The sequence below is a fragment of the Pseudomonas sp. GD04091 genome (assembly GCF_029836165.1).
Lineage (GTDB): Bacteria > Pseudomonadota > Gammaproteobacteria > Pseudomonadales > Pseudomonadaceae > Aquipseudomonas.
This window is the reverse complement of sequence record NZ_JAOEBG010000008.1, coordinates 111,050-167,959: the sequence shown is the minus strand read 5'-3', so window position 1 is coordinate 167,959 and position 56,910 is coordinate 111,050. Positions and strand designations below refer to the sequence as shown.

The 56,910-nt window shown below is 65.2% G+C and carries 52 protein-coding genes (2 of these 52 only partly in view); 12 read left to right on the top strand and 40 right to left on the bottom strand.

The features are described 5' to 3' along the window. The 6 genes from N7422_RS12880 to ggt form a co-directional block, all read left to right on the top strand. A protein-coding gene (locus N7422_RS12880) for a coniferyl aldehyde dehydrogenase (RefSeq protein ID WP_279806897.1) crosses the window boundary here: on the top strand, positions 1-426 show its 3' portion. The gene continues 1,005 nt to the left of window position 1, outside the view; 426 of the gene's 1,431 nt are visible here — the last part of the coding sequence; the start codon falls outside the window, past its left edge; it ends in the stop codon at positions 424-426. Between the two features lie 13 nt (positions 427-439). Further along, a complete protein-coding gene (locus N7422_RS12875) occupies positions 440-925 on the top strand; it encodes a twin-arginine translocation pathway signal protein (RefSeq protein ID WP_279806896.1) in 486 nt (161 codons plus the stop codon). 42 nt (positions 926-967) lie between these two features. Then, positions 968-2,566: a GMC family oxidoreductase gene (locus tag N7422_RS12870; protein ID WP_279806895.1), complete on the top strand. Its 1,599-nt coding sequence runs from the start codon at positions 968-970 to the stop codon at positions 2,564-2,566. Between the two features lie 111 nt (positions 2,567-2,677). Further along, positions 2,678-3,157: a pantetheine-phosphate adenylyltransferase gene (gene coaD, locus N7422_RS12865; protein ID WP_279806894.1), complete on the top strand. Its 480-nt coding sequence runs from the start codon at positions 2,678-2,680 to the stop codon at positions 3,155-3,157. 109 nt (positions 3,158-3,266) lie between these two features. Continuing rightward, positions 3,267-3,518, top strand: coding sequence for a YfhL family 4Fe-4S dicluster ferredoxin (locus N7422_RS12860; RefSeq protein ID WP_009396754.1), 252 nt, complete (start codon positions 3,267-3,269; stop codon positions 3,516-3,518). Further along, positions 3,518-5,200 (top strand): gamma-glutamyltransferase, encoded by a 1,683-nt coding sequence (ggt, locus tag N7422_RS12855; protein ID WP_279806893.1) that lies wholly within the window; start codon positions 3,518-3,520, stop codon positions 5,198-5,200. The genes N7422_RS12860 and ggt overlap by 1 nt, the downstream gene beginning before the upstream one ends. A 78-nt stretch (positions 5,201-5,278) precedes the next feature. Here the strand turns inward: ggt and mutM are convergent, their stop codons facing one another. Beyond that, positions 5,279-6,091 carry a bifunctional DNA-formamidopyrimidine glycosylase/DNA-(apurinic or apyrimidinic site) lyase gene (gene mutM, locus N7422_RS12850; protein WP_279806892.1) on the bottom strand — a complete coding sequence of 271 codons (813 nt, stop codon included), beginning with the start codon at positions 6,089-6,091 and terminating at the stop codon, positions 5,279-5,281. 3 nt (positions 6,092-6,094) lie between these two features. Continuing rightward, positions 6,095-6,913 (bottom strand): HDOD domain-containing protein, encoded by an 819-nt coding sequence (locus N7422_RS12845; RefSeq protein WP_279806940.1) that lies wholly within the window; start codon positions 6,911-6,913, stop codon positions 6,095-6,097. A gap of 242 nt (positions 6,914-7,155) precedes the next feature. On the opposite strand from N7422_RS12845, the gene N7422_RS12840 reads away from it, so the two are divergent. Further along, the gene (locus N7422_RS12840) at positions 7,156-8,352 is read left to right on the top strand and encodes a class I SAM-dependent rRNA methyltransferase (RefSeq protein ID WP_279806891.1); all 1,197 of its coding nucleotides are present in this window, start codon (positions 7,156-7,158) and stop codon (positions 8,350-8,352) included. A gap of 333 nt (positions 8,353-8,685) precedes the next feature. Continuing rightward, complete coding sequence (gene ilvD / locus N7422_RS12835) at positions 8,686-10,527, top strand: dihydroxy-acid dehydratase (RefSeq protein ID WP_279806890.1); 1,842 nt, start codon at positions 8,686-8,688, stop codon at positions 10,525-10,527. A gap of 157 nt (positions 10,528-10,684) precedes the next feature. Here ilvD and N7422_RS12830 read toward each other — a convergent pair whose 3' ends face one another. After that, positions 10,685-11,743, bottom strand: coding sequence for a haloacid dehalogenase-like hydrolase (locus N7422_RS12830; protein ID WP_279806889.1), 1,059 nt, complete (start codon positions 11,741-11,743; stop codon positions 10,685-10,687). A 244-nt stretch (positions 11,744-11,987) separates the two neighbouring features. On the opposite strand from N7422_RS12830, the gene N7422_RS12825 reads away from it, so the two are divergent. Then, on the top strand, positions 11,988-13,379 hold the full coding sequence (locus N7422_RS12825) for an L-cystine transporter (RefSeq protein ID WP_279806888.1): 1,392 nt from the start codon (positions 11,988-11,990) through the stop codon (positions 13,377-13,379). 139 nt (positions 13,380-13,518) lie between these two features. Here N7422_RS12825 and N7422_RS12820 read toward each other — a convergent pair whose 3' ends face one another. The 8 genes from N7422_RS12820 to N7422_RS12785 form a co-directional block, all read right to left on the bottom strand. Beyond that, entirely contained in the window at positions 13,519-15,906 is a 2,388-nt protein-coding gene (locus N7422_RS12820) for a TonB-dependent siderophore receptor (protein ID WP_279806887.1), read from the bottom strand. 119 nt (positions 15,907-16,025) lie between these two features. Then, positions 16,026-17,009: a FecR family protein gene (locus N7422_RS12815; RefSeq protein WP_279806886.1), complete on the bottom strand. Its 984-nt coding sequence runs from the start codon at positions 17,007-17,009 to the stop codon at positions 16,026-16,028. After that, the gene (locus tag N7422_RS12810; RefSeq protein ID WP_279806885.1) at positions 17,006-17,539 is read right to left on the bottom strand and encodes an RNA polymerase sigma factor; all 534 of its coding nucleotides are present in this window, start codon (positions 17,537-17,539) and stop codon (positions 17,006-17,008) included. The genes N7422_RS12815 and N7422_RS12810 overlap by 4 nt, the downstream gene beginning before the upstream one ends. 104 nt (positions 17,540-17,643) lie before the next feature. Further along, the gene (locus N7422_RS12805; RefSeq protein WP_279806884.1) at positions 17,644-18,666 is read right to left on the bottom strand and encodes a DUF5924 family protein; all 1,023 of its coding nucleotides are present in this window, start codon (positions 18,664-18,666) and stop codon (positions 17,644-17,646) included. A gap of 84 nt (positions 18,667-18,750) precedes the next feature. Further along, positions 18,751-20,157, bottom strand: coding sequence for a pitrilysin family protein (locus tag N7422_RS12800; protein WP_279806883.1), 1,407 nt, complete (start codon positions 20,155-20,157; stop codon positions 18,751-18,753). Between the two features lie 31 nt (positions 20,158-20,188). After that, positions 20,189-21,847 carry a Na/Pi cotransporter family protein gene (locus tag N7422_RS12795; protein WP_279806882.1) on the bottom strand — a complete coding sequence of 553 codons (1,659 nt, stop codon included), beginning with the start codon at positions 21,845-21,847 and terminating at the stop codon, positions 20,189-20,191. A gap of 339 nt (positions 21,848-22,186) precedes the next feature. Next, on the bottom strand, positions 22,187-22,957 hold the full coding sequence (locus tag N7422_RS12790) for a TerC family protein (RefSeq protein ID WP_279806881.1): 771 nt from the start codon (positions 22,955-22,957) through the stop codon (positions 22,187-22,189). Between the two features lie 73 nt (positions 22,958-23,030). Then, positions 23,031-24,338, bottom strand: a complete 1,308-nt coding sequence (locus tag N7422_RS12785; RefSeq protein ID WP_279806880.1) for a CitMHS family transporter — start codon at positions 24,336-24,338, stop codon at positions 23,031-23,033. Between the two features lie 268 nt (positions 24,339-24,606). Between N7422_RS12785 and N7422_RS12780 the strand changes: the two genes are divergently transcribed. After that, positions 24,607-25,008, top strand: a complete 402-nt coding sequence (locus N7422_RS12780; RefSeq protein WP_279806879.1) for a GFA family protein — start codon at positions 24,607-24,609, stop codon at positions 25,006-25,008. 111 nt (positions 25,009-25,119) lie between these two features. Here the strand turns inward: N7422_RS12780 and N7422_RS12775 are convergent, their stop codons facing one another. From N7422_RS12775 to N7422_RS12750, 6 genes are all read right to left on the bottom strand, one after another. Further along, the gene (locus tag N7422_RS12775) at positions 25,120-27,078 is read right to left on the bottom strand and encodes a DUF4105 domain-containing protein (protein WP_279806878.1); all 1,959 of its coding nucleotides are present in this window, start codon (positions 27,076-27,078) and stop codon (positions 25,120-25,122) included. Next, the gene (locus N7422_RS12770) at positions 27,075-27,395 is read right to left on the bottom strand and encodes a DUF2388 domain-containing protein (protein WP_277502357.1); all 321 of its coding nucleotides are present in this window, start codon (positions 27,393-27,395) and stop codon (positions 27,075-27,077) included. Before N7422_RS12770 ends, N7422_RS12775 begins: the two co-directional genes overlap by 4 nt. 36 nt (positions 27,396-27,431) lie before the next feature. After that, a complete protein-coding gene (locus tag N7422_RS12765; protein ID WP_279806877.1) occupies positions 27,432-27,725 on the bottom strand; it encodes a DUF2388 domain-containing protein in 294 nt (97 codons plus the stop codon). 89 nt (positions 27,726-27,814) lie between these two features. Further along, positions 27,815-28,132 carry a DUF2388 domain-containing protein gene (locus N7422_RS12760; protein ID WP_279806876.1) on the bottom strand — a complete coding sequence of 106 codons (318 nt, stop codon included), beginning with the start codon at positions 28,130-28,132 and terminating at the stop codon, positions 27,815-27,817. A 298-nt stretch (positions 28,133-28,430) separates the two neighbouring features. After that, entirely contained in the window at positions 28,431-28,643 is a 213-nt protein-coding gene (locus N7422_RS12755) for a DUF1127 domain-containing protein (RefSeq protein WP_279806875.1), read from the bottom strand. 333 nt (positions 28,644-28,976) lie between these two features. Continuing rightward, positions 28,977-30,365, bottom strand: coding sequence for a NorM family multidrug efflux MATE transporter (locus N7422_RS12750; RefSeq protein ID WP_279806874.1), 1,389 nt, complete (start codon positions 30,363-30,365; stop codon positions 28,977-28,979). Between the two features lie 154 nt (positions 30,366-30,519). Here N7422_RS12750 and N7422_RS12745 point away from each other — a divergent pair, with 154 nt between their 5' ends. Together N7422_RS12745 and N7422_RS12740 are read left to right on the top strand one after the other, a co-directional pair. Continuing rightward, positions 30,520-31,449 carry a LysR substrate-binding domain-containing protein gene (locus N7422_RS12745; protein ID WP_279806873.1) on the top strand — a complete coding sequence of 310 codons (930 nt, stop codon included), beginning with the start codon at positions 30,520-30,522 and terminating at the stop codon, positions 31,447-31,449. Between the two features lie 222 nt (positions 31,450-31,671). Then, complete coding sequence (locus N7422_RS12740; RefSeq protein WP_279806872.1) at positions 31,672-33,651, top strand: methyl-accepting chemotaxis protein; 1,980 nt, start codon at positions 31,672-31,674, stop codon at positions 33,649-33,651. A 76-nt stretch (positions 33,652-33,727) separates the two neighbouring features. Here N7422_RS12740 and N7422_RS12735 read toward each other — a convergent pair whose 3' ends face one another. The 23 genes from N7422_RS12735 to N7422_RS12625 form a co-directional block, all read right to left on the bottom strand. Next, positions 33,728-34,600 carry a transporter substrate-binding domain-containing protein gene (locus N7422_RS12735; protein ID WP_279806871.1) on the bottom strand — a complete coding sequence of 291 codons (873 nt, stop codon included), beginning with the start codon at positions 34,598-34,600 and terminating at the stop codon, positions 33,728-33,730. Further along, positions 34,597-35,370, bottom strand: coding sequence for an amino acid ABC transporter ATP-binding protein (locus N7422_RS12730; RefSeq protein ID WP_279806870.1), 774 nt, complete (start codon positions 35,368-35,370; stop codon positions 34,597-34,599). Before N7422_RS12730 ends, N7422_RS12735 begins: the two co-directional genes overlap by 4 nt. Then, a complete protein-coding gene (locus N7422_RS12725) occupies positions 35,367-36,026 on the bottom strand; it encodes an amino acid ABC transporter permease (RefSeq protein ID WP_279806869.1) in 660 nt (219 codons plus the stop codon). Before N7422_RS12725 ends, N7422_RS12730 begins: the two co-directional genes overlap by 4 nt. Next, the gene (locus tag N7422_RS12720; RefSeq protein WP_279806868.1) at positions 36,007-36,672 is read right to left on the bottom strand and encodes an amino acid ABC transporter permease; all 666 of its coding nucleotides are present in this window, start codon (positions 36,670-36,672) and stop codon (positions 36,007-36,009) included. The genes N7422_RS12725 and N7422_RS12720 overlap by 20 nt, the downstream gene beginning before the upstream one ends. Before the next feature lie 476 nt (positions 36,673-37,148). Next, positions 37,149-37,934: a MetQ/NlpA family ABC transporter substrate-binding protein gene (locus tag N7422_RS12715; RefSeq protein WP_279806867.1), complete on the bottom strand. Its 786-nt coding sequence runs from the start codon at positions 37,932-37,934 to the stop codon at positions 37,149-37,151. 180 nt (positions 37,935-38,114) lie between these two features. Further along, the gene (locus tag N7422_RS12710; RefSeq protein WP_279806866.1) at positions 38,115-39,062 is read right to left on the bottom strand and encodes a sigma 54-interacting transcriptional regulator; all 948 of its coding nucleotides are present in this window, start codon (positions 39,060-39,062) and stop codon (positions 38,115-38,117) included. A 62-nt stretch (positions 39,063-39,124) separates the two neighbouring features. Beyond that, on the bottom strand, positions 39,125-39,706 hold the full coding sequence (locus N7422_RS12705; RefSeq protein WP_347815266.1) for an alpha/beta hydrolase: 582 nt from the start codon (positions 39,704-39,706) through the stop codon (positions 39,125-39,127). A 351-nt stretch (positions 39,707-40,057) separates the two neighbouring features. Further along, positions 40,058-40,459, bottom strand: a complete 402-nt coding sequence (locus N7422_RS12700) for a biopolymer transporter ExbD (RefSeq protein WP_028688526.1) — start codon at positions 40,457-40,459, stop codon at positions 40,058-40,060. 1 nt (position 40,460) lies between these two features. Beyond that, a complete protein-coding gene (locus tag N7422_RS12695) occupies positions 40,461-41,183 on the bottom strand; it encodes a MotA/TolQ/ExbB proton channel family protein (RefSeq protein ID WP_279806864.1) in 723 nt (240 codons plus the stop codon). 30 nt (positions 41,184-41,213) lie between these two features. Next, positions 41,214-42,008 (bottom strand): energy transducer TonB, encoded by a 795-nt coding sequence (locus N7422_RS12690; RefSeq protein WP_279806863.1) that lies wholly within the window; start codon positions 42,006-42,008, stop codon positions 41,214-41,216. Between the two features lie 376 nt (positions 42,009-42,384). Next, entirely contained in the window at positions 42,385-43,374 is a 990-nt protein-coding gene (locus tag N7422_RS12685) for a sulfate ABC transporter ATP-binding protein (protein ID WP_279806862.1), read from the bottom strand. A 3-nt stretch (positions 43,375-43,377) separates the two neighbouring features. Next, positions 43,378-44,250 carry a sulfate ABC transporter permease subunit CysW gene (gene cysW / locus N7422_RS12680; protein WP_279806861.1) on the bottom strand — a complete coding sequence of 291 codons (873 nt, stop codon included), beginning with the start codon at positions 44,248-44,250 and terminating at the stop codon, positions 43,378-43,380. A gap of 13 nt (positions 44,251-44,263) precedes the next feature. Next, positions 44,264-45,082 carry a sulfate ABC transporter permease subunit CysT gene (cysT, locus tag N7422_RS12675; protein ID WP_279806860.1) on the bottom strand — a complete coding sequence of 273 codons (819 nt, stop codon included), beginning with the start codon at positions 45,080-45,082 and terminating at the stop codon, positions 44,264-44,266. A 187-nt stretch (positions 45,083-45,269) separates the two neighbouring features. Beyond that, on the bottom strand, positions 45,270-46,277 hold the full coding sequence (locus N7422_RS12670) for a sulfate ABC transporter substrate-binding protein (protein ID WP_279806859.1): 1,008 nt from the start codon (positions 46,275-46,277) through the stop codon (positions 45,270-45,272). Positions 46,278-46,324: 47 nt separating this feature from the next. Then, positions 46,325-46,507 (bottom strand): sulfur starvation response protein OscA, encoded by a 183-nt coding sequence (gene oscA, locus N7422_RS12665; protein ID WP_016489716.1) that lies wholly within the window; start codon positions 46,505-46,507, stop codon positions 46,325-46,327. A 262-nt stretch (positions 46,508-46,769) separates the two neighbouring features. Then, complete coding sequence (locus N7422_RS12660) at positions 46,770-49,835, bottom strand: efflux RND transporter permease subunit (RefSeq protein WP_279806858.1); 3,066 nt, start codon at positions 49,833-49,835, stop codon at positions 46,770-46,772. Then, the gene (locus N7422_RS12655) at positions 49,832-50,899 is read right to left on the bottom strand and encodes an efflux RND transporter periplasmic adaptor subunit (RefSeq protein ID WP_279806857.1); all 1,068 of its coding nucleotides are present in this window, start codon (positions 50,897-50,899) and stop codon (positions 49,832-49,834) included. Before N7422_RS12655 ends, N7422_RS12660 begins: the two co-directional genes overlap by 4 nt. Further along, a complete protein-coding gene (locus tag N7422_RS12650; RefSeq protein ID WP_279806856.1) occupies positions 50,896-51,984 on the bottom strand; it encodes an efflux RND transporter periplasmic adaptor subunit in 1,089 nt (362 codons plus the stop codon). The genes N7422_RS12655 and N7422_RS12650 overlap by 4 nt, the downstream gene beginning before the upstream one ends. A 247-nt stretch (positions 51,985-52,231) precedes the next feature. Continuing rightward, complete coding sequence (locus N7422_RS12645; RefSeq protein ID WP_279806855.1) at positions 52,232-53,125, bottom strand: ABC transporter permease subunit; 894 nt, start codon at positions 53,123-53,125, stop codon at positions 52,232-52,234. Further along, entirely contained in the window at positions 53,122-54,042 is a 921-nt protein-coding gene (locus tag N7422_RS12640; RefSeq protein WP_279806854.1) for an ABC transporter permease subunit, read from the bottom strand. The genes N7422_RS12645 and N7422_RS12640 overlap by 4 nt, the downstream gene beginning before the upstream one ends. Further along, positions 54,039-55,181 (bottom strand): polyamine ABC transporter ATP-binding protein, encoded by a 1,143-nt coding sequence (potA, locus tag N7422_RS12635; protein WP_279806853.1) that lies wholly within the window; start codon positions 55,179-55,181, stop codon positions 54,039-54,041. Before potA ends, N7422_RS12640 begins: the two co-directional genes overlap by 4 nt. A gap of 57 nt (positions 55,182-55,238) precedes the next feature. Further along, complete coding sequence (locus N7422_RS12630) at positions 55,239-56,333, bottom strand: polyamine ABC transporter substrate-binding protein (RefSeq protein WP_279806852.1); 1,095 nt, start codon at positions 56,331-56,333, stop codon at positions 55,239-55,241. A gap of 159 nt (positions 56,334-56,492) precedes the next feature. After that, positions 56,493-56,910 carry the end of a polyamine ABC transporter substrate-binding protein gene (locus N7422_RS12625; RefSeq protein ID WP_279806851.1) on the bottom strand. It continues 680 nt past the right edge of the window, so the window shows 418 of its 1,098 coding nt (coding positions 681-1,098); its start codon lies off the right edge, out of view — the gene reads right to left on this strand; it ends in the stop codon at positions 56,493-56,495.

Here is a 56,910-nt window from a genome sequence, read left to right as displayed (position 1 = left end):
CCGCACCTGCTGTGGGATGTGAACGACAGCATGCAGGTGATGCAGGACGAGATCTTCGGCCCGTTGCTGCCCCTGGTGCCCTACGACCGCCTGGACGACGCCCTGGCCTACGTCAACCAGCGCCCTCGCCCCCTGGCGCTCTACTACTTCGGCTACGACCGCGAGGAACAGGCACGGGTGCTGCGCGACACCCATTCCGGCGGTGCCTGCCTCAACGACACCCTGCTGCATGTGGCCCAGGACGACCTGCCGTTCGGTGGCATCGGCCCGTCCGGCATGGGCCACTACCATGGTCACGAGGGCTTCCTGACCTTCAGCAAGGCCAAGGCCGTGCTGGCCAAGCAGCGTTTCAATGCCGCCAAGGTGATCTACCCGCCCTATGGCAAAGCCTTGCAGCGCCTGGTCTGCAAACTGTTCATCCGCTGAGAGCAGGTACTGCATGCAGCGCCGCGATCTGCTCAGGTTCAGCCTGGGCGCCAGCCTGTTCCTCGGTACCACCAGCCTGCTCGGCTGCTCGAAGCAGGTGGCCTCGCCTGGCTATCAGGTCCTGCGCGATGACGACCTGCCACTGTTGCAGGCCCTGGTTCCCGTGATCCTGGCGGGCACCCAGGCTTCCACGGAGGGGGTGCTGCAAAGCCTCGACCACAAGCTGGCGGCCCTGTCGCCGGCGATGCTCAAGCTGACCCGGCAATTGTTCGACGTGCTCACCCTGCCCTTGACCCGAGGGCCGTTGACCGGCGTCTGGGGCGGCTGGGCCAGCGCCAGCAGCGCCGAAGTGGAGGGTTTCCTCGAACGCTGGCGCGACAGCTCGCTGAACCTGCTGCGCCAGGGGCATGCCTCGCTGCTGCAGCTGCTGCTGATGGCCTGGTACGAACGCCCCGAGTCCTGGACGGCCTGCGGCTATCCAGGGCCACCGAAGATCTGACACAGCGCATGCCCCTGTGGGAGCGCATAAAAAGGGAAGCCAATGCCAGTCCCCGATCCGTTTCGCCAAGGCCTCGAGCGCGGCTGGACCACCCACGACGGTTCACGCCTGGACCAGGACCTGACCCTCGAAGCCGACGTCGCCATCATCGGCAGCGGCGCGGGCGGCGCCACCAGCGCCGAACGGCTCAGCGCTGCCGGGCTCAAGGTGCTGCTGATCGAGGAAGGCCCGCTCAGGACCAGCAGCGATTTCCACCTGCTGGAACACCAGGCCTACGCCGAGCTCTACCAGGAGGGACTGGGCCGTCTGAGCAAGGACGGCGCCATCACCATCCTGCAAGGCCGCGCGGTGGGAGGCACGACCCTGGTCAACTGGACTTCGAGCTTCCGCACGCCAACGCAGACCCTGGAGCACTGGGCCAGGGAACATGGCGTCAAAGGCCTGGACAGCGAAACGCTGGCCCCCTGGTTCGAGCGCATGGAGCAGCGTCTGGGCATCAGCCCCTGGCCGCTGCCACCGAACGCCAACAACGACGTATTGCGCCGCGGCTGCGAGGCGCTTGGCCATCGCTGGGCGGTGATCCCGCGCAATGTGCGCGGTTGCTGGAACCTGGGCTATTGCGGCATGGGCTGCCCGGTCAACGCCAAGCAGTCGATGCTGGTCACCAGCATCCCGGCCACCCTGGAAAAGGGCGGCGAGTTGCTCTACCTGGCCCGTGCCGAACGCTTCAGCCACGACGGCCAGCGCATCGATAACCTGCAATGCCTGGCCCTGGATAGCCAGGGCATCCACCCCACCGGCCGGCAGATCCAGGTGCGCGCCCGCCACTATGTGCTGGCCGGTGGAGGCATCAACAGCCCTGCCCTGCTGCTACGCTCCGAGGCCCCCGATCCACACCAGCGCCTGGGCAAGCGCACCTTCCTGCACCTGGTCAATTTCAGCGCCGCGCAGTTCGAGGAGAAGATCGACCCGTACTACGGCGCGCCGCAGTCGATCTACAGCGACCAGTTCCAGTGGCAGGGCGGCGTCAGCGGCCCGGTCGGCTACAAGCTCGAGGTCCCGCCGCTGCACCCGGCCCTGGCCAGCACCCTGCTCGGCGGCCATGGCCAGGACAACGCCCGGCGCATGGCCGAACTGCCCCATACCCATGTGATGCTGGCGCTGCTGCGCGACGGCTTCCACCCCGACAGCCCAGGCGGACAGGTGGAACTGCGCGGCGATGGCTCGCCTGTGCTCGACTATCCCGTCACCGACTACCTGCGCGACGGCCTGCGCCGGGCCTGGCAGAGCATGGCGCAGATCCAGTTCGCCGCCGGGGCTCGCCAGGTGATGCCGGTGCATGGCGATGCCCGATATGTCACCGATGCCACGCAGGCGCAGGCCATGATCGACGAACTGCCCCTGACGCTGTTGCGCATGCGCCTGGGCAGCGCCCACGTCATGGGCGGCTGCGCCCTTGGCGATGATCCGCGCCAGGCGGTATGCGACAGCCTGGGCCGGCATCACCAGCTGGAGAACCTGTCGATCCACGACGGCTCGCTGTTCCCCACCAGCATCGGCGCCAACCCGCAACTGTCGGTGTACGCCGTCAGCGCCCTGCTCAGCGAGGCGCTCATCGGCCGCCTGGCACATGGCACATGACAGCCAATACCCACGCTGTCTATAGTGCCATCGGCCAGCCACGCGACTTGGCCGGGCGCAATCGCTGCGCTACCATCCGACTCCCCAACGCACTCCAGCCAGGATGACGCGATGAACCGAGTGTTGTACCCGGGTACTTTCGACCCCATTACCAAAGGCCATGGCGACCTGGTCGAGCGCGCCTCGCGACTGTTCGATCACGTGATCATCGCCGTGGCGGCCAGCCCGAAGAAGAACCCCCTGTTCCCGCTGGAACAACGGGTGGCGCTGGCCCGCGAGGTCACCAAGCACCTGCCCAATGTCGAAGTCATCGGCTTCTCCACCCTGCTGGCGCATTTCGCCAAGGAGCAGGGCGCCAACGTCTTCCTGCGCGGCCTGCGCGCGGTGTCCGACTTCGAATACGAGTTCCAGCTGGCCAACATGAATCGCCAGCTGGCGCCGGACGTCGAGAGCCTGTTCCTGACGCCGTCCGAGCGCTACTCGTTCATTTCCTCGACCCTGGTCCGGGAAATCGCCGCGCTGGGCGGCGACATCACCAAGTTCGTCCACCCCGCCGTGGCCGATGCCCTGACCGAGCGCTTTCGCAAGTAGGCCTCGCGTCCGCGATGTCGCGCCCGCGTGCACTGCGGGCGCGAATCCGGCACAATTGCGCCCATCGCTTTGAAACATGCCCGGGCCCGATGCCCAGGCCGGAGTCCCCATGTCCCTGATCATCACCGACGATTGCATCAACTGCGACGTCTGCGAACCCGAGTGCCCGAACGCCGCCATCTCGCAAGGCGAAGAGATCTACGTGATCGACCCCAACCTGTGCACCCAGTGCGTGGGCCACTACGACGAGCCGCAGTGCCAGCAGGTCTGCCCGGTGGACTGCATCCCCCTGGATGAAGCCCACCCGGAAACCGAGGAAGAACTGATGGCCAAGTACCGCCGGATCACCGGCAAGGCCTGATGCCGTTCGTCGCCACGCTCCGTCACGCAGCCGTCGGCGCCTTCCTCGCGCTGCTGGCGACCCATGCCCTGGCCGACGGCCCGGGTCGCGCGGCGATCGCCAGCCCGCACAGCGAAGCCACCGCCGCCGCCGCGCAGATCCTGCAGCAGGGCGGCAACGCCTTCGACGCCGCCGTGGCCATCGGCGCCGCGCTGGCCGTGGTCGAGCCCTATGGCTCGGGCCTCGGTGGCGGCGGCTTCTTCCTCCTGCGCGAAAGCGGCGACACGCCGCGCTACGCCTTCCTCGACGCCCGTGAGCGTGCCCCCGCGGCCGCCCGGGCGGACATGTACCTGAAGGACGGCAAGCTTCAGCCTGGCCTGTCGATCAACGGACCACTGGCCGCCGCGATTCCCGGCCTGCCCCAGGCGCTGGCCGACCTCGCCGCGAGCCACGGCAAGCTTGCGCTCAAGGACAGCCTGGCGCCCGCCATTCGCCTGGCCAACCAGGGTTTCGCCGTCGATCGCATCTACCGCGACCGCGCCACCATGCGCCTGAATGCCCTGCGTGACGACGCCGAGAGCGCCCGACTGTTTCTCAGCGACAACGACGTGCCAGCCATCGGCACGGTGATTCGCCAACCCGAACTGGCCGTCACCCTGCAGCGCATGGCCGAACAGGGGCGCGACGGGTTCTACCGCGGGCCAATGGCCCAGCGCCTGGTCGACGGCGTGCGCGCGGCAGGTGGCATCTGGACCCTCGACGACCTGGCCGGTTACCGCAGCGCCTGGCGCGAGCCGCTGCGCTACCCCCTGGCCGACCAGCGCGAACTGATCAGCAGCCCGCCGCCGTCAGCCGGTGGCATCGCCCTGGCCCAGAGCCTGGCCATGCTCCAGCGCCTGCCCTGGCAGAGCGCCGAGCCGGTGCAGCGCAGCCATTACGTGATCGAGGTCCTGCGCCGCGCCTATCGCGACCGTGGCCTGCTGGGCGACCCGGACTACGTGAGCAACCCCGTCAACCGCCTGCTGGCGCGCCAGTACCTCACCGGGCTGGCCGACAGCATCGACGTGCACCAGGCCACCCCCAGCAGCGCGCTGCCGCCCTCGCCGGCCTGGCGTGAAGGCGACCACACCACCCATTTCACGGTGATCGATGCCGACGGCAACGCCGTATCCGCCACGCTGTCGGTCAACCTGCCGTTCGGCGCGGCGTTCAGCGTGCCCGGTACCGGCGTGGTGCTGAACAACGAGATGGACGATTTCGCCGCCGACCCCAGCGCCAGCAACAGCTACGGCCTGGCCGGCAGCCAGGCCAATGCGGTGGCGGCGGGCAAGCGACCGCTGTCGAGCATGAGCCCGACCTTCATCGAAAGCCCCAGCCAGTTCGCCAGCTTCGGCACCCCGGGCGGCAGCCGGATCCCGAGCATGGTGCTGCTGTCGGTGCTGGGCTTGCTGGAAGGCAGGCCGGTGGCCGAGTGGCCGGCGACGCCGCGCTACCACCATCAGTACCTGCCGGATGTGGTGGAGCACGAGCCGGGAACGTTCAGTGCGCGGCAGAAGGCCGAACTGGAGGCGCGTGGCTATCGGCTGAAGGATGTCGGGCGTCAGTACGGGAACCAGCAGGTGCTGTACTGGGACAAGGCTGGCGGGGCCGTCGAGGCGGCCAGTGATCCGCGGGGCGTGGGGCAGGCGGCGGTCGTCGACTGATCCGCCCTTGTCGCGGGGCAAGCCCGCTCCCCCAAAGACTCGTGGAAGCGGGCTTGCCCCGCGATAAGGCCTGAAGCATCAACGCTGGCACTTGGGACAGAACACGCTTGCCCGCTGCCCCAGCTTCACCTCACGCAGTTCGCTGCCACACAGCTTGCACGGCTGACCACCGCGCCCATAGGCGAACAGTTCCTGCTGGAAATACCCCGGCTGCCCATCACCACCGATGAAGTCGCGCAAGGTGGTGCCGCCCTGCTCGATGGCCGCCGCCAGCACTCGTTTGATCTCGATCGCCAGCTTCAGGTAGCGCGCCCGGGAGATCCCGCCCGCCTCGCGGCGCGGGTCGATGCCGGCGGCGAACAGCGCCTCGGTGGCGTAGATGTTGCCCACGCCCACCACCACGGCGTTGTCCATGATGAACGGCTTGACCGCCATCGACCGCCCGCGGGACAGCTGAAACAGCCGCTCACCGTCGAACAGGTCGGTCAACGGCTCCGGCCCCAGGCGAAGCAGCAGTTCGTGATTCAGCGGATCCAGGCTCCAGAGCATGGCCCCGAAACGGCGCGGGTCGGTGTAGCGCAGCATCAGCCCCGACTCGAGCTCGATATCCACGTGTTCATGCTTGGCCGCGGGCAGCCCCAGCTCGACCAGGCGCAGGTTGCCGGACATGCCCAGGTGGCTGATCAACGTACCGACTTCGGCGTTTATCAGCAGGTACTTGGCGCGGCGCTCGACGCTGACGATGCGCTGGCCCGACAGGCGCACGTCGAGATCCTCCGGGATCGGCCAACGCAGGCGCCGGTCGCGGACCACCACGCGGCTGACGCGTTGGCCTTCAAGGTGCGGCGCGATACCACGCCGCGTGGTTTCGACCTCTGGCAATTCCGGCATGGCTCAGTGCCCACCCATTTCGCGAATGTTCTGCTTGAGCTGCTCGAAGTCGTACTCGGTCAGGCCGATGTAGTCCAGCACCTGCGGGCCGACCACGTTCCACTCGTGATCCTCGCTCTGGTTGCCCAGCACGCGGTACGAGGCACAGATGTGCTCGGCCATCTTCAGCACCGCCAGCAGGTTCTTCAGCTGGGTCTGGGTGTTGCGCGAAGATTCGTCGCGGAACACCGCCAGGGCGTTGTGATGGTTGGCGATGGCCGCGCTGATGTGCTCAGGCAGGCGCCAGGACTTGGCGGTGAAGTAACCGACCACCGAATGGTTGGTGTTGAACACGCGGTTCTCGGTGTCGACCACGCGGGTCTCTTCACCGGCCTTGGCGTAGGCCTCCTCCAGCACGCCCATGTAGTCGGGGAAGCGCTTGAGCATCAGCGGCACGCCGCAGTCGTGGAACAAGCCCAGCGTGTAAGCCTCGTCCGCGGCCTGGATGCCGGTGCGCTTGGCCAGCGTGAGGCAGGTCATGGCCACGTCCTGGGCGGTGTCCCAGAAGCGGTTGAGGGTGACGATGGTCTCGTCGCTCATCTCGCCCTTGATCGATTGGGCGTTGATCAGGTTGATGATCGAACGGCTGCCGAGCAGGTTCACCGCGCGCTGGATCGAACCGATCTTGTTCGACAGGCCGAAGTGCGGCGAATTGACCAGCTTGAGCAACGCACCGGACAACCCGGGGTCCTGCGCGATCAGCTTGGCGATGGTCTCCAGGTCCGGATCAGGCATGTATTGCTCGAACTGCAGGTCGACCATGATCTGCGGCTGCGGCGGAATGGTGATGCCTTGCAAGGCTTGCTGGATCTGTTCGGCGGTAAGTTCCTGGGACATGGGTACGCACTCGGTAAGGACGGGGAATTCTAACCCTGTACACCGGCAGGGTAACTATCAGTGGATCGCTGGATCCAAGATTTTCTTTAACGTGGAAGCCGGCTTGCCCCCACGCCACTTGGTCGCGCTCCACAGCGCATCCGGGGCCAACACGGTATACTCCCGCTCTTTTTTCCCGGAGCGACGTCATGTCCCTGCCCAGCCTTCGCCTCAAAGCCAATGCCGACCGCCGCCTGCGCGCCGGCCACCTGTGGGTCTACAGCAATGAAGTCGACGTCGCCGCGACCCCGCTGCAGGGCCTGAAGGCCGGCCAGCAGGCCATTCTCGAAGCCGCCAACGGCAAGCCCCTGGGCGTGGTGGCCATGAGCCCGAACAACCTGATCTGCGCCCGCCTGCTGTCGCGCGACGCCAAATTGCCGCTGGACAAGTCGCTGCTGGTGCACCGTCTGAACGTCGCCCTGTCCCTGCGCGAGCGCCTGTTCGACAAGCCCTGCTACCGCCTGGTCTACGGCGACTCCGACCTGCTGCCGGGCCTGGTGGTCGACCGCTTCTTCGACATCCTCGTGGTGCAACTGGCCTCGGCGACCATGGAAGCACACAAGGACGACGTGATCGCCGCGCTGGTCCAGGTGCTCAAGCCCAGCGGCATCCTGTTCAAGAACGACTCCGCCGCCCGTGACGCCGAAGGCCTGGAGCGCTATGTCGACACCGTCTACGGCGAAGTGCCGGACTGGGTCGCCCTGGAAGAGAACGGCGTGAAGTTCGAGGCTCCGGTGCGCGAAGGCCAGAAGACCGGCTGGTTCTACGACCACCGCATGAACCGCGCGCGCCTGGCGCCCTACGTCAAGGGCAAGCGTGTGCTCGATCTGTTCAGCTACATTGGCGGCTGGGGCGTGCAGGCCGGCGCGTTCGGCGCCAGCGAAGTGTTCTGCGTGGACGCCTCGGGCTTCGCCCTGGACGGTGTCGAGCGCAATGCCGCGCTCAACGGCATCGGTGAGAAGCTGACCTGCATCGAAGGCGACGTGTTCGAAGCGCTGCGCGAGCTCAAGGCCGCCGAAGAGCGCTTCGACGTGATCATTGCCGACCCGCCCGCCTTCATCAAACGCAAGAAGGACCTGAAGAACGGCGAGGCCGCCTACCGCCGCCTCAACGAACAGGCCATGCGCATGCTGAGCAAGGACGGCATCCTGGTCAGCGCCTCGTGCTCGATGCACCTGCCCGAGGACGACCTGCACAACATCCTGCTGACCAGCGCCCGCCACCTGGACCGCAACCTGCAGCTGCTCGAGCGTGGCGGCCAGGGCCCGGACCACCCGGTGCACCCGGCCATCGCCGAGACCCGCTACATCAAGAGCATCACCTGCCGCCTGCTGCCCAACAGCTGATCGGGCAACGGACGCGAACCTTGTGGGAGCGGGTTTACCCGCGAAGACGGCGCTGGCTTTACCATCGCATCGCGGGTAAATCCGCTCCCACAGGCCATGCATTCGACCTCGCCAACCATCCACATCCCCATTCCCTCGCCGCGCCAGCGGTGTAGAATCGAGCCATTCATCGCCAGTCATCCCCCGGCGGGTTTATGAGCTCTGGTCGAGCCTGCGGCGATCCCGCGCGGTCTTCGACCCCCATCCTTGCCCATGGCAACCGGCCCTCGGCGTTTCAGGACAAGAGAAGCTCACTCCCTTTTTGTGACGTGATTTAGCCGCCAGGAGCGCTCCATGCCTGATTATCGTTCCAAGACCTCCACCCAAGGCCGCAACATGGCCGGCGCCCGCGCCCTGTGGCGCGCCACCGGGATGAAGGACGAAGACTTCAAGAAACCGATCATCGCCATCGCCAACTCGTTCACCCAGTTCGTCCCGGGCCACGTGCACCTGAAGGACCTGGGCCAGCTGGTCGCCCGCGAGATCGAGCGCGCCGGTGGCGTGGCCAAGGAATTCAACACCATCGCCGTGGACGACGGCATCGCCATGGGCCACGACGGCATGCTCTACTCGCTGCCGAGCCGCGAGATCATCGCCGACGCCGTCGAGTACATGGTCAACGCCCACTGCGCCGACGCCATCGTCTGCATCTCCAACTGCGACAAGATCACCCCCGGCATGCTGATGGCCGCCCTGCGCCTGAACATCCCGGTGATCTTCGTCTCCGGCGGCCCGATGGAAGCCGGCAAGACCAAGCTGGCCAGCCACGGCCTGGACCTGGTCGACGCCATGGTCATCGCCGCCGACTCCTCGGCCTCCGACGAGAAAGTCGCCGAGTACGAGCGCAGCGCCTGCCCGACCTGCGGCTCCTGCTCCGGCATGTTCACCGCCAACTCGATGAACTGCCTGACCGAGGCCCTGGGCCTGGCCCTGCCGGGCAATGGCTCGACGCTGGCCACCCACGCGGACCGCGAACAGCTGTTCCTCACCGCCGGCCGCACCATCGTCGAGCTGTGCAAGCGCTACTACGGCGAGAACGACGAGTCGGTGCTGCCGCGCAACATCGCCAACTTCAAGGCGTTCGAGAACGCCATGATGCTCGACATCGCCATGGGCGGTTCGACCAACACCATCCTGCACCTGCTGGCCGCGGCCCAGGAGGCCGAGGTGGCGTTCGACCTGCGCGACATCGATCGCCTGTCGCGCAAGGTGCCGCAGCTGTGCAAGGTGGCGCCGAACATCCAGAAGTACCACATGGAGGACGTGCACCGCGCCGGCGGCATCTTCAGCATCCTCGGCTCGCTGGCCCGTGGCGGCCTGCTGCACACCGACCTGCCGACCGTGCACAGCCGCAGCATGGAGGAGGCCATCGCCAAGTGGGACATCACCCAGACCGACGATGAAGCCGTGCACACCTTCTTCAAGGCAGGCCCGGCCGGTATCCCGACCCAGACCGCGTTCAGCCAGTCGACCCGCTGGGAAACCCTGGACGATGACCGCGCCGAAGGCTGCATCCGCAGCGTCGAGCACGCCTATTCGCAAGAAGGCGGCCTGGCCGTGCTGTACGGCAACATCGCGGTGGACGGCTGCGTGGTCAAGACCGCAGGCGTCGACGACTCGATCCTGGTGTTCGACGGCAATGCGAAGATCTTCGAAAGCCAGGACAGCGCCGTGCGCGGCATCCTCGCCGACGAGGTGAAGGCCGGCGACATCGTCATCATCCGCTACGAAGGCCCGAAAGGCGGCCCGGGCATGCAGGAGATGCTGTACCCAACCTCCTACCTGAAATCGAAAGGCCTGGGCAAAGCCTGCGCGCTGCTCACCGACGGCCGCTTCTCCGGCGGCACCTCGGGCCTGTCGATCGGCCACGCCTCGCCGGAAGCGGCGGCTGGCGGCGCCATCGGCCTGGTGCGCGACGGCGACAAGGTGCTGATCGACATCCCCAACCGTTCGATCAACCTGTTGGTCAGTGACGAAGAACTGGCCGCGCGTCGCGTGGAGCAGGACAAGAAGGGCTGGAAGCCGGCTGAAGTGCGGCCACGTAAAGTGACCACCGCGCTCAAAGCCTATGCCCTGCTGGCCACCAGCGCCGACAAGGGTGCGGTGCGCAACAAGGCGATGCTCGACGGGCTGTGAGGCTGCGAGGGCGATAAAAAACCGGTGCCCTGTGCGCCGGTTTTTTTTGCCTCGCGGGTAGACCCGCTCCCACAGGATATTCACTGCCCTCAAGCGCTGTGCTGTACCTGTGGGAGCGGGCTTGCCCGCGAAGAGGCCGGCAAAGGCAACACAATACCTACTGAATCTGCTCCGGCGTCACGATCACCCAGTTCTTGTCCGCCGTCACCGGCAACCCTTCCCTGGCCTGAGCCGCCGCGTTCTTCGCGATCATGCCGTTGAGCTGGTCCATGTACTTGGCCTTGCGGTTTATCCACAGGTGGATGCCCCCCTTGTTCACATCGACACCATGGAACTGCATGTAGCCATCACTGGTCGGCGTGTCTCCACCCACCAGCACCGGTTTCTTCCACTCGTCGATATAGGTGAGGATCGCCGCCTGCTTACCGGCCATCCAGGTCGCCGGGGTCCACAGGTACGGGGTCAGTTCCAGGCCTTCGTTGGCCTTGGGGTCATAACGCCCCGCCGTGATCTGCTTGCGCGCGGTGGTCAACTGGCCCGTGGCGCGGTCCTTGAGCAGCAGGCTGACGCCAATCACGTTCTCGGGTTTGACGTTGTAGCCGTACTTGGGATCGGCGGCGACCATGCGTACCAGCTCTTCCGACGCCGCCGAGATCACGTACACCTCGATACCGTTCTCCATCAGCTTGTTGTACAGCTCGGTCTGACCGGTGAAGACCTTGGGTGGCTGCACCTCGATGGCCTTGACCTGGTCCCCGTCGAAGTAAGTGCTGGGGACCGGCTTGCCCGAGGCCATCAGCGCGTCCACCTGCTGCTTGAGCTCCTTGAGGGTGAAACCCGAGAACACCTGGGCCACCCAGGGGTAGCAGACCATGTCGTCGATCTCGCACAGTCGGTAGTAGTAGCTGAACAGGCTCTCCTTGTGCTCGGCGGTGTCCTTGAACGGCATCAGCCTGAGCGAGGGGTCGAGTTTGTCGCGGGTCAACAGGCCCTGGTTCTCCATGAACGGCAGCAGCGCCTCCTCGAGATCGAAGCGGTAGCTGGTGTTGTCCATGTCGAACACCGCGTAGTTACCCTTGTTGGCATTGGCGGCAATCATCGCATCGAGCTTCTGGGCGGCTTCGGCTGGCCAGTGCTTGAGCTCGGTGGCCGCCCAGCTGCTGGCACTGAGCATCAGGGCCAGGCCGCCGGCGAGCATTCTCGGAGCAGACATCATGTGCGGTTCTCCAAAAGACGTGGCCGCTCAACCCTAGACCCGATGGGTGACGAACAGGCATTCACGACCGACCCCGAAACAGCTGCAAACGCCATGTTCATTGCCAATCGCGACATGACGTTATTCCATAAACGACTATGCAAATTCCTTTTAGATATAAATTCGTTTGTTTTCAGGCTGTTAGCATTTCCGTTCGCAATCGCTCACAGAGGCGATGCCTCTTCTGCCTTTTCCTGGAGCTTCAATGAACCTGCCGCTGTCTCTCAACCTGCTGGCGTTCCTGGCCCTGCTGCTGGGCCTGGCGCAAACCCGCCGCACCGACTGGAGCCTGGCCAAGAAAGTCCTGCTGGGCCTGGTGCTGGGCGTGCTGTTCGGCCTGGTCCTGCACACGATCTATGGCGCCGGCCATCCAGTGCTCAAGGCCACCATCGCCTGGCTCGACCTGGTCGGCAACGGCTATGTCGGCCTGCTGCAGATGATCGTCATGCCGCTGATCTTCGCCTCGATCCTCAGCGCCGTGGCCCGCCTGCACAACGCCTCGTCCCTGGGCCGCATCAGCGTGTTGAGCATCGGCACCCTGCTGCTGACCACCGCCATCGCCGCGCTGATCGGCATCGCCCTGACCAACCTGTTCGGCCTGAACGCCGAGGGGCTGGTGGCCGGTGCCCAGGAAAGCGCCCGTCTGCAGGCCATCCACAACGACTATGCGGGGAAGGTCGCCGACCTCAACATCCCGCAGCTGCTGCTGTCGTTCATCCCCAGCAACCCGGTGGGTGACCTGGCCCGGGCCAAGCCGACCTCGATCATCAGCGTGGTGATCTTCGCCGTGTTCCTGGGCCTGGCCGCGCTGCAACTGATCAAGGACGACAAGGACAAGGGCGAGCGCGCGCTGTCGGCCATCGACGTGCTGCAGGCCTGGGTAATGCGCCTGGTGCGCCTGGTGATGAAGCTCACCCCGTACGGCGTGCTGGCGCTGATGACCAAGGTGGTCGCCAGCTCCAACCTCGAGGACATCCTCAAGCTGGGCAGCTTCGTGGTGGTTTCGTACATCGGCCTGGGCCTGATGTTCGTGGTCCACGGGGTGATCCTGGCGCTGACCGGCGTCAGCCCGCTGCGCTTCTTGCGCAAGGTGTGGCCGGTGCTGACTTTCGCCTTCACCAGCCGCTCCAGCGCCGCCAGCATCCCGCTGAACATCGAGGCGCAGACCCAGCGTCTGGGCGTACCGCAATCGATCGCCAGCTTCAGCGCCTCGTTCGGCGCGACCATCGGCCAGAATGGCTGCGCCGGCCTGTACCCGGCCATGCTCGCGGTGATGGTGGCCCCGGCGGTGGGCATCGATACCTTCGACCCGCTGTGGATCGCCACCCTGGTGGCCATCGTCACCCTCAGCTCGGCCGGCGTGGCCGGCGTGGGCGGTGGCGCGACCTTCGCCGCGCTGATCGTGCTGCCGGCCATGGGCCTGCCGGTGGAACTGGTGGCCTTGCTGATCTCGGTGGAGCCGTTGATCGACATGGGGCGTACGGCGCTGAACGTGAATGGCTCGATGACGGCGGGCGTGGTTACCAGCCAGTTGCTCAAGCAGACCGACCAGCAGGTGCTGGGTGGGGATGAGCATGCCGAGTTGAGTCACTCCTGAGACATTGCCGAGGGCGCTTTGCGCCCTTTTCGCGGCACAAGGCCGCTCCTGCAGGGGTTGTGCGATCCCTGCAGGAGCGGCCTTGCCGAGGCGTCGGACCGGCCGGAAAGGGCTGCAAAGCAGCCCCGACGGTCCTGGCTCAGTACGTCGCCCGCAGCTTCAGCGTCAGGTTGCGCGGCTCGCCATAGAAGTTCGAGCCCCAGGCACTGTCCACGCGCTCGTAGTACACCCGGTCGAACAGGTTGTTGGCGGTGAGCGTTGCCGACAGGTGCTTGTTGAAGCGATACCCCACCTGCGCCGTGGCCACGCTGTAGCCACCCTGGACGAAGTCCACGCCATTGCGCGTGTAGTAGGTGGAACTGACCACCCGCACGCCGCCACCGACGCTGAACCCTTCCAGCGGCCCATCGGCGAACGCATAACGCGTCCACACATTGAAGTTGTGCTTGGGCGTGATGCTGATGCCCTGGTAGTCGGCCTGGCGCCCCGACTCCAGCCGAGTGAAGGCGTAGCCGGTGCTGACGCTCCAGTTGTCGGTCAGGTTGCCGGACAGCTCGGTTTCCCAGCCCTGGCTGCGCACCTTGGCCTGGGCCTCGTAGAACGGCGTCTGACCGATCTGCTGGGCGCGGTTCTCGTCGTAGATGCGGAACACCGACACGCTGCCGTTCAACCGACCATCGAAGAACTCTCGCTTCAGGCCCAGTTCGTACTGCTTGCCCTCACGCGGCTCGACCGTGCTGTTGCCGCCGGCCATCTGCGTCTGTGGCTTGTACACCGTCGTGTAGCTGGCATAGGCCGACAGCTCGGGGGTGAGCTTGGCGACCAGCGCACCGTAGGGGATCACCTTGCGACGAACGCTGGTGTGAGGGTCGGAGAATTCGTTGAAGAACGGGTTGGCGTTGTGGCCATCGCTGTCGAACCAGATCACCCGGCTGCCGAGGATCACGTCCAGCCAGTCGCTGGCGCTGACCTTGGTGCGGGCATAGAGCCCGTACTGGTTCGACTTGGACGAGTTGCCGTTGTCCATGGCGTAGTCGAGCTTGGGGATGTCGATGCTGCCTGGGTCGAATACGTTGATGTCGAACCACTCCCGGCCACCGTAGCGAAAATCCTTGTCTACATGCTGGTAGTCGGCCCCAACCGTCAGCTCATGGGTACGCCCGAACGCCTCGAACGGCCGCGTCACGAAGCTGTCCAGGCCCAGGGTCTTGATATGGGTGTAGTAGTTATAGGCCACCGCCGAACTGGCGCCGGTCTCGGGGTTCACCGAACCGTCGGTCCAGGTGAAGTCGCGCGTCGGCGTCTCGGCATCGCGATAGGTCAGCGAGGTCTTGAACTGGCCGCCATCCTCCAGCGCGTGGTCGACTTCGAAGAAGCCTTCCCAGACGCGTTCATCCAGCTCGTTCCACTTGGCGTCGACGAAGGTCGAACGCTTGACGTCGAGCAGCTTGCCGCTGTCGTAGGCCGGCAGGCCGAACGCGGGCACCGACTTGTTGCGCTGGTAGGCGCCGCCCAGGGTCAGCGTGGTGGCCGGCGACAGGTCGTATTCCAGCCGCCCGTACATCATCGGGCGCTCGTTCTGGGCATAGTCGACGAACGCCTGGTTGTTCTCGTAGGCGGTGACGAAACGCCCGCGCAGAGTGCCGTCACTGTTCAGCGGGCCGGTGACGTCCACCGTGGAGTGGTAGCGGTCGTAGGTGCCCGCCGACAGCTCGCCGGACAGGGCGAACTGCCCCAGCGCCCGCTTGCGCACCAGGTTGATGGTGCCCCCAGGCTCACCCGCGCCCTGGTACAGGCCGGACGGTCCGCGCAGCACTTCGACGCGGTCGTACATGGCCAGGTCGAACGCCGTGGCCATGTCGCCCTGGCCGGTGGGCTGGGTGACGCCATCGACCTGCACCATGTCGACCGGAAAACCGCGCATGTACACGTCGTTGAGGTTCGAGCCGGTGTTGTAGCTCTTGATCGTCGTACCGGTCACCTGCCGCATGGCGTCCTGCAGGCTGTTCATGTTCTGGTCGTCCAGGCGCTGACGAGTCATCACCGAGACCGACTGGGGAATATCCTTGAGCTTCTGCTCGCCCTTGCCGATGGTCAGCGAACCCGTCGTATAGGAGCCGGTGCCCTCGGTGGTGGCGCCCAGCTGGGTGCTGTCGATCTTGACCGCTGCCAGCTGCATGGAGGTATCACCCGCCGCGCGCTGGCGCTCCAGGGTGACGCTGTCGCCATCGATGTAGGCGGCGCTCAGGCCGGTGCCCTGGAGCAGCCGGGCCAACGCCTGCTCCTGTGGATAACTACCACTCAGGCCCGGCGAGCTCAGGCCCTGGGTGAACTCGCCCGGCACCAGCACCTGGAGGCGCGTGACCGCACTGAAGGCCGCCAGGGCCGAGTCCAGCGACTGCGCCGGAATGTCGAAACGGTAGACCTGCGCCTGCGCCGCGGCGATCGCCTGCCCAGGCCCGGCCAAGGAGGCGCTGCCAAGCGCGATGGCCAGGCCGAGCGCGGCCCGTGTGGCGGTGGTTTTCATCAGTGGGGCTCCCCGAAGTCGTCCAAGTGATCGATGGGCGCGGCACTGTCTGAGAGTGCTTATTATTTGCGCCTACGAAATCAAGGACGACGGTCCCGCGATAATCCCCGAAACTTTTTTCAGCTTTCGCGCAGGATGCGCAGATAAGGCGTGAATTGCTGCGCCTGCACCCCCAGGGTATGGCTCAGGGCCTTGAGCACGGCATCCGGCTTGTCGATGTCGAACACCCCCGACACCTTGCGCTGGCGCAAGGTGTCGCCCAGCACCAGGGTCTGCCCGGGCCAGTAGCGGTTCAGCTCGGCGACCACCTCCGCCAGCGGCTGCTGGCTGAACACCAGCTGCCGTTCACGCCAGGCGAAGGCGCGGCTGGGTTCGAAGGCGTGAACGGCGCCGGGCCCGCTGGCCGTGTACTCGACCGCCTGCCCCGGCTGCAGCAGCACCTGCGCGGCCCCACCCGCGCGCACCTCGACCTTGCCCAGGGCCAGCTGCACGCGGGTCTGCCCGTCAGCGTGAGCGACGCTGAAGCGCGTGCCGAGCACACGCACCAGGCCATCGCCCGAGCGCACCACGAAAGGCCGCGCCGTATCGCGCGTCACCTCGAACCACGCTTCGCCGCGCAACAGGCGCACACGACGCTCGCCCGCCGTCAGCTCGACCTGCAACGCACTGTCGGTGTTCAGCTGGATCCGCGAGCCATCTTCGAGCTGCACGCTGCGTGACTCGCCCGTGGAGGTGGAGTAGTCGGCACGCCAACGATCCAGCCAGGGCGTCTGGCTGATCAGCAGGCCTACCATCACCACCGCCGCGGCAGCGCCCGCCAGTTGGGTCCAGGCCCGTCGTCGAGGCGCTCGCCACTGCGCCTGCTGCTGTTCGCACAGGTGCCTGGCGGGCGCCTGCAACGCACCCAGCAGGCCAATCACCTCCTCCCAGGCCTGTGCGTGCGCCGCCCCCTGCGCCTGCCACGCGACGAACGCCTGTCGCTCGGCAGGGGTGACGTCCTGCGCTTGCAGGCGGTAGTACCAGGCCGTGGCTTCGGCGAACAGCTGGTCGCTGTCAGGGATATCGCTCATCGGGGCTATCGCATTCTCGAGGTCGCGGCTCATGGGCGTTGCTTCCCCACCACCCCGGCCAGCTGCGCCTGGATGTAGGCGCGGCAGTCGAGCAGCGCGCGGCGCAGCTGGTATTCGACGCTGCGCGGGGTGATGTTCATGCGCGCGCCGATCTCGCGGTAGGTGCAACCGTCGACATGATAGAGCAGGAAGATCTGCCGGGTCGCCTCGGGCAGCGCCTGGATCGCCGCTTGCATCAAGGCCTGGTCCTGCTGCGCGGCCAGTTGATCCTCGGCGCCAGGCGCCTCGCTGGCCAGTTCCTCGCTGGGTTCGCCGCCGTCCAGACGCTCACGGCGGATGGCCTGGCGCTGATGGTCGCGGACCAGGTTGCTGGCAATGGTGAAGAGAAAGGCTGGCAGGTTGTCGATCTGCTTGTCGGCGGGCAACCGCGCCAGACGCAGGAAGGATTCCTGGGTCAGGTCGGCGGCCACCTGGGCGTTGCCGGTGCGCCGCGCGACGAAGGCTTCGAGGGCCTTCTTGTGCTCGGTGAACAACCGGGCGATCTGCTTGTTCCACGACGACACGGCGCATCCTGGCTCAGAGTCTCAAGAGGCGTGCACGCTAGCAGAGGATGAGACAAATTCGCAATTGCCACCTGCCGGGCTCCGCGGGCAGGCATTGCCATCACTCACCCGGCAGGTGCGTCGTCGACCACCTTGAACCGTAGTACCCCGATCACCTGTCCATCCTCGGTCAGCACCCTCACCTGCCACTTGCCCACCGGGTTCGGCGGGAAGTTCTGCTTGTGGGTCCAGGCCCGGTAGCCCTCCTTGCGCCCGCCATGAATGTCCAGGGCGATGCGGTCCACCTCTTTGCCGTTCAGTTGCCAGACGTGGTAGATCCGCTCGTTCAGGCCACGGGGCGCGTTGATCGCGGTGTAGGCGTAAAGGCCGCCGCTGCGGATGCGACTGGCGTTCACCTGGTCCAGCGACTCGCCCGGTTGGCGGTTGAGCACCTCGGTGCTGATGGCCACATCGGTCATCCACAACGTGGCCGGTGGCACCCAGGAGCGCAGCAGCCAGCCGCATCCCCCGACCGCCAGGGTCACCAGCACCAGGGCCACGCCACGGCGCCAGGTTCTGATCGGGAAACTGCTGGCCAGGCTCGGGAACGACAGCACCATGGCTGCGATCAGCGCCAGCTTGAAACTCTGCGCGGTGGTCAGGTGCAGGATGATCGGCAGCGCCGTGAGCAGCGCGGCGAACAGGGTCAGGGTATGCAGCGCGAGGAACAGCCAGCGCCTTGGCGCCAGCCACTTGTAGTACAGCGGATCGACGATGGAGATCAGCCCGGCGGCGCCAAGCAGGCCGGTGAACACCAGCTGGCTGCTGTTCCAGGTGGTGGTGATGAAGAAGAACGGCAGGACGAAGAACAGGCTTTCCTGGTGAATCATCTGCGTCGCATAGCGCAGCAGCGGCTGCGGGATCTCGCGCTTGAAGGTGCGGGCGAACAGGCCGGTGAGGGTATTCTCCAGCATCAGCCAGACCCAGCTGACCAGCATCAGGATGGCGATCCAGCTGGCCAGGCCAGCCTGGCGGTCGACCAGGATGAAGCTGCCGATCCCCGAGAGGAAACCACCGAGCGCGATGATGCCGGGGTAGCGCTTGAGCAGTTCGATGATGCGCAGGATGAAGCTGGGGATTGGGGGCATGGTTCTACAACAGGAAGATGGGATGGCTGTACCGGCCTCTTCGCAGGCTTGACCGCGAAGAGGCCGGTACAGGATACCGCCGAATCACGGCTCCCGTGTAGCACCGCTGGGCTTGGCCGCTGGTTGTCGGCGACGGCGTATCAGGCCGACGGCCAGGATCAACCCCAGCGCCAGCGCCACCAGCCCATACAGCTCGTCATACCCCAGCAACGGCTGTTCGATGCGCAGGTACCCCGGCTCCTTCAGCAGTTCGCGCAATGCCGCATCGGCCTGCTTCAGGCTGACCTGGCGCAGCTGCCGCACCGGATCGGTGAAGCGCCCGTCCTCGTAGGCGTTGAGCGCCCCCCAGTAGTAGTCGGCCAGCGCCGCGTTGCCCTGGGTGGTCCAGCTCTCCCGGGCGATCGCCGCCTCCTTGATGCGGGCGAAGGTGTCCGGGTCCAGACCATGCTCGCGCAGATGCTCGAACAGCTGTCCGAGCACCTTCAGTGCCTCATCGACGTCCTGGCGTTCGAGGTCGGCATTGAGGCTGAGCATGCCGCTGTCGCCAAAGCTTTCGCGCTGCACCGACGGACCGTAGGAGAGCCCATGGCGCAGGCGCAGCTGGTCGTACAAGGCCCAGTCCAGGTAGCGCGACAGCAGCTCCAGGGTCTGGTCATGGCCCTCCTCCAGCGTCGGCTCGATGAACAGCCAGTGCAGCCTGACGTTGTCGCCCAGCCAGCCGCGGGTCAGGTCGCGGCGCTGTTCGGCCTGCTGGCTGATGCTTTCGAGGTTGCGCCGCTCCTCGGGCTCGGTGGCCGGCAGCTCGCCGAAGGTGCGCTCCAGGTAGGCCGGCAGCAGGCGATCGAGGCCACCGACGACGATCAGCGACATGTTGTTGGCGGCGTACCAGTGCTCGCGCAGGTGCCGCACCTGCTCCAGGGTCATGTCGTCGAGGTTGGAGCGCTCCGGGCATTTCAGGCCCAGCTCGGTGGCCAGCTGGTCGCTGGCCGGGTGGCCGATGTCCTGACGGTCGAGCCAGCGTTGCAGGCGCCCGTAGTGGCCACCGTCCTCGCGTTCGATGATGGTCTTGGCGGTGGCCAGTGCCTTGGCGTCGATGCGCGTGTCGCGGATGATCGACAGCAACAGGTCGAGGACCTTGCGCTGGTTGCGCGCCGGGGCCTCGATGACGAAGGTCGTGTCGGCGCTGCTGGTGTAGGCATTCCACTCGCCGCCGAGCGCCTGCATGCGCTCTTCCAGGCCGCCCTCGCCGGTGTCGTCGATACCGCTGAACAGCAGGTGTTCGAGCAGGTGCGGCAGCTCGCGCTGGTCGCAGTCGAAGTCGTCGAGGCCCACCCCGACCACCAGACGGATCGACACATGGTCGCGCTCGTAGCCCGACTTGAGGATCACCTGCAGGCCATTGGGCAGCAGGTAGCCCTCCACCCGCGAGCGGTCGAGGGCAAGCGTGGGCAGGCTGCAGATCAACAGGCAAACGAACATCAGGCAACGCATGGGCGAGCTTCGGTCTCCGGGGCAGGTGGAGTCAGGGTTGGCGGGCTTCGTCCGGCACGCTGTCGAGCATCAGCCCGCCGGTGTCGGTGCCGCCCAGTACCACATAGGCACTGCTGCAGAACAAAGAGTTCAAACGCTTCATGTCGGCAATGAGCTCCAAGTGTAGCGAACTGGTCTCGATACTCTGCACCACTTTACGTTGCAGACGGCTGACATGGGCGTGGGCCAGGCGCCGCTCCTGGGCGCGGAAACGGCGCTTCTCGCGCAGCAGCTGGCGCGCGCTCTCGGGGTCGGCGCTGAGGAACACCGACAGGCCCAGGCGCAGGTTGGCCAACAGTTGCTCCTGCAGGCCGGTCAGCTCTTCCAGCCCGGTCTGCGAGAACTCCCGACGTTGCGAGGTCTTCTGCTGCTGCACCTTGCGCAGCATGCGCTCGGTCAGGTCGCTGGCCAGCTTGAGGTTGATCGCCAGTTCGATGATCTCCGCCCAGCGCCGGTTGTCCTGGTCGCCGAGGTCTTCCCGTGGCATCTGCGCCAGGTACAGCTTGATGGCGTTGTACAGCGCTTCGGCATCCTCGCCGAGCGCCCTCACCTGCTGCGGCATGGCGGCCTGGGTGCCGCGCAGGGCGGCGAGCATGGCCTCGAGCAGGCTATCGACGATATCGCCCAGGCGCAGGGTCTCGCGTACGGCGTTGGCCAGCGCCAGGCTGGGGGTGCCCAGCGCGGTCGGGTCCAGGTGGCGTGGCTGGGTGTGGCCGTTGCCATTGTCGCGGTCGGGCATCAGGTAGTTGCACAGGCGGCCCATGGGGTTGACGGTGGGCAGCATGAGCAGACAGCGCACGCTGTTGTAGAGCAGGTGGAAGCCGATCACCAGTTCCTGGGGGCTGAAGCTCAGGCTGTCCATCCAGCCCACCAGCGGGTGCAGCACCGGGATGATCAGCACCAGGCCGATCACCTTGTACAGCAGGCTGCCCAGCGCCACCCGGCGCCCGGCGCTGTTCTGCAGGCTGGTGGTGAGGAAGGCGAGCAGGCCACTGCCGATGTTGGCGCCGATCACCAGGCCGATGGCCACCGGCAGGCTGATCACTTCGGCGCCGGCCAGGGTCGCGGTGAGCAGCACGGCGGCCAGGCTCGAGTAGGAGATCATGGCGAACAGCGCGCCGACCAGGGCGTCGAGCAGGATGTCGCCGGTCAGCGAGGCGAACAGCACCTTCATGCCCTGGGCGTGGGTGATCGGCGCGGCAGCGTGCACGATCAGCTGCAGGGCCAGGATGATCAGGCCCAGGCCGATGCCCACCCGGCCCAGCTGGCCGGCGCGGGTCTGCTTGCGTGAAAGGAAGAAGATCACACCGAGGAAGATCAACAGCGGCGACAGCCACGACAGGTCGAGGGTCAGCACCCGGGCCATCAGCGCGGTACCGACGTCGGCACCGAGCATGATCGCCAGGGCCGGGGTCATGGCCATCAGGCCCTGGCCGACGAACGAGGTGACCAGCATGGCGGTGGCGTTGCTGCTCTGCACCATGGCGGTGACCAGGATCCCGGCGACGAACGCCAGCGGGCGCTTGTCCATGTTCTGGCCGAGCACACGGCGCAAGTTGGAGCCATAGACCCGCAGGATGCCGGTACGCACGATATGGGTGCCCCACACCAGAAGCGCCACGGCGGAGAGCAGGTTGAGCAGAGTCAGCATGGTCGGGCCCCCTTGTTCTTCTATGCCCCTGGGCGGGGCCAATGGCTGAAGCCGTGAGCCTGGCCCGGGGGTGGGCTGTTTTTTCCAGTGCTCACTGAAGCTTTAGTTGTTTTGCGCAGTGGCTGCCAGCTTGGCATGACTGAAATCTATTTGAAACACGGGTGCCTGTAGGAGCGGCCTTGTGTCGCGAAAGGGGCGCGCAGCGGCCCCAGGATCTTGGCATCATGCAAGATTGTCGGGACCGCTCTGCGGTCCTTTCGCGACACAAGGCCGCTCCTACAGGGGGCGTGGATGCAAAAAGGGCCCTGCGAAGGGCCCTTTTGTACCGCGCTCCTGATCTTACTGACCGGGAATGTCCTTGCGCAGTTTCACCGGATCGTGCTCCTTGCCCTTCTTGCGCGCCATCGCCGTGCGCATGCGGATGTTGATCGCCTCCACCGCCAGCGAGAAGGCCATGGCGAAGTAGACGTAGCCCTTCGGCACGTGCACATCGAAGGACTCGGCGATCAGCACGGTACCGACGACGATCAGGAACGAAAGCGCAAGCATCTTCAGCGAAGGGTGCTTGTCGATGAAGTCGCTGATGGCACCGGCGCAGAGCATCATCACCAGCACCGCGACGATGATCGCGGCGATCATCACCGGCACGTGGGAAACCATGCCCACCGCGGTGATCACCGAGTCCAGGGAGAACACGATGTCGATGATGGCGATCTGGATGATGGTGTAGAAGAACTTGCCGCCCGCCCCTTTCGGCTCGTCCGAGCTTTCGTCCTCGCCCTCCAGGCCGTGGTAGATCTCCTGGGAGCTTTTCCACAGCAGGAACAGGCCACCGAAGAACAGGATCAGGTCGCGACCGGAAATGCCCTGGCCGAACATGTGGAACAGGTCGTCGGTCAGGCGCATGACCCAGGTGATCGACAGCAGCAGCATGATCCGCGTGACCATGGCCAGGGCCAGGCCGAAGATCCGCGTGCGCGGCTGCAGGTGCTTGGGCATGCGGCTGACCAGGATCGAGATCATGATGATGTTGTCGATCCCGAGCACGATCTCAAGTGCGGTGAGGGTGAAAAAGGCAACCCAGATTTCCGGGCTGGTCAGCCATTCCATGTGTCTTCCTTCGAGCGGTAAAGGCAAAGCGCCCGGGCAATGGGCGCTTTGCGGTGGAAATGATGCGTTTGTATCAGAGACTGCTGAACAACGGGAAAGTCCCCAGTGCCAGCGCGCCGAACATTATGCACAGGCACACCAGCACTGCCCACTTGAGGGTGAAGCGCTGGTGATCGCCGAACTCGATGCCGGCCAGGGCAACCAGCAGGTAGGTGGAGGGTACCAGCGGGCTGAGCAGGTGTACCGGCTGTCCGACGATCGACGCACGGGCCATTTCCACCGGGGTGACGCCGTAGTGGCTGGCGAACTCCGACAGCACCGGCAGCACGCCGTAGTAGAAGGCGTCGTTGGACATGAAGAAGGTGAACGGCATGCTGACGAGGGCGGTGATCACCGCCATGTAAGGGCCGAACGCCTCCGGGATCACCGCCAGCAGGCTCTTGGACATGGCGTCGACCATCCCGGTGCCCGACAGGATGCCGGTGAAGATGCCCGCGGCGAAGATCAGCCCGCTGACGGCCAGCACGCTGGAGGCGTGGGCGGCGATGCGGTCCTTCTGCTGCTGCAGGCAGGGGTAGTTGACGATCATGGCGATGCTGAAGGCGATCATGAACAGCACCGGCAGCGGCAGCACGCCGGCGATCAGGGCGACCATCAGCGCGGCGGTCAGCGCGCCGTTGAACCAGATCAGCTTCGGTCGGCGGGCTTCAGGGAACTGCGACACGCTGATCTCGCTGTGGTCGATGTCGTCGGTCGGCAGGTGCAGCTCGCCCAGGCGGGCGCGCTCGCGCTTGCCGTACCAGTAGGCGATCGCCAGGATCGCCGCCACGCCGAAGGCCATGGCCGGGATCATTGGCACGAAGATGTCCGACGGGTCCACGTGCAGGGCGCTGGCTGCGCGGGCGGTGGGGCCGCCCCACGGGGTCATGTTCATCACCCCGCCGGCGAGGATGATCAGGCCGGCCATGATCCTCGGGCTCATTCCCAGGCGGCTGTACAGCGGCAGCATGGCGGCGCAGCAGATCATGTAGGTGGTGGCGCCGTCACCGTCGAGGGACACCACCAAGGCCAGCACCGCGGTACCGACCGAGACTTTCAGCGGGTCGCCCTTGACCAGCTTGAGGATCTTGCGCACGGCCGGGTCGAACAGGCCGGAGTCGATCATCAGGGCGAAGTAGAGAATGGCGAACATCAGCATCACGCCGGTGGGGGCGAGCTTGCTGATGCCTTGCAGCATCATCGGGCCGATGTCGCTGTAGAAGCCCCCGAACAGGGCGAACAGAATCGGTACCAGGATCAGGGCGATCAAGGCCGACAGGCGCTTGGTCATGATCAGGTACATGAAGGTGATGACCATGGCGAAGCCGAGGAAGGTCAGCATGGCGGTACTCCAGGCGTGGCGCGGCGAAAGGAAGGACGATTCGGGCGGATCAGCGCGTCAGGCGCTGCGCGAGGAGCGAACGGAGGGGGACTGGGAAACGGCGGGCACAGGAAAACATCAGAATCACCATTGTTGTTGTTGATTGGGCCGGGCGAGGAAAATTCCGGGTGCCCTGGCTGACCGGTCTGCTGCCGGTGGTGGCGCTATCCTATGTGGGCAAGCTTTCAGCCAGCTTTCGCCCTGTGCAAGGCGACGGGAGGTCGTTTCGATGGTGGATGTCGTGGAAGGCGGGTGTCATTGCGGCGCGGTGCGCTATCGCCTGGAGGCCGACCTGGGCGATGTCGCCCATTGCCATTGCTCGATATGCCGGCGGGTCAGCGGCGGTACCCTGGTGACTTGGGTCACCTTGCCTCTCGCCGGTTTCCAGTGGCTGGCGGGTTCGCCGCAACGTTATGTAGCGCCGGATTCCTGCAGCCGGTATTTCTGTGGCAGTTGCGGAGCGCATGTGGCGCTGGTGACTACACACAGCCCGGACACGATCGATGTGACCGTGGCGACGCTGGATCACCCGGAACGGGTGCCGGCCAACCGGCATATCTGGGTACAGAGCCGACTGCCGTGGTTGCAGGTCGACCAGGGGTTGCCGGAGGAGGATGAAGAAAGCCTCTAGGGCAATGTGTTGTCTGTTCTGGCCCTATCGCCGGCAAGCCGGCTCCCACAGGGTGAGCCCAAATCTCTGTGGGAGCCGGCTTGCCGGCGATAGGGGCTGACCTGCCATGCGCTAGGGCAGCTGCAACCCCCCGGCCGCCTTGTGCAGGGCCCGCAGGTGCTCGCCCAGCTGCTTGATGTTGGCCTCCACCGCCTTGATCTCCCTGCCCCGCTCCGGCCCCAGCAGCGCTCGCACCTGCTGGTCCAGCTCGGTGCTCAGGCGCAGCAGCTGTGCCTGGCGCTCGCTGCTCACCTGCTCCAGCTGCTTGCGTTCTTCTGGCTGCGGCAGGCCGTAGCCGCCCGTCCCCAGCAGTTCCGCCGGGCGGCTGAGGAAGCCGCTGTTGGCCAGCATCGCCTGCAGGGTCTCGTTGGCCTTGTCGAAGCTGCCGTCGTTGCGCTGCCGCCCGTTCAGGTAGCGCTGCTTGACCTCGTCCTGAGCCAGCAGCAGCTGACGGCGCAGGCCGGCCTGTTCGAGCAGCAGCAACGCCGCGCTGGTGCGCAGGTCGGCGCGGTCGAACCACTGGCGGCGCTGCTCGGCATCCAGCGCCAGCCAGTCCTCCACGGCGCTCTGGCGAATCGGCAACTGCTTGCGCAGCACCTCGAACATGGCCTGGTAGCGGTCGCGGTAGGAATCGAAGCGATAGCCCAGGCGCAGGGCCTCGCGGGGGTCGTCAAGGACGTGGGTATCGGCCAGCCCCCTGCCTTTGAGCACCTCCAGCAGGCCGTTGGGCATGATGCTGTCCAGGTCGTTCAGACGCGGGTTGCCCGTGCCGCTGCGCAGCAGCTTGAGCGATTCCACCGCGCAGTTGTTGGACAGGAAGTAGTAGTTGCCGTCATAGCTCCAGTGCATCTCGGCGGCCTGGCGCACCAGGTTCTCGATCTCGCCACGGCTGAGCTTGAGCGGCACCGAAGCCAGGCTGCGCAGTTCGGTCTTGGTGTATTCGTCGATCACCTGGCCCAGCGGCAGCACGAACAGCCGAGAGGGATAGGCGCCGGTCAGGCCATCCCAGCTGGACAGTTGCACGTCGTTGACGAAGGCGCGGTACGACAACACCAGGCTCTGGTCGAGGTCCAGGCGACACGCCGGTCCGCGCGGGCGGCCCGGGGCGCAGATCACCAGGCGCAGCATGCTGTGGCCCCAGCGGCTGACCCAGTTCTGGTTGGCTTCGGCCAGCAGGTAATCCACCTCGTAGACCCGCTCCGGATCGATCTCGCCCAGGGGCTGGCGGGCGAAGTCGTTGCCAGCGTTGAGGAACGGCAGGCCCTTGGCGCAGGTGCTCTGCGGCGGCGCCCAGTCGAAATGATCGCGCAGGTACTGGTTCAGCGCGGGACGGCGGCAGCCGTAGCTCGGATCGAGGAGGAAGTACTCCATGTTGACGGCGACGAACTCCTTCGGGCTGCTCAGCTCGTAGCTGTCCGGGCTGCGCACCAGCTGACCGTTGTGCTGCTCGCGCTCACCGCGGCGACCGACATACTGCGGCCAGCCGGCGAGATCCAGCAGGCGCGGATCATCGCTCAAGGTGAAGCGGCGTTCGGCCTGGCCACGGCAGTCCTGTGGCAGCCCGACCTTGCCCAAGGCGCCCTGCTGGCGCTTGCAACGGGCGATCAGCTGACGCTCGGTGGTCGGCCACAGGCGGGCGCGGTCATAGATGTGGGTGAGTTCGTGGAGTACGGTGGCCAGCAGTTCTTCGCGGACCGTGCCATGGGGGCGGTTGGTCTTCTCGCGGACAGCGCTGCCGTCCACCAGCCCCGGCAACAGGCGTCGGTTGAGGTCGAGGCTGGCGACCGGCGAGGCCTGGCCATAGGCATCCTCGGGCATGCGCCCGGTCCAGCTGACCAGAATCTGCCGGTCCAGTTGCTGCCGCAAGCGTGGTGGCAGCTTGGCCATGGCTTCATCCAGCAGGGTCTGGGTGGCTTGCCGTTCGGGCGGGGTCAGGCCATCGGCCTGCAACACCAGTTGCAGGTCGGCCAGGGCGGGCGCGCCGAGCAGCGTCAGGGCGCAGCCCAGCAGCCAGGCACGCACGCGCTTCACAGGGCGAGGATGGCTTCGGCCAGCACCTGGTCGCTGGCGTCACGGGCCTCGGGGACACGGGCGCGCAGGGTGTCGAAGGCGGCTTCGAGCTGGGCGCCACGGATGTCGCCGTTACTGGCGACGAAGCTGGCGGCGTCATCGTGGGCTTCGCGCACCACCTTCGAATCGCGGATCGAGGTGGTGGTGTCCGACGTGAAATCGATCGAGCGGCCGAAAGCGCGGACGATGATGTTGCTGGTGGCCACCAAGGTCTGCGCCTGGGCCAGGTCGGCGAGCAGCAACATGCCGAGGGTGGCGGCGATCAGCGGTTTACGCATGGAGCATCTCCGGGAATGCAAGGGAGTCAGGTGTAGTCATTGGACGAGAATCGCTTCGGCCAGTTCACGGTCGCCGACAGAGTGCCCAGTGCTGGACTGGAGCAACGCGTCGAGCGCTGCCTGCAGGCGCGCACCACGGATCAGGCCATCGCTGGCGACGAATGCGGCGGCATCGTCACGGGCGGCCGCGACCAGCTTGCGGTCGAACGGCGCGGCGGTCACCTGGCTGGTGACATAGCCGGTGATGACCAGGCTCTGGGTCGTGGCGTCCATGGCTTGGGCGCTGCTCATGCAGGCCAGGGCGAACAGTGAAGGCAACAGGTAACGCATGGGCTTCGTGAAGGCAGTGGTCTCGGGCAGCGAAGGCTACCCCGGATGTACCGGCCGGGGCCAGTGAATCCGGGGTAGCAGGCAGAACGTCAGAGGGCGAGGATCGCACGTGCCAGTTGCGCGTCGCTGGCCTGCAATGCCGGCATTTGCTGGCGGATGTGCACGAAGGCGCTTTCCAGCTTGGCACCACGGATCTGGCCTTCGCTGCCCACGAAGCTGGCGGCGTCGTCACGGGCGGCCTGGACGATCTTGTCGTCACGGAACGAGGACGAGACGTCGGAGGTGGCATCGGTGGAGGCGGCTACGGCGCCCACGACGGCATCGGTGGTGACGATGAAGCTGGTGGCATTGGCCACGCCGCTGAGCGAGAGCAGCAAGGCGGCGCCAAACAGGTGAGAACGGGTCATGGTCGGTGGACTCCTGCACAGGGACTGGGGTGGTTCTGGTTGTCGGACGTTTGCTTGGCTCGTCGCGGTACTTTTTCTGCCAGGCGCGTAGGACAAGCGTAACACGTAGACGTTTTAACGCCGGGGCCGGCAAAAGATCACAAAACGTAACTGTACCTATCAATTTTAATTTTAATAAAACTGTTAAGGTCTCAGCCGCAAGCGCTCTATTTCAAGGCTCCAAACAAAGAACCCGCCACAGTTTCCTGTGGCGGGTTCTTGTGAATTCACGGTGCCGGCCTAGGCCGGCGTCCGGCGCTTAGCGCCAGAAAGGCTTGCTCAGCTCTTCGTAGCGCTGCGACTCGCTGATACCGGCGTCGGCCAGCAGGCGGGAGTCCAGGCGGGCCAGCTGACGGCGGCTGGACATGCGACGCTGCCACAGGAGCAGGGTGGACAGGGCGCGCAGAGGCAGGGAAGCATTGGAAACTTGGGCGTTTTCGAAAGCCAGGTCGGAACTGAGGGTACGTTCCATGATGTGTCATCCTTCCGCTTGTGGCGGCATTAGGGAGTGGTTTAACTGGTGCCCATCTTCCTCCCCTCTCGTCCAGAACAGTAGGTACAGTTCAACTGTATTGTGATAGGCCAGTTAACTGTCAAGAGCGACTGTTGTGGCTGATATCGGTGAAACTGTACCGGTCTGCACATATTTGGTGCAGTTTTGCAGCGATGGCCGAGGTATGGGGGTCAGAAAACAACGTGACAGCCAGTACAGTAGTACAGTTTCAGAAATTTTCTAGACTTCAAGGTGTTCGACAGTACAGTTGCAACGCCTATCCACCATCACGCGATCCCCCACACCCTCACCTCAGACCGATACCGCCGCCCCCCGCGCCCGTTCGGCCTTACCCAGCAACCGCTTCATCCGCCACTCGAACCCGAACGTCAGCGCCACCGAGGCACAGGCCAGCCCCAACGCCAGCCCCCACCAGATACCCGGCGCACCGCCTTCGAGGGTGAATGCGAACAGCCAGGCGCTGGGCGCACCCACGACCCAATAGCACACCGCGCCGATGAGGAACGTGGTGCGGGCATCCTTCAACCCCCGTATCGAACCCATGGCGATGGTCTGCACACCATCGAACAGCTCGAACCACGCCGCCACCATCAGCAACTGCACCGCCAACTGGAAGATCGGCGCGAAGGCCGGGTCGTCGCGATCCACCAGCAACGCCACCAGCTCATTGGGCAGCAGCAGGAACAACGCCGCGAACCCCAGCATCAGCACGGCGCCAAAACCCATCCCCACACGCCCGGCACTGCGCGCCGCCAGCAGCTGGCCGGCGCCATAGTACAGACCGACCCGCATGGTCACCGCATACGACAACCCGGTCGGCACCATGAACGCGGTGGAAACGATCTGCAGGGCGATCTGATGCGCCGCAAGCTCCGTGCTGCCAAGCACGCCCATGCACAACGCGGCGAAGGCGAACAGGCCGACCTCGACCATGTAGGTGCCGCCGATCGGCAGCCCCAGCCGCCACAGCTCGCGTAGCGCAGGCAGGGAAGGACGCGACAGGCCCTTGCGCAGCGGGTAGGCGGCATAGGCCTTGTGCCAGCGGATATACAGGGCCAACGCAATGGCCATGCCCAGGGTCACCACGGCGGTGACCAGGCCGATGCCCATCAGCCCGAGCTTGGGCAGGCCGAACATGCCCTCGATCAGCATGTGGTTCAGCAGGTAGTTGAGCACTGTGCCAGCCAGGCTGATGACCATCACCGGGGTCGAACGCCCGAGCGCGCTGGTGAAACCTCGCAGGGCCATGAACGTCATGTAGCCGGGCAAAGCCAGAGGCAGCAGGGTGAGGAACTGCATGGCCGAATCGACGTTCTCCGGCTTCTGACCGAACAGCAGCAATGCGGGCTTGAGGTTCCACAGCACCAGCGCCGCCACCAGCGCCAGCCCCCAGGCCAGCCACAGGCCTGCCTGGGCCAGCCGGGTGGCACCCTCGATGTCGTTGGCGCCCTTGCGAATGGCCACCAGCGTGCCGACCGCGGCAATCACCCCCAGGCAGAAAATCGACACGAACGAGTAGCTGGCCGCGCCCAGGCCACCACCGGCCAGGGCCTGCGGGCTGATGCGGGCCATCATCAGGGTGTCGGTCAGCACCATCAGCATGTGCGCCAGCTGCGAGGCGATCAGCGGCCCGGCCAGGCGCAGCAAAGCCTTGAGTTCGGTGGTGGGCGCGACATGCATGGGGAGGTCCTTCTGGATGATTCGAAAATGCGAGCGGTCGATTCTGAGGCTTCGGTCAGCTTTGCACAAAAGGATAAATGCGATCACTGTCATGAGTTTGACTCATGGATGTATGATCCGAAGCATCTCCCTTGCCCCCGCATGACAGGTGCATATGTCCCGCCAGCTCCCCCCGCTCTATGCGCTGCGCGCATTCGAAGCCGCCGCCCGGCTGAGTTCCTTCACCCGTGCCGGAGAAGAGCTGTCGATCACCCAGAGCGCGGTGAGCCGGCATATCCGCACGCTCGAAGAGCACTTCGCCTGCCGCCTGTTCGTGCGCAACGGCCGCAGCCTGCAACTGACCGAAGCCGCGCGCATGCTGCTGCCCGGCGTGCGGGACGGCTTCGCCGCGCTGGAGCGGGCCTGCGATGCCTTGCGCGGTGAAGATGACATCCTGCGCATGAAGGCGCCCTCGACCCTGACCATGCGCTGGCTGCTGGCGCGGCTGAGCCGTTTCCGCCATCTGCAGCCAGGCAACGAGGTGCAACTGACCAGCGCCTGGATGGATGTCGATCATGTGGACTTCAACCAGGAACCGTTCGACTGCGCGGTGCTGCTCAGCGACGGCACCTTCCCGGCGGACTGGGAGGTGCGCCGGCTGTTCTGCGAGTTGCTGATCCCGGTGGGCGCGCCGGACCTGCTCGAAGGCGCGCCCTGGGATGAGCGGCGCCTGGCCGGCATCGAACTGCTGCACCCCACGCCAGACAAGCGCGACTGGCGCGCCTGGCTGGCGCGCATGGGGTTGACCGACAAGGTCTCGCTCAAGGGCGGACAAGTGTTCGACACCCTGGAACTGGGCATGATCGCGGCGGCGAGGGGTTACGGGATTTCCATGGGCGACCTGCTGATGGTCGCCGAAGATGTGGCGCAACGCCGGTTGAGCCTGCCCTGGCCGACGGCGGTGGCCAGTGGCATGGACTACTACCTGGTGTGGCCGCGCACCCGGCCGGGCGGGGAGCGGTTGCGGCGGTTGAGCGTGTTTCTGCAGGAAGAGGCGGCAGCGATGGATTTGCCAGCGGTGCAGATCCTGTCGGCGCAAGGCTGATGGCCATCGCGGGGCAAGTCCGCTCCCGCGCATGGCCAGTCCCGCGATAAGGCTCTACAGCAAGAAAACGTTTGCGAATGTCCCGGCCCGACACTCAAGTATTCCTCCGCGACGCCGATCAAATTGCACCAGCGTCCCGGAAGAGGACGCGCCCCTCCGACGATATGTAGCGGGCGGTCAGCGTGATCAGGACGATCCCGGCCTCTTGCCAGGAGCCTTGCCATGTCTCAACCGCGTGCCCGTATCGCTTCGCAGCTCGGGATCGCCCTCGCCATCGTGCTGGCGCTGGTGATCACCGGCAGCACCCTGTTCGCCCTGCGTTCGCTGGACGACGCCAACCTCACCACCCGTCAGGCGCACCTGGCCAGCGAGGCGCGACTGCTGGCCGACCAGCTCGACACCTTCCACAGCTCGCTCAAGGAAAACACCCAGCGGCTGAGCGGCCTGTTCGAGCGTCGATTCGCCTCCGGACTCATCCTCCACCCAGGCGAGACCGTCGATGTCGCAGGTGCCGCCACTCCGGCGCTGTACCTGGGCGCCCACTTGCTCAACAACGATTTCCAGCAGGTCGACGAGTTCCGGCAGATGACGGCCGGCGTCGCGACCCTGTTCGTGCGCAGCGGCGACGATTTCGTGCGCATCAGCACCAGCCTGACCAAGCAGGACGGCAGCCGCGCCATCGGCACCCAGCTCGACCGCCAGCACCCGGCCTATCCGAAACTGCTGGCCGGACAGACCTACGTCGGGCGTGCCGTGCTGTTCGACCGCAACTACATGACCCGCTACGTGCCGGTGCGCGATGGTGGCGGCCGGGTGATCGCGGTGTTGTTCGTCGGCTTCGACTATACCGACGCGCAAAACGCCCAGCTGGCCAACCTCAAGCGCTTCCGCATCGGCCAGACCGGCTCGCTGGCGTTGCTCGACGAGCAGGGCAAGTGGCTGGTGCCACCGGCGCAGGTGCGCGATGCAGAGGCGGCCGCCCTGGCGGTCAAGGCGATCAAGCCTGGGGCAGGACAGTTCTGGTCGAGCGCCGGCGAACAGCTGTTCAGTGTCACCGAGACCTTCGCCGAAGGCCCGTGGACCGTCGTGGCGAGCATGCCCGCGGGCGAGATCCGTGAGGTGACCTGGAGCGTCGGCCTGCGCCTGGCCATCGGCAGCCTGCTGGCTATGCTGCTGGCGGTGGCCGCCACGCTCTGGTTGTTGCGGCGCAAGCTGCGCCCCCTCGGCGATCTGGTACGCCAGGCCGAAGCCCTTGGCGCTGGCGACCTCAATGCACGCCTGAACGTCACCAGCCAGGACGAGATAGGCCAACTGGCCCGCAGCTTCAACCAGATGGGTGAAGCCCTGGCGACCATGGTCGAGCATATCCGCGGTGCCTCCGAGCAGGTGAGTGGCCGTGCCCGCTCGCTGTCGGGCCTGTCATCCGGCGCCTGCGAGGGCATGGACCAGCAATCCGGCGAGATCACCAGCATGGCCGGCGCGGTGGAGGAGTTCAGCGCCACCTCGATGAACATCGCCGACAACATGGCCGGCACCGAACGCATGGCGCGCGACAACGCCCAGCAGACCCGCATTGGCCGCGCCGCGATGGACGAAGCCTCGGCCTCCCTGCGGCAGATCGCCGACGCCTTGGGCGGCACCGCGACCGTGATGGACACCTTGGGCGCCCGCTCGCAGGAAATCGGCGGGATTGTCGGGGTGATCACCGCGATTGCCGAGCAGACCAACCTGCTGGCGCTGAATGCCGCCATCGAGGCGGCCCGGGCCGGCGAGCAGGGCCGTGGCTTCGCCGTGGTCGCCGACGAGGTCCGTGGCCTGGCCGCGCGCACCCGCCAGGCCACCGACGAGATCTCCGGGATGATCGCCAGCATCCAGCAGCAGACCGGGCATGCCATTCACACCCTCGAGCAGGGCAACCAGTTGATGCGCGAAGGCCTGGCGCGCAACGACAAGGTGGCCGAGGCACTGGCACGCATCGACGAACAGAGCCGCACGGCGGGTGAGCGGTTCGCCGTGATCAGCACGGCGACGCAGGAGCAGAGCAGCACGGCGACGGTGCTCAGCCGCAACCTGCAGAGCATCGCCCAGGCCAACAGCGAGCAGCGCGATGTGGCCAACGAGCTGGCCACGACGGCTCGGGACCTGGAAGGATTGGCGGGGCAGCTGCGCCAGGAAGTGGATCGGTTCCGGGTCCAGCGATAATGCACCGGGCCTGCCCCGCGGCCCGTTCTCCAGCAAGACCGGAAAACGGGTCGCGGGGCAGGCCCGCTTCAAACGCTCAACCCTGCCACTTGCCGCCTTCGACGATCACGCTCTCGGGCTTGGTGTCATCGCTGAGCTCCTTGCGCACGTACTGGTCGTACAGCTTGAGCAGGAACTTCTCCTCGCCCAGCTTGGCCAGCTCGGCATTCACCCAGTCGCGCAGCTCGGTGTTGCCCTTCTTCACCGCCGGGGCGATCGGTGCTTCGTCACCCAGCAGGTCCGGCAGCACACGGTAGCCCGGGTTCTGCTTGGCCCAGCTGAACAGGATCAGGTTGTCCTGGGCATAGGCGTCGCCACGGCCATTGGCCAGGGCCGCCAGCGACTCGGTGTTCTTCTCGAACTTGAGCAGCTTCCAGTCCGGATGGGTCTTGGTCAGCCAGATATCGGCGGTGGTGCCGGTGGTGACGATGATGGTCTTGTCGGCCAGGTCATCGAGCTTCTGCACGGGGCTTGCGTCGGCGACGATGGCCTGCACCGCCACGCGCAGGTTGGGGTTGGTGAAGTCCACCGCTTCCTTGCGCTCCGGGGTGACGGTCATGTTGGCGAGGATCAGGTCGACCTTGTCGCTCTGCAGGAACGGGATGCGGCTGGCGGGTTCGACGGCGACGAACTCGACCTTGTTCTCGTCGCCCAGCAGGTCCTTGGCGAAGCGCCGGCCGATGTCGGTGTCGAAGCCCACGTAGCGGCCGCTTTCATCGACGAAACCGAACGGCGGCTTGTCGGTGAACACGCCGACGATCAGCTTGTCGCGGGCCTTGATGGTTTCCAGATAGCTGGTGGCCGGCGACGCGGCGGCTGGCTTGGCCGGGTCTTCGGACTTGTTGCAGCCGGCCAGCAGGGCCAGGCCAAGCAACGGAGCGAGCAGTTTGGCGAACGGGGCAGTCTTCATGACAGTTCCTTGTGCAGTGTCTTGGGCAGGCTTTCGACGAAAGAGAATTTCTCCAGGAACTGCTGCGCGCGTGCGGTCCGCGGTTGTGTGAAGAAGCGCTCGGGGTGGTTCTGTTCAAGGATCCTGCCGGCCTCCATGAACACGATGCGGTCGGCCACCGCGCGGGCGAAGGCCATCTCGTGGGTGACGATGAGCAGGGTCATGCCGTCGCGGGCCAGGCCCTGGATCACCTGCAGCACCTCCTTGACCATCTCCGGGTCGAGGGCGGCGGTGACCTCGTCGAACAGCATCACCTGAGGGTTCATGCACAGCGAGCGGACAATGGCGATGCGCTGCTGCTGGCCACCGGAGAGCTGGCGTGCGAACGCGTCGCGCTTGTCCAGCAGCCCTACCCGGGCCAGCAACGCCTCGGCCTGGGCCGTGGCTTCGCGACGCTCGCGCTTCTGCACCTTCAGCGGGCCGAGCAGCAGATTGTCGATCACGCTCATGTGGCCGAACAGGTGGTAGCTCTGGAACACCATGCCGACCCGCTGGCGCACCTGGCGCCAGTCGGTGCCGGGCGCCAGCAGCTCCTGGCCATCGAGGCGCAGGCTGCCGCCCTGGGCCTCTTCCAGGCCGTTGAGGCAGCGCAGCAAGGTGCTCTTGCCGCAGCCGCTGGGGCCGAGGATCACCACCACCTCGCCGGCCCGGACCTCGAGGTCGATGTCGGCGAGCACCTGGTGCTGGCCGAAGAACTTGTTGAAACCTTGGAATTCGATCAATGGGTTCATGCGTGGGCCCAACGCCGCTCCAGCACACGGGACGCGGCCGACAGCGGGTAGCAGACGAGAAAGAAGAACAGGAACAGCGCGCCATAGATCAGCACCGACTCGTAGGTGCGCTCGATGATCTGCTGGCCGGCCTTGATCACCTCGACCACGCCGATCAGCACCGCCAGCGAGCTGGTCTTGACGATGCGCGTGTAGATGTTGATGGTCGGCGGCGTCATGCGCTTGAGCGCCTGGGGCAGCAGCACGTAGCCATACAACTGCCAGCCGCCCAGGCCGATCGACAACCCCGCCTCGCGCTGCCCGCGTGGCAGCGACTGCAAGGCGCCACGCACCACCTCGCCGACCTCGCTGGCGCCCCACAGGCCCAGCACCAGCACCGCGCACCAGAAGCTGGGAATGCTCAGGCCGAAGAAGATCGGTAATCCGAAGAACACCAGGTACAGCCACACCAGCACCGGAATCGCCCGGAACAGCTCCAGGTACACCTGCAGCAGGATGTTCAGCGCCCGGTTGCCGAGGGTCGCCAGCACGCCATAGAGCACGCCGCCCAGGGTGGCGAAGAGGATGCCCAGCGCCGAGATCGCCAAGGTCTGCCCGGCACCGGCGGCGAGCTGCGGCAGCGACACCAGCAGCAGCTCAATGCCCGAACTGGCCATGTTGCAGCCTCCGTTCCAGGTAGCGCAGCAGCAGCGACAGCGGCAGGAAGATCAGCACGCAAAGCAATGTCAGGACCGTGAGCATTTCGTAGGTCTTGTAGTACAGGGCGATGTAGTTCTTGGTGGTGTAGAGGATCTCCGGCACCGCCACCGCCGAGACCACGGTGGTTTCCTTGAGCAGGAAGACGAAGTTGGCGAACAGCGCCGGCAGGCTGAGGATGCCGGCCTGGGGCAGGATCACGTGGCGCAGCAGCTGGCCTTCGGAGAGGCCGATGGAACGCCCGGACTCCAGCTGCGCCCGTGGTACTGCCTCGACGCCTGCGCGCAACACTTCGGTGAGGTAGGCGCCGCCCATGAAGGTCATGGTGATGATCGCGGCAGCGAAACCGGACACCTTGACGCCCAGGCTCGGCAGGGCGAAGTAGACGAAGAACAGCTGGATCAGCAACGGCGTGTTGCGCGCCAGTTCCACATAGCCCTGGACCAGGCGCCACAGGTAGGGGGTGCGATACACCAGGATCGTCGCGTTGACCAGCGCCACCAGCAACGACGTGGCGATGGCGAGCAACCCGACCTGCAGGGTGACCCCGACGGCCTTGAAGAAGGTCGGCAGCGTGCTGAGCAGGAAAGCGGTGTCGAAGCTCATGGCAGAGGCCTCGGCACAGTGTCGCGAAGGTACGGCATGGGAGGGTTCCAGGGTCGGCTCGAGGGTCGCTCGGCGTCGTTTCACAGGTAATGGCGCTGTGCCGGTAAGCACGATGATCAGACTGTAAAGGTATAAAAATATTTCTCTAAATACCCAGATTGCATATCGATATCACGCTCCGCCTTGCTCGGAAATTTCCTATACCGCACGCGGGATCTTTCTGAGGAAATCCCCCTCCAAGGAGTTTCAAACTGTGACTTGCAATGGCCTATCAACCAACAAGGACGACAACGATGAACAGCCCCTGCTTGCCTGCTTCGAACGAACAGCTGTTGTGGCTTCTGGCGCTGCGCCGGGCGCTGGCCAATCAGCGCTGACCCACGCATTCGCCGGCTCGCTGCGCCGAGCGCATGACCTGAGCACAAACAAAAACGCCGACGCATGATGCGTCGGCGTCTTGCGTATCCGGTCGCCTATCAGAACGCCGGCAGTACCGCGCCCTGGTACTTCTTCTCGATGAACGCCTTGACCTGCGGGCTGGTCAGCGCCTTGGCCAGCTTCTGGATGGCCTCGCTGTCCTTGTTGTCCGGACGCGCCACCAGGAAGTTCACGTACGGCGAGTCGCTGCCCTCGATCACCAGGGCATCCTTGGCCGGGTTCAGGCCGGCTTCCAGGGCGTAGTTGGTGTTGATCATGTCCAGGTCGACCTGATCCAGCACGCGCGGCAGCATGGCCGACTCCAGCTCGCGGAACTTGAGCTTCTTCGGGTTCTCGGCGATGTCCTTCGGCGTGGCCAGGGCGTTCTTCGGATCCTTCAGGGTGATCAGGCCGGCCTTCTGCAGCAGAAGCAGGGCGCGGCCGCTGTTGCTGCCCTCGTTGGGGATGGCGACGGTGGCGCCTTCCTTCAGCTCGGCCAGGCTCTTGACCTTCTTCGAGTAGCCACCGAACGGTTCGACATGCACGCCGATCACGGTTTCCAGGTGGGTGCCCTTGCCTTCGTTGAAGTTCTTCAGGTACGGCAGGGTCTGGAAGTAGTTGGCGTCCAGGCGCTTCTGGTCGACCTGCACGTTGGGCTGCACGTAATCGGTGAAGACCTTGATCTGCAGGTCCACCCCTTCCTTGGCCAGGGTCGGCTTGATCAGTTCGAGAATTTCGGCGTGCGGTACGGGCGTGGCGGCCACCACCAGTTTCTCGGCGGCGTTGGCCAGGCCGGCGAACGACAGGGCGGCGGCCAGGGCGGTGGTCAGCAGGGTCTTTTTCATGGTGATCCTTGTTCTGGAGCTGGGCCATCGCAGATGGCGAGTCGGGTGCCCATCCGTTCGGGTGGGCGTGAACGGACGATACCGAGATTTTTTATTCCGTAACAATATCTTTTGATTAGCTTCTTATTCCAAAAACAAATGGCCATCATGGCCTTTGCTTATGAGTGGCTGCGTGCCCCTCTACGACGCGGATTTGCCCAGTTGTCCCAAGGCCGCGCTCAGCAGTTGACGCAGTTCAGCCAAGGTATCCGGCTCCCGGCTGCCGCCCAGTTGCGCGAGTTGGCGAGCCAGGCTGGCCAGGGGGGCGGTATCCGGAAGATCGAGATGTGCGGGGAGGATTTCCTCGCCGTCGCTGACCAGCAGGGCGAAATGGATGACGTTCTCCAGCTCACGTGTGTTGCCCGGCCAGGCATGTGCCTCCAGCGCCTGCTGGGCAGCCTCGCTGATGAGAGGAACCGGCCGATCCAGGCGCACGCTGTAGATACCGACGAAGTATTCGGCCAACGGCAGGATATCGCCGATCCGGTCGCGCAGCGCCGGCAGTTCGAGCTCGCCCTCGTGCAGGTAGTGATAGAGCCGCTCGTTGAAGCGCCCGGCGCGCACCGCCTGGGCCAGATCGATACTGGATGCGGCGACCAGTCGCACATCGACCGCCTGCGGCTGCGTGGCACCGACCCGGGTCACCTCGCGATTTTCCAGGGCGGCCAGCAGCTTGCCCTGGATCGCCAAGGGCAGGTCGGCGATCTCGTCGAGGTACAGCGTGCCGCCGTTGGCCGAGCCGAACCAGCCGGCCCGACTGCTGGCGGTACCGCCCTGGGTACCGGCGCTGTAACCGAACAGCTCGGCGTCGGCGTAGGTCGGACTGATCGCCGCGCAGTTCACCGAGACGAACAGCCCGGCACGATCACTGGCGCGGTGGATCTGCCGCGCCAGCAGCTCCTTGCCGGTTCCCGTCTCGCCACGAATCAGCACCGGCAGGGGTTGCGGCGCCAGGCGCTCGAGGTCCTGGCGCAACGCCTGGGAGCGGGGGTCGACGAACACCAGCGCCTTGGCGCGGATGCTCAGCGGGCTCTTGTCCAGTTCGGGAAAGGTCAGCAGTGGCTGGCCGAAAGGGGTGTGGAAGGTCATGGAATACTCCCGCCCCGATCGCACGCGGCCGGGGATTCAGCGTGTTCGATGGAAAACCGGTATCAGGCGCGACGCAAGGCGCGCTGATCGACACGGGCTTGCAGGCGGTACAGGTAGGCGAAGCCCTGTTCCCAACGCTCGTGACCGGACTTGACGTTGATGTGCCCGGCGCTGGCCAGCAGCCCCGCCTCGGCGCCCCAGGCCCGGGCCAGGTACAACGCGCGCGGGACGCTCACGGCCGGGTCGTTGTCGGAGCTGACTACCTGGCTGGGGAACGGCAACGTCTGTAACGGGATCGGTGCAAAGTTGCGCAGGGCCGGCGCGCAGCTTGGGCGCTCGACATCCGCCGGCGCCACCAAAAGCGCGCCGCGTACCCGGCGCAGCAGGCTCGGGCTGGCCTGGGCGGCCCAGTGGGCGACGGTGACGCAGCCCAGGCTGTGGGCGATGAGAATCACCGGCGAGCGCTCGGCGGCAATCGCCTGTTCCAGCGCCTGGACCCAGTCGCGCCGTTGCGGGGTCAGCCAGTCGTGCTGCTCGACCCGAGCGCTGTTGGGCAGGCTGCGCTGCCAGTGACTCTGCCAATGGTTGTCTGGCGATCCTTGCCAGCCCGGCACAATCAGGTAACGAATCGACTCATTGCGCATGGGGACGCCTCCGAAAGTTTGCGTGCTTGGGGCAAGTATAGGGAGGGGGTTATATTCGTAAAGGAATAAGAAGCTATTTATTAATAACCATAATAGAAAAACCATTCGATGTATGCCGGCCTGCGCCTACCCCTGTAGGAGCGGCCTTGTGTCGCGAAAGGGCCGCAAAGCGGCCCCGGCGATCTGTGCATAAACGCTGAAATCCTGGGGCCGCTACGCAGCCCTTTCGCGACACAAGGCCGCTCCTACAACAATCGCGAAAGACTTCAAGTCCGCGTCCCAATAAAAAAAGGGCCATCCCCTGCCAAGGAAAATGGCCCTGAAGCACTTGCCTGAAGAGGGTATCGCCGGTCAGCGCGCGGTGATCACCGCCAGTTTGCTGATCCCGGCACGCTCGATCGCCGCCATCGCGCGGGCGACCTCGCCATAGTTCACACCATCGTCGGCCTGCAGCTGCACACGCAGCTCGGCGTCCTTGTCCTTGGCAGCCTTGAGGTTGGTCTCCAGCAGGTCAGGCTGGATCTCGTCCTTGTTGATGAACAGTTTGCCGCTGCCATCGATGCTCACCACCAGCGGGTCCTTCTGCTCCACCGGGGCCACGGCCTCGGTCTTTGGCAGGTTGATGGGGATGGCATTGGTCAGTAGGGGCGCGGTGACGATGAACACCACCAACAGCACCAGCATGACGTCCACCAAAGGCGTGACGTTGATTTCACTCAACACTTCATCGCTGTCCTGGGTCGAGAAGGCCATGTCAGGAGGCCTCCTTCACCGGCTGGGTGAAACCGCTCTGCTGCCTGTGCGTCGCCGGGTGCACCAGCACGCGGAAGGCGCTCTTCTGCGCCAGGCTGTAGAAGTCGTGGGCGAAGTCGTCCAGATCGGCGGCGGTGAGCTTGAGGCGACGCAGGAAGTAGTTGTAGACCAGCACCGCCGGCACCGCGACGGCGATCCCCACCCCCGTGGCCACCAGCGCCGCGCCGATCGGCCCGGCCACGGTCTCCAGGCTCGCCGAGCCCGCCGCGCTGATGCCCTTGAGCGCCTCCATGATGCCCCACACGGTGCCGAACAGGCCGATGAAGGGCGAGGTGCTGCCGATACTGGCGACCACCGCCAGGCCGGTTTCCAGCGAACGGCGCTCGCGCACGATCTGCTGGCGCAGGGCGCGTTCCAGGCGGTCCTGGTGGTTGATGGCGTGGCTCAGGTCATTGGCCTGCCCCGGATCACCCACGGCGATGGCGGCAAACCCGGCCTGCGCCACGCGGGCGGCGGGGCCAGGCAGATCGTGGCTCGGCTCGGCGGCCGAGTCGAGGCTGGACGCGGCCCAGAACTGCTGGTGGAAGCGCTTGTCCTGATTCTTCAGGCGCACGAACTGCACGACCTTGACCAGGGCCAGGGCCCAGGTGGCGACAGAGAAGCCTACCAGCAGCCAGATGACCGCGCTTTCAACGGATTCGAGGGGAGATGCCAACAAGCTCATGATGAAGTCCTTCCTGTGTGCGGTCGCAAGTTAACGAAGCTTGAAATCGATCGGTACGCTGACCCAGCCCACCTGGGCCACGTCGCCCTGCTTGGCCGGAACGAAGCTCCAGCGCTTCACCGCCGCGAGCGCGGCGGCGTCCAGGGCATCGCGGCCACTGCTCTTCTGGATCTGGATCTGCCCGGGCTTGCCGCTGGGCAGCACTTCCACGCGCAGCAGCACGGTGCCTTCCCAACCACGACGCTGGGCCATCTGTGGGTACTCCGGCGCCGGGTTCTTCAGGTACGCGGCATTGGCCGAGGCCGGAGTGACCGGGGCAGGTGGCGCGGGCGCCGGGGGCGGCGGCGCCGGAGCGGCCACCGGGGCCGGTGGTGGTGCCTCGACCGGTTTTGGCTGCGGCTTGGCCACGGGCTTGGGCGCAGGCTTGGGTTTCGGTACCGGCTTCGGCGCGGGTTTGGCGGCCAGTTCGTCGACCACGGGAGGGGGCGGCGGAGGGGGCTCGACCACTGGCGCCGGAGGTGGCGGCTCGACCACAGGCGGCGCCGGCGCGGCGAACTCGATGGTCATGGGCGGAATCTTCGGCGGGATGACCGGCAGTTCCGGTGTCGGCTGATGACTGACCCAGTACGCGGCAACGCCATGCAGCACCAGCACCAGCAGGCCCAGCGCCAGCTTGTCGCGACGCTTGAGGCCGCTGACCGGGGTGCGCTGCAGGCGCAACTGGCCAAGCGGCAGGCGCAGCGTGCGTCCGAGCTCGACCAGGTCACCCGTTGCCGGGCGCCATGGCTGGTCGTAGGCCCTGACGGCCGTCTGGACATTGCCCATTGCTAAAACTCCTGGGGTTCTCGATTCAGGTGTGTGGCTGAATCATCGGGGCCAGGCGCTTAGCTCATAAAGTAATATTTAAAATTAAAGTTATAGCTTTTGGGAATAATTATTTTGAGGGATTGCCGCTAAGCCACGGTTTTCATGGGGTGTGGCGATAGAGCGTTTGCCCGATGCTTTGCGGGCATATGAAATATTCGCGCAAGGCATCAGATTGTCGCGAGGACTGCGCCCTCGATCGCGACGCAAGGCCGCTCTCACAGGGGGATTGCACCCCCTGCCCATGTGTCGCGAAAGGGCTGCACAGCAGCCCCGGCAATCTTGCAGGAAAGAAAAAACCCGGGAGCATGCCCGGGTTTTTCATCACAGCGCCAGCTCAGATATCCGCCACCTTCTGCCACACCTTCGGCCTGAAGAACAATGTCTCCCCGCGCGCCAGCCCCGTCAGGCTGTCATGATCCTTGACCACCTCGGCCTCGATCAGCTCACTCTGCCCTTCCACCTTGAGGGTGACTCGGGTGGTCGCACCCAGCGGACGGATGTCGCGCACCTCGGCGGCATGGTGGCCTTCGGTCTCATGGCGTGACAGCGACACCTCGTGCGGGCGGAACAACACGTGGTGCCCTTCACTCAGGGCCAGGCGGTTGGAGTCGCCGAGGAAGTGATAGACGAAGTCGTTGGCCGGCTTCTCGTACACCTCGCCAGGCGAGCCGATCTGCTCGATCACGCCCTTGTTCATCACCACGATGCGGTCGGCGACTTCCATCGCTTCTTCCTGATCGTGGGTGACGAACACCGAGGTCAGGTTGATGTCCTCGTGCAGCCGCGCCAGCCAGCGACGCAGCTCCTTGCGCACCTTGGCATCCAGCGCCCCGAACGGCTCGTCGAGCAACAGCACCTTGGGCTCCACCGCCAGTGCGCGGGCCAGGGCGATACGCTGGCGCTGGCCGCCGGACAGTTGCTCGGGGTAGCGGTCTGAGAGCCAGTCGAGCTGGACCATGTTCAGCAGCTCATGGACCTTCTCGGCGATCCTGCTCTCGCTCGGGCGCTCGCCCTTGGGCTTCATGCGCAGGCCGAAGGCGACGTTGTCGAACACGCTCATGTGGCGGAACAGCGCATAGTGCTGGAACACGAAGCCGACGTTGCGATCGCGCACGTCGTGGCCGGACACGTCCTCGCCGTGGAACACGATGCTGCCGTCGTCCGGTGTCTCCAGGCCGGCGATGATCCGCAGCAGGGTGGTCTTGCCGCAGCCGGACGGGCCGAGCAGGGCCACCAGCTCGCCGCTGTGGATATCCAGGTTGATGTTGTCCAGGGCCTGGAAGCTGTTGAAGCGCTTGCTGACGTTACGAACTTCGATCGACATGAATCATTCCTCCGCCGCGCCGTGGCGCAGTCGGTTAATACGGTTCTCGCTCCACTGCTTGAGCAGCAGGATGAAGAGCGCCAGGATCAGCAGCAGGCTGGCCACGCTGAAGGCCGCGACATGGTTGTACTCGTTGTAGAGGATCTCCACGTGCAGCGGCAAGGTGTTGGTGACGCCGCGGATATGGCCCGAGACCACCGACACCGCGCCGAACTCGCCCATGGCCCGGGCGGTGCACAGCACCACGCCGTAGATCAGGCCCCACTTGATGTTCGGCAAGGTCACGTGCCAGAACATCTGCCAGCCGTTGGCGCCCAGCAGGCGCGCGGCCTCCTCTTCCTGGGTGCCCTGCTCCTGCATCAGCGGGACCAGCTCGCGGGCGACGAAGGGCACGGTGACGAAGATGGTCGCCAGGACGATCCCCGGCAAGGCGAAGACGATCTGGATGTCGTGGTCCTGCAGCCATGGGCCCAGGAGCCCCTGGGCGCCGAACATCAGCACGTAGACCAGGCCGGCGATCACCGGCGACACCGAGAACGGCAAATCGATCAAGGTCACCAGCACGCTCTTGCCACGGAAGGTGTACTTGCTCACGCACCAGGCGGCGCACACACCGAACACCAGGTTCAGCGGCACCGAGATGACCACCGCCAGCAGTGTGAGCTTGAGCGCGGACAGCGCGTCAGGCTCGAAGATCGCTTCGAAGAAGGTCCCGAAACCGTTCTTCAGCGCCTGCGACACCACGATCACCAGCGGCAGGGCCAGGAACAGCGCGAAGACGATCCAGGCCAGGGTGATCAGCACCCGGCGCGAGGTGGCGCTGCCGCGTCGGGCGGCGTTGGCGGCGGCGGTTGCGCCAAGGGAAGACGTCGACATTACCGGGCCTCCTTCAAGGGGTTTCGATGCGCCGCTGCAGCAAGTTGATCAGCAGCAGCAGGATGAAGGAAACCACCAGCATCAGCACGCCGATGGCGGTGGCGCCGGTGTAGTCGTACTGGTCGAGCTTGACCATGATCAGCAGCGGCAGGATCTCGGTCTTCATCGGCATGTTGCCGGCGATGAAGATCACCGAACCGTACTCGCCCACGCCCCGGGCGAAGGCCAGGGCGAAACCGGTCAGCCAGGCCGGCAGCAGTGCCGGCACCAGCACATGGCGGAATACCTGCAATGGTTTCGCGCCCAGGCAGGCGGCGGCCTCCTCCACCTCACGCGGGATATCGGCCAGCACCGGCTGCACCGTGCGCACCACGAACGGCAGGGTGACGAAGGTCAGTGCCAGGGTGATGCCCAACGGGGTGTAGGCGATCTTGAAGCCCAGCTCGGTGGCGAACTGACCGACCCAGCCAGCCGGCGCGTACAGGGCGGTCAGGGCGATGCCGGCAACGGCGGTGGGCAGGGCGAAGGGCAGGTCGATCATCGCTTCGATGATCTTGCGCCCAGGGAAGGTGTAGCGCACCAGCACCCAGGCCAGCAGGGTGCCGATCACACCGTTGATGAGGGCGGCGAACAGGGCGGTGCCGAAACTCAGTTTCAGCGCGGCCAGCACACGGGGTGCGCTGATGATGGCCCAGAACTGCTCCCAGGTGAGCTGCGCGGCATGCACGAACATGGCGGCCAGCGGTATCAGCACGATCAGGCTGAGGTACACCAAGGTGTAGCCCAGCGTCAGCCCGAAGCCGGGTATGACGGGGGAAATGCGACGTGACATAAAGGTCCCTGGTTGAACGCACTTGGCCCAGCGGTTATGCCGGGCCGGTGCAAGCTTTTGAATCCTGGGGCCGCTTTGCGGCCCTTTCGCGACGCAAGGCCGCTCCCACAGGAAATCGCGGTTCCTTGTGGGAGCGGCCTTGCGTCGCGAAAGGGCTGCAAGGCAGCCCTCGCTCTTCCATTACCGCTTACTGTGCCTGGTAGATCTGGTCGAACACACCGCCGTCGTTGAAGAACTTCGGCTGCGCAGTCTTCCACCCACCGAAGTCCTTGTCGATGGTCACCAGGTCCAGTTTCGGGAACTGCTTGCCGAATTCGGCGGCGACCTTCGCGTCACGCGGACGGTAGAAGTTCTCCGCGGCGATCTTCTGGCCGGCCGAGCTGTACAGGTGCTTGAGGTATTCCTCGGCGATCTGCTCGTTGCCCTTCTTCTCGGCGTTCTTGTCGACCACGGCCACCGGCGGTTCGGCGAGGATCGACAGCGAAGGCACGACGATCTCGAACTTGTCGCTGCCGCCGTCTTCCTTCAGCGCCAGGAAGGCCTCGTTCTCCCAGGCCAACAACACGTCGCCCTGGCCGTTGTTGACGAAGGTGATGGTCGAGCCACGGGCGCCGGTATCGAGCACCGGCACATGCTTGAACAGCTCCTGCACGTATTCCTTGGCCTTCTCTTCGCTGCCACCGGTCTTCAGGCCGTAGGCCCAGGCGGCGAGGAAGTTCCAGCGGGCACCGCCAGAGGTCTTCGGGTTGGGGGTGATGACCGAGACGTCCTTCTTGATCAGGTCGCCCCAGTCCTTGATGCCTTTCGGGTTGCCCTTGCGCACCAGGAACACGATGGTCGAGGTGTACGGCGTGCTGGCGTCCGGCAGGCGCTTCTGCCAGTCCGCGGGAAGGGTCTTGCCAAGCTTGGCGATCTCGTCGATGTCGCCGGCCAGGGCCAGGGTCACCACGTCGGCGCGCAGGCCGTCGATGACCGCGCGGCCCTGCTTGCCCGAACCGCCGTGGGACTGCTGGATCTTCACCTTGTCGCCCGGATGGGCGGCTTGCCAGTGCTTGATGAACTCGGCGTTGTACTGCTGGTACAGCTCGCGGGTCGGGTCATAGGACACGTTCAGCAGTTCGTAGTCCTTGGCGATCGCGGAACCGGCAAAAACGGCACTGGCCAGGGCGGCAAGCGCATAACGGCGGATGGACATGGTGAAGCTCCCGATTGGCATTTTTCTAGTTTTGACGTGATGCGGTATCAGCCGGACTTGTTGCCGGGCTGCTGCAGGCGGAACTTCTCCTTGCGTTCGATCTGCACCACCTGGGCGTTGTGCACGGTGATCTCCACCGCGCCGAAACGCAGGTCGCGCAAGGCGCTCTGGATTTCACGCAGAATGGTGGCTTCGTCCTGACCGTCGATGCTGCGCAGAGATGCACTCATGCTCGTTCTCCTGTGGATAAGGGTGCCGGGCAGAGATTCGAAGGGGATTTGCGCCTGGCGTGAGGGCAATACTAGTGAGGCGCGGATATTCTTAAAAATACTGTTTAAGAATGTTTATATAACCAACTTCAGGTCGATAACCTGTAGGAGCGGCCTTGTGTCGCGAAAGGGCTGCGCAGCAGCCCCAAGATCTCTGCATCATGCAAGATTGCTGGGGCTGCTGCGCAGCCCTTTCGCGACACAAAGCCGCTCCTACAAGGGTTCAGTGTTGGGTTTTGGAGGTGTTCTCCGGCTCGCGGATCTTGTACCAGGCCACATACAGCGCCGGCAGGAACAGCAGCGTCAGCAGCGTTGCGCTGATGATGCCGCCGATCATGGCGTAGGCCATCGGCCCCCAGAACACTTCCCGGGCGATCGGGATCATGCCCAGGCTCGCCGCCGCCGCCGTCAGCAGGATCGGTCGGCGCCGGTGGTTGGTCGCCTCCACCACCGCGTCCCAGGGAGCGTAGCCCTGTTCCTCGAACTCGTCGATCTGGGTCACCAGGATCACCGAGTTGCGGATGATGATGCCCGCCAGGGCGAGAATGCCGAGGATCGCCACGAAGCCCATCGGCGTGCCTGTGGGCACCAGCGCCAGCACCACGCCGATCAACCCGAGGGGCGCGACGCTGACCACCAGGAACAGCTTCTGCACGCTGTGCAGCTGGATCATCAGGAAGGTCGCCATGAGGAACAGCATCAGCGGGATGACATCGGCGATCGGCCCCTGGGCCTTGCCGCTCTCCTCGACCGTGCCGCCGGTGGCCACGCCGTAGCCAGGCGGCAGCTTGCTGGCGAACTCATCGATCTTCGGCTTGAGCTGCTCGACCAGGTTGGTCGGCTGGATATCGCCGACCACCGAGGCCTTGATGGTGATGGTCGGCTTGCGGTCGCGGCGCCATACCAGCGGCTGCTCCAGCTCGTAGCGCACGGTGGCGAACGCCAGCAAGGGAATGGAAACCCCGCTGGGGTTGACGATCTGCAGGTTCTGCAAGGTGTCGGGCGAGCCGCGCTCGCTGTCCTCGGCGCGGGCGATGACATCGACCAGGTAGATGTTGTCGTTGACCTGGGTGATCGGCACGCCACTGACGATGCTGTTCATCACGTTGGCCACGTCCTCGGACGACAGGCCCAACTGGCGCGCCTTGTCCTGGGCGATCTCGATGCGCAGCACCTTACCGGGCTCGTTCCAGTCGTACATCATGTCGCCGATGTGCTCGTTGCCATCGAGCACCGAAGCCAGCTCGATGGCATAGCGGCGCACCTGGTCGATGTCCTTGCCGCTCACCCGGTACTGGATCGGCCGCCCCACCGGCGGGCCCATTTCCAGCGACTGGACGTTGCTGCCGATACCGACGAACTCCTCGCGCAGCAGCTTCTGCAGGCGCTCGATCATGCCCTGGCGCTCTTCGAAGCCTTTGCTGACGATCACCAGCTGGGCGTAGTAAGGGTTCTGCAGTTGCTGGTCGAGGGGCAGGTAGAAACGAATCGCGCCCTGGCCGATGTAGGTGCTCCAGCGCACCAGGTCGGGGTCATCCTTGATCTTCGCCTCGAGACGGTCGACCACCTTGCGCGTCTCCTCGATCGAGGCGTTTTGCGGCAGGTCCAGGTCGACGAGGATCTCCGGCCGGTCCGAAGACGGGAAGAACTGGTTCTGCACGAAACGCATGCCCAGCACCGACAACACGAACAGCACGATGGTGCCGATCACCGTTACCCAGCGGTGACGCATGCACCACAGAAGGCCGTGCTCGAACGCCCTGCCGACCCGCCCGGGTTCCGCCTCGTGGGGCTTGAGCTTTTCGCTGCTGAGGATGTGCACGCCGAGCACCGGGGCGAAGAACACCGCCACCACCCAGGACACCAGCAAGGCCACGGCGATCACCGCGAACAAGGTGTAGGTGTACTCGCCCGCGGAACTGGCGTTGAGGCCGATGGGCACGAAGCCGGCGACGGTCACCAGCGTGCCGGTGAGCATGGGGAAGGCCGTCGAGGTGTAGGCGAAGGTCGCCGCCTGTTCCTTGGTCTCGCCCATCTCCAGGCGGGTGACCATCACCTCCACGGTGATCATCGCGTCATCCACCAGCAGGCCCAGCGCGATGATCAGCGCCCCGAGCGAGATCCGCTGCATGGTGATGCCGCTGTACTCCATGAACACGAAGACCATGGCCAGCACCAGCGGGATCGAGCAGGCCACCACCAGCCCCGCCCGGATGCCGAGGCTGACGAAGCTCACCACCAGCACGATCACCACCGCCTCGAACAGCGCGCTGGTGAAGCCGCCGACCGCCTGCTTGACCACCACCGCCTGGTCGGAAACGGTATGCACGCCCACGCCAACCGGCAGCTCGCTGACGATGCTGTCCATCTTCTTTTTCAGGGCCGCGCCGAACACTTCGATGTTGCCGCCGGCCTTCATGCCGATGGCCAGGCCGATCGCGGGCTGGCCGTTGTAGCGGAAGATCGGCGACGGCGGATCGACGTATCCGCGCTCGATGTCGGCGATGTCGGCCAGGCGGAAGAAGCGGTCGTTGATGCGCAGGTTGACCGTTTCCAGGTCCTTCTCCGAGGCGAACTGCCCGGTGGTGCGCACCGAGATGCGCTCGGGTCCGGCCTCGATCACCCCGGCCGGGGTCACGGTGTTCTGTGCTTGCAGGGCTTGCATGACCTGGCCCTGATCGATGCCCAGGGCCGCCAGCTTGCGGGTCGAGAAGTTCAGGTAGAGCACTTCGTCCTGGGTACCGATCAGCTCGACCTTGCCGATGTTGTGCACCTCGCGCACCTCGGCGCGGGCCTGCTCGACATAGTCGCGCAGCTGGCGCAGGTTCAGACCGTCCGAGGTGAACGCATAGATCGAACCGAACACGTCGCCGAACTCGTCGTTGAACGCCGGCCCCTGGATACCTTGCGGAAACTGTCCACGGATGTCCTGGATCTTCTTGCGCACCTGGTACCAGATGTCCGGGATGTCCTTGGCCTTGGTGGTATCGCGCAGGTACACGTAGACCGTGGACTCGCCGGGGCGGGTATAGCTTTTCACGTAGTCGAGCGAATCGAGCTCCTCGAGCTTCTTCTCGATCCGGTCGGTGACCTGGTACAGCGTCTCGTCCTGGGTCGCGCCGGGCCAGCGGGTCTGGATCACCATGGTCTTGATGGTGAAGGAAGGGTCTTCCTCGCGGCCCAGGTTGAAATACGAAAAGACCCCCATCAGCAGGCCGACGAACATCAGGTACCAGACGAACGATTGGTGCTTGAGCGCCCATTCGGACAGGTTGAAGCTTCCTTTCATCGCACATCCTCGTCGAAGGTGACCTTCTGGCCAGGCTTGAGGCTGTTCACCCCGGCGGTGACCACACGCTCGCCGGGCTGCACGCCGGAGGACAGGACGATGCTGTCGGCGCTGCGCTCCATCAGGGTGACGTCACGGGTGGCCACGGTCTTTTGCCGTGGATCGACCACCCAGACCTGGGTCTTGCCGTCCCGTTCGAGCAAGGCGGTGCGCGGCAGCTCGCTGCGTGGCGCCACCGCCGAAGTCAGGGTGACGCTGATGGCGGTGCCCAGGTGGAAGGCATCGGGGGTGCTGGCCAGGGTCAGGCGGGCACGCCGGGTGCGGGTGGTGGCGTCCGCCTGGGGTTCCAGTTCGCGCAGGCTGGCCGTGGTGCTGATGCTCGGGTCGAGCTGCGAGGCGACGGTGAACACGAGGTTGCCGCCCAGCTGCTCGGCCAGATGGATCGGCAGGTCGATCACCGCTTCCTTCACATCCGGACGGGCCAGCGTCACCACCGCCTGGCCAGCGCTGACGGTCTGCCCGGCCTCCGCCTGCCAGGCAGTGACCACGGCGGCGTGATCGCTGCGCAAGGTGCTGTAGTCGAGCTGGTCGCGCGCCTGGTTCACGGCCGAGCGCGCTTGCTCCAGGGATGCCCCGGTGGTCTTCAGGTTGGTCTGGGCGATGTCCAGCTGCGCTTGGGCGCCGACACCCCGGTCGTACAACTGCTGCTGGCGGCGGGCATCGGCCTGGGCGTTGATCCACTGCGCCTGGACCCGCGCCAGGTCGCCCTCGGCGGCGCGCAACTGGTTCTGCTGGTCGGTCGGGTCGAGGGTGGCCAGGGTGTCGCCAGGCCGCACCTGGGCGCCGACATCCAGCCAGCGCCGGGCGATACGGCCGGACACCCGAAAACCCAGGGTGCTCTCGAAACGCGCCTGGATGTTCCCGGCGAAGCGCCCCAGTTGCGCCTGTACCTGCGGCTCCACCAGGGTCGACAGCACCGGGCGCACCGGCTCGGCCTGTTCCGTCTCGCCACCACAGGCCACCAGCAGCAGGCTGGCGCACAGCATCAGTGGCACAGGCTTCATGGCCCGACTCCTCCATTCCTGACATCGACCTTTTCCACCTGGATCCCCGGGTTCAGCAACTGGCCGCCACCGACCACCACCACTTCGCCGGCCTCCAGGCCATCGCTGATCACCACCTTGCCGGTCAGGTAGCGCGCCACCTGGACCTTGCGCAGCTGCGCCTTGTCGCCCTCGCCCACCACCCACACCGCCGGCTCGCTCAAGGCCTTGGTCAAGGCCGACCAGGGCAGCTCCACGCTGGGCTTGCCGCGGGCATTGGCCGAGGCGCTCACCGGCGAGCCCAGCGGCATGCCTGCCGGCACGTCCCGCAGGGCCACCTTGACCTGCACGGTGCCACTTTGCGCCGAGACCGTCGGGGTGATCTCGCGCACGTGGCCGGAGGCGGTGATGCTGGGATTGTCGATCAGGCTGACGGTGACGTTCTTCTCGTCGTTCGGATTTACCAGCAGCGATTCATAGACGTTGAACACCGCGTCGCGGTCGCCATCGACGGCCAGGCTGAAGATCGGCATGGTCGCCTGCACCACCTGCCCGACTTCGGCCTGGCGCGCGGTGATCACCCCGGCGGCTTCGGATACCAGCGCGGTGTAGCTCAGCTGCTCGTTGGCATTGGCCAACTGCGCCTGGGCGGCCTTGAGCGCGCTCTGGCTACTGCGCAGGGCGGCTTCGGCGGAGTCGTATTCGCTCTGGCTGGTGTAGCCCTTGGGCAGCAGCTTCTGCTGGCGCACGAACGCGGCGCTGGTCTGGGTGACCCGGGCCTGCTCGGCGAACACCGCCGCCTTGGCCGAGTCGACATTGTTCTGCAGGTCCTTCGGGTCCAGGCGCGCCAGCACCTGGTTGGCCTTGACGTGGTCGCCCACATCGACACTGCGCGAGACCATCTTGCCGCCCACGCGAAACGACAGGTCGGTCTGCACCCGCGCCTGCACGTCACCGGTCAGGGTGACCCGGGCGGCGAAGTCGGTGGGCTGCACCTGTTGCACCGCAACCCTGGGCAGTACCTGGACGGTTTCTTCCTTGCCACAGCCCGACAGCATCAACAGCAGCCCCAGGCAAACGACCATCGGCGGACGCGCTACCGTCATGCGGGCTCCTTGCTTCAACGAATGGGGATGCGTTGAAAGCGTAGATCAGGGATTGGAAAAGGGTACTGGGAGGGAAACGCCATTGCCTGGGCTGGTCAATAGCGTCAGGGACTATCCGCATTGGGACGCGGTCTGGCTTTGATTCGGTGGGGGAACCTTCGCGGGTGAACCCGCTCCCACAGGGACCTTGATGTACACAGGTCCTGTGGGAGCGGCGGTGCGCCGCTGCGACTTGCCGGCGAATCGGTCAGGCCTGCGCGGTGGCCTGGGACGGACGGCGGACCTGCGGCTGCGAGACGTTCGCCGCGGCGCCTTCCTCGATGGCTTGCTGGATCGCCCGACGGCGGCGCTCTTCGGCCTGACGGCTGAAGTACCAGACCAGGAAGGTCACCAGCGAAACCGACAGCAGGATCAGGCTGGCCACGGCGTTGATCTCTGGTTTCACGCCCAGGCGCACGGCCGAGAACACTTCCATCGGCAGAGTGGTCGACCCTGGACCTGAGACGAAGCTGGCCAGCACCAGATCATCCAGCGACAGGGCGAACGACATCATGCCACCGGCCGCCAGCGACGGCGCGATCATCGGGATGGTGATCAGGAAGAACACCTTCCACGGCTTGGCGCCCAGGTCCATGGCGGCCTCTTCGATGGACAGGTCCAGCTCGCGCAGGCGCGCCGACACCACCACCGCCACATAGGCGGCGCAGAACGTGGTGTGGGCGATCCAGATGGTGACGATGCCACGCTCCTGGGGCCAGCCGATCATCTGTGCCATGGCCACGAACAGCAGCAGCAGCGACAGACCAGTGATCACCTCGGGCATCACCAGCGGCGCGGTGACCAAGCCACCGAACAGCGTGCGGCCCTTGAAGCGGGTGACCCGGGTCAGCACGAAGGCCGCCAGGGTGCCCAGCGCCACGGCGGCGATCGCCGTGTAGCAGGCGATCTCCAGCGAGCGCATCACCGACCCCATAAGCTGGGTGTTGTCGAGCAGGCCGACATACCACTTCACCGACCAGCCGCCCCATACCGTCACCAGCTTGGAGGCGTTGAACGAATAGATCACCAGGATCAGCATCGGCAGGTAGATGAACAGCAAGCCGAGCACCAGCATCAGCTTGGAGAAACTGAAGCGTTTCATGCGCGGCCCTCCATTTCTTTGGCCTGGCTACGGTTGAACAGCAGGATCGGCACGATCAGGATCGCCAGCATCACCACCGCCAGCGCGGACGCCACCGGCCAGTCACGGTTGTTGAAGAACTCCTGCCACAGCACCTTGCCGATCATCAGGGTTTCCGGACCACCGAGCAGTTCAGGAATCACGAACTCACCCACCACCGGGATGAACACCAGCATGCAGCCAGCGATGATGCCGTTCTTCGACAGCGGCACAGTGATCTTCCAGAAGCTGTTGAAGGTGCTCGAACCCAGGTCCGATGCTGCCTCGAGCAGGCTTTCGTCGTGCTTCACCAGGTTGGCGTACAGCGGCAGGATCATGAACGGCAGGTACGAATAGACCACGCCGATATACACCGCCAGGTTGGTGTTGAGGATCTGCAGCGGCTGGTCGATCAGGCCGATCCACATCAGGAAGCTGTTGAGCAGCCCGTTGTTGCTGAGAATGCCCATCCAGGCATACACGCGGATCAGGATCGCGGTCCAGGTCGGCATCATGATCAGCAACAGCAGGACAGTCTGGGTTTCCTTCCTGGCCTTGGAGATGGCGTAGGCCATCGGGTAACCGATCAGCAGGCACAACAGGGTGCTGAAGAAGGCGACCTTGAGCGAACCGAGGTAGGCCGAGAGGTAGAGCTCGTCCTCGGTGAGCAGCCCGTAGTTGGCCAGGTTCAGCACCAGCTGCACCTTGCTTTCGACGTAGGTGTAGATCTCGGTATACGGCGGAATCGCCACGTCGGCTTCGGCGAAGCTGATCTTCAGCACGATGAAGAACGGCAGCATGAAGAACAGGAACAGCCAGATGAACGGCACGCCGATCACCAGGTGCCGCCCCTGCGGGGTGATGCGCTGGAAGGCTCGCTTGAGCTTGCGCAGTTTCATGACCGCAGTACCACGCCGCTGTCGTCTTCCCACCACACGTAGACTTCATCGTCCCAGGTCGGTCGGGTGCCCTGGCGCTCGGCGTTGGCCACGAACGACTGGACGATCTTGCCGCTGGGCAGCTCGACGTAGAACACCGAGTGACCGCCCAGGTAGGCGATGTCGTGCACCTTGCCGCGCGACCAGTTGTGTTCGCAGGTCGGCTGCTCGGTGGTCACCAGCAGCTTCTCGGGGCGCAGGGCGTAGGTGATGTGCTTGTCCTCGACCGAGGTGGTGACACCGTGGCCGACGTAGATCTTGCGCTCCAGTTCCGGGCTGGCAATGATCGCGTGGCCTTCGGCGTCGTCGACCACGTCGCCCTCGAACAGGTTGACGTTGCCGATGAATTCGCAGACCAGGCGGCTGGTCGGGGTCTCGTAGACGTCGATCGGGCTGCCGATCTGGGCAATCCAGCCCAGGTGCATGATGGCGATGCGCTGGGCCATGGTCATGGCCTCTTCCTGGTCGTGGGTCACCATCACGCAGGTCACGCCCACGCGCTCGATGATCTCCACCAGTTCCAGCTGCATCTGCGAGCGCAGTTTCTTGTCCAGCGCGCCCATCGGCTCATCGAGCAGCAGCAGCTTGGGACGCTTGGCCAGCGAGCGGGCCAGGGCCACGCGCTGACGCTGGCCGCCGGAGAGCTGGTGCGGCTTGCGCTTGGCGTACTGGGTCATGTGCACCAGCTTGAGCATCTCGGCCACGCGGGCTTCGATCTCGGCCTTGGGCATCTTGTCCTGCTGCAGGCCGAAGGCGATGTTCTGCGCCACGGTCATGTGCGGGAACAGCGCGTAGGACTGGAACATCATGTTGATCGGCCGCTCGTAGGGCGGCATGTCGGTGATGTCGACGCCGTCGAGGAAGATCCGCCCTTCGGTCGGACGCTCGAAGCCGGCCAGCATGCGCAGCAAGGTCGATTTGCCGGAACCGGAGCCACCCAGCAGGGCGAAGATCTCACCCTTGCGGATTTCCAGGGACACATCGTCCACCGCTACCGTTTCGTCGAATTTTTTTGTGACCCGGTCGATCTTGACCAGCACCTGCTTGGGTTGCTGGCCACCCTCGAGGGCTTTCTTATAGGCACCGGAGGCAACTGCCATGAGTGAAACTCCCAACAAGATTTATGTGCCCGCCGCTGCGCTGGCGGGCCTGGATTGTTACTTGCCCGACTTGACCTTGGTCCAGCTGCGGGTCATCAAACGTTGCACCTTGGGTGGCAACTCGGCGTTGACGAACATCTTGTCCAGCACTTCCTGCGGTGGGTAAACCGCGGCGTCAGTCCTCACGGCCTGGTCCATCAGGTCGCCAGCCTTGGGGTTCGGGTTGGCGTAACCGACGTAATCACTGACCTGGGCGATCACCTCAGGTTTCAGCAAATAGTTGATGAAGGCGTGGGCCTCCTTGACGTTGCTGGCGTCCTTGGGGATCGCCAGCACATCGAACCAGAGGTTGCCGCCTTCCTTGGGGATGGCGTAGGCCAGCTTCACGCCCTTGTTCGCTTCTTCAGCGCGGGCCTTGGCCTGGAAAATGTCGCCGGAGAAGCCGGCTGCCACGCAGATGTCGCCGTTGGCGAGATCGGTGATGTACTTGGAAGAGTGGAAGTAGGTCACGTACGGGCGCACGGCCAGCAGTTTCTCTTCCGCCTTCTGGTAGTCCTTGGGGTTGCTGCTGTTCGGGTCCAGGCCCATGTAGTTGAGCACCGCCGGCAGCATCTCGTCGGCCGAGTCGAGGAAGGCGACGCCGCACTTGCTGAGCTTCTTCATGTTCTCGGGCTCGAACAGCACGGCCCAGGAGTCGATCTTGTCGGTGCCCAGCGCCGCCTTGACCTTCTCGACGTTGTAGCCGATGCCATTGGTGCCCCACAGGTAGGGGACGGCGTACTGGTTGCCCGGATCGTTCTTCTCCAGGCGCGTCATCAGTGCCGGGTCGAGATTGGCATAGTTGGGCAGCAGGTCGCGGTCGAGCTTCTGGAAAGCCCCCGCCTTGATCTGCTTGCCGAGGAAATGGTTGGACGGCACGACCACGTCGTAGCCGGTGCGCCCGGCCAGCAGCTTGCCTTCCAGCGTCTCGTTGCTGTCGAAGACGTCGTACTTGGGCGTGATGCCGGTTTCCTTCTGGAAGTCGGCGAGGGTATTCGGGCCGACATAGTCGGACCAGTTGTAGATATGCACCGTGGGCGCCGCTTGGACGCTGCAAGCCAGCGTCAGACCCGCTCCAGCCATCAAGGCCTTGCGAAAAACAGAAATAGACAAGTGGGTGGTCCTCACAATCAGTGCCTTTGCCGGCGGAAATCTCGGCCGCACACGCAAAACCGGCGCGCAACTTACCTTCACGGCTTCGCTGCCGCAAACTTATTTGCCTCTACTGGCCTCCAGGCCGGGATACCCGGCCCAGAGGGTTTCGCGACGGGCTTACTTGCCCGACTTGATCTTGGTCCAGCTGCGGGTGATGACACGCTGGGCCGCCGCTTCAGGCGCGGCGATCGCATACAGCTGTTTCTTCACGTCGGCAGGCGGATAGATGCTCGGGTCGCTGGTGATGTCCTTGTCCACGAACGCGGTGGCGGCCTTGTTGCCGTTCGGGAAGCGCACGGCGTTGGTGATCTCGGCCATGACTTCAGGCTGCATCAGGAAGTCCATGAACTTGTAGGCGGCTTCCTTGTGCTCGGCATCCTTGGGGATGGCGACCATGTCGTAGAAGGTACCGGCGCCTTCTTTCGGAATGATGTAGTCCAGCTTGACCTTGTCGCCGGCCTCGTGGGCACGGGCCTTGGACTGCTCCAGGTCGCCCGAGTAGCCGACGGCCACGCAGATGTTGCCGTTGGCCAGG

Bases quoted from the DNA above. Each gene is read 5' to 3' on its own strand.
- N7422_RS12875 (WP_279806896.1), top strand. From the start codon at position 440: ATGCAGCGCCGCGATCTGCTCAGGTTCAGCCTGGGCGCCAGCCTGTTC.
- N7422_RS12870 (WP_279806895.1), top strand. From the start codon at position 968: ATGCCAGTCCCCGATCCGTTTCGCCAAGGCCTCGAGCGCGGCTGGACC.
- coaD (WP_279806894.1), top strand. From the start codon at position 2,678: ATGAACCGAGTGTTGTACCCGGGTACTTTCGACCCCATTACCAAAGGC.
- N7422_RS12860 (WP_009396754.1), top strand. From the start codon at position 3,267: ATGTCCCTGATCATCACCGACGATTGCATCAACTGCGACGTCTGCGAA.
- ggt (WP_279806893.1), top strand. From the start codon at position 3,518: ATGCCGTTCGTCGCCACGCTCCGTCACGCAGCCGTCGGCGCCTTCCTC.
- mutM (WP_279806892.1), bottom strand. From the start codon at position 6,091: ATGCCGGAATTGCCAGAGGTCGAAACCACGCGGCGTGGTATCGCGCCG.
- N7422_RS12840 (WP_279806891.1), top strand. From the start codon at position 7,156: ATGTCCCTGCCCAGCCTTCGCCTCAAAGCCAATGCCGACCGCCGCCTG.
- ilvD (WP_279806890.1), top strand. From the start codon at position 8,686: ATGCCTGATTATCGTTCCAAGACCTCCACCCAAGGCCGCAACATGGCC.
- N7422_RS12830 (WP_279806889.1), bottom strand. From the start codon at position 11,743: ATGATGTCTGCTCCGAGAATGCTCGCCGGCGGCCTGGCCCTGATGCTC.
- N7422_RS12825 (WP_279806888.1), top strand. From the start codon at position 11,988: ATGAACCTGCCGCTGTCTCTCAACCTGCTGGCGTTCCTGGCCCTGCTG.
- N7422_RS12820 (WP_279806887.1), bottom strand. From the start codon at position 15,906: ATGAAAACCACCGCCACACGGGCCGCGCTCGGCCTGGCCATCGCGCTT.
- N7422_RS12815 (WP_279806886.1), bottom strand. From the start codon at position 17,009: ATGAGCCGCGACCTCGAGAATGCGATAGCCCCGATGAGCGATATCCCT.
- N7422_RS12805 (WP_279806884.1), bottom strand. From the start codon at position 18,666: ATGCCCCCAATCCCCAGCTTCATCCTGCGCATCATCGAACTGCTCAAG.
- N7422_RS12800 (WP_279806883.1), bottom strand. From the start codon at position 20,157: ATGCGTTGCCTGATGTTCGTTTGCCTGTTGATCTGCAGCCTGCCCACG.
- N7422_RS12795 (WP_279806882.1), bottom strand. From the start codon at position 21,847: ATGCTGACTCTGCTCAACCTGCTCTCCGCCGTGGCGCTTCTGGTGTGG.
- N7422_RS12790 (WP_279806881.1), bottom strand. From the start codon at position 22,957: ATGGAATGGCTGACCAGCCCGGAAATCTGGGTTGCCTTTTTCACCCTC.
- N7422_RS12785 (WP_279806880.1), bottom strand. From the start codon at position 24,338: ATGCTGACCTTCCTCGGCTTCGCCATGGTCATCACCTTCATGTACCTG.
- N7422_RS12780 (WP_279806879.1), top strand. From the start codon at position 24,607: ATGGTGGATGTCGTGGAAGGCGGGTGTCATTGCGGCGCGGTGCGCTAT.
- N7422_RS12770 (WP_277502357.1), bottom strand. From the start codon at position 27,395: ATGCGTAAACCGCTGATCGCCGCCACCCTCGGCATGTTGCTGCTCGCC.
- N7422_RS12765 (WP_279806877.1), bottom strand. From the start codon at position 27,725: ATGCGTTACCTGTTGCCTTCACTGTTCGCCCTGGCCTGCATGAGCAGC.
- N7422_RS12760 (WP_279806876.1), bottom strand. From the start codon at position 28,132: ATGACCCGTTCTCACCTGTTTGGCGCCGCCTTGCTGCTCTCGCTCAGC.
- N7422_RS12755 (WP_279806875.1), bottom strand. From the start codon at position 28,643: ATGGAACGTACCCTCAGTTCCGACCTGGCTTTCGAAAACGCCCAAGTT.
- N7422_RS12750 (WP_279806874.1), bottom strand. From the start codon at position 30,365: ATGCATGTCGCGCCCACCACCGAACTCAAGGCTTTGCTGCGCCTGGCC.
- N7422_RS12745 (WP_279806873.1), top strand. From the start codon at position 30,520: ATGTCCCGCCAGCTCCCCCCGCTCTATGCGCTGCGCGCATTCGAAGCC.
- N7422_RS12740 (WP_279806872.1), top strand. From the start codon at position 31,672: ATGTCTCAACCGCGTGCCCGTATCGCTTCGCAGCTCGGGATCGCCCTC.
- N7422_RS12735 (WP_279806871.1), bottom strand. From the start codon at position 34,600: ATGAAGACTGCCCCGTTCGCCAAACTGCTCGCTCCGTTGCTTGGCCTG.
- N7422_RS12730 (WP_279806870.1), bottom strand. From the start codon at position 35,370: ATGAACCCATTGATCGAATTCCAAGGTTTCAACAAGTTCTTCGGCCAG.
- N7422_RS12725 (WP_279806869.1), bottom strand. From the start codon at position 36,026: ATGGCCAGTTCGGGCATTGAGCTGCTGCTGGTGTCGCTGCCGCAGCTC.
- N7422_RS12720 (WP_279806868.1), bottom strand. From the start codon at position 36,672: ATGAGCTTCGACACCGCTTTCCTGCTCAGCACGCTGCCGACCTTCTTC.
- N7422_RS12715 (WP_279806867.1), bottom strand. From the start codon at position 37,934: ATGAAAAAGACCCTGCTGACCACCGCCCTGGCCGCCGCCCTGTCGTTC.
- N7422_RS12710 (WP_279806866.1), bottom strand. From the start codon at position 39,062: ATGACCTTCCACACCCCTTTCGGCCAGCCACTGCTGACCTTTCCCGAA.
- N7422_RS12705 (WP_347815266.1), bottom strand. From the start codon at position 39,706: ATGCGCAATGAGTCGATTCGTTACCTGATTGTGCCGGGCTGGCAAGGA.
- N7422_RS12700 (WP_028688526.1), bottom strand. From the start codon at position 40,459: ATGGCCTTCTCGACCCAGGACAGCGATGAAGTGTTGAGTGAAATCAAC.
- N7422_RS12695 (WP_279806864.1), bottom strand. From the start codon at position 41,183: ATGAGCTTGTTGGCATCTCCCCTCGAATCCGTTGAAAGCGCGGTCATC.
- N7422_RS12690 (WP_279806863.1), bottom strand. From the start codon at position 42,008: ATGGGCAATGTCCAGACGGCCGTCAGGGCCTACGACCAGCCATGGCGC.
- N7422_RS12685 (WP_279806862.1), bottom strand. From the start codon at position 43,374: ATGTCGATCGAAGTTCGTAACGTCAGCAAGCGCTTCAACAGCTTCCAG.
- cysW (WP_279806861.1), bottom strand. From the start codon at position 44,250: ATGTCGACGTCTTCCCTTGGCGCAACCGCCGCCGCCAACGCCGCCCGA.
- cysT (WP_279806860.1), bottom strand. From the start codon at position 45,082: ATGTCACGTCGCATTTCCCCCGTCATACCCGGCTTCGGGCTGACGCTG.
- N7422_RS12670 (WP_279806859.1), bottom strand. From the start codon at position 46,277: ATGTCCATCCGCCGTTATGCGCTTGCCGCCCTGGCCAGTGCCGTTTTT.
- oscA (WP_016489716.1), bottom strand. From the start codon at position 46,507: ATGAGTGCATCTCTGCGCAGCATCGACGGTCAGGACGAAGCCACCATT.
- N7422_RS12660 (WP_279806858.1), bottom strand. From the start codon at position 49,835: ATGAAAGGAAGCTTCAACCTGTCCGAATGGGCGCTCAAGCACCAATCG.
- N7422_RS12655 (WP_279806857.1), bottom strand. From the start codon at position 50,899: ATGAAGCCTGTGCCACTGATGCTGTGCGCCAGCCTGCTGCTGGTGGCC.
- N7422_RS12650 (WP_279806856.1), bottom strand. From the start codon at position 51,984: ATGACGGTAGCGCGTCCGCCGATGGTCGTTTGCCTGGGGCTGCTGTTG.
- N7422_RS12645 (WP_279806855.1), bottom strand. From the start codon at position 53,125: ATGAAACGCTTCAGTTTCTCCAAGCTGATGCTGGTGCTCGGCTTGCTG.
- N7422_RS12640 (WP_279806854.1), bottom strand. From the start codon at position 54,042: ATGAAACTGCGCAAGCTCAAGCGAGCCTTCCAGCGCATCACCCCGCAG.
- potA (WP_279806853.1), bottom strand. From the start codon at position 55,181: ATGGCAGTTGCCTCCGGTGCCTATAAGAAAGCCCTCGAGGGTGGCCAG.